Source organism: Halomonas sp. G11 (genome assembly GCF_001663515.1).
Lineage (GTDB): Bacteria > Pseudomonadota > Gammaproteobacteria > Pseudomonadales > Halomonadaceae > Vreelandella.
In genome coordinates this window covers 1-56,435 of sequence record NZ_LYXG01000016.1, presented here as the reverse complement: position 1 = coordinate 56,435, position 56,435 = coordinate 1, and the positions used below count along the sequence as shown (strand labels likewise).

Below are 56,435 nucleotides of genomic sequence, written 5' to 3'. Positions count from 1 at the left end.
GGCTCCGGGGGCGGTCGGATCATCGCTGAAGGCACGCCTGAGCAGGTCGCCAAACAGGCGACATCGCATACCGGGCGCTTCCTGGCACCGTTACTGGCACGGCAACAACGTGCGTCCGCCTGATGGTCCATCATGGCGGGACTTGCGTGAGTCGCCGCCACGCTGCGAAACTCATGTAATACATGGCGTTAAGCATTTTTTATCGGCGTCGTTTATAGTAGCGGTTGGTTGAGTCATTTATTTTAAGCGAACATCGTTCAGGGGTGGTTAATCGTGGGCCAGGAAAAAAGCTGCATCATTAAGCATTTCAGCCACTACTGCTCGCTTGATGAAGACGAAAGACAACTGCTCATCTCGCTGGAGGATAGCCCCACCGATATTAAAGCAGGCACGCTACTCTGGGAGATAGGCGACCCGGCCAATGAGTTCTGTACGCTGAAAAGCGGCTGGGCTTACTCGTATCGCCACCTGGAGAACGGCGACCGCCAGATACTCGAAGTCTTTTTGCCCGGCGATATCATTGGCCTGCGCGAGTTTGCCTTTAACCAGCGTCTCGAGAACGTGCGCATGATCAACGACGGCGTTATCTGCCATTTCCCCCATCGCCGCATGCTCGAACTATTTCGCCAGTCGCTGCCGCTGACCTCGATCATGTTTGCCATCGGCAGCCGTCAGCAGGCGTTGCTCACCGAACGGCTGGTGAACATTGCCCGGCGCAGCGCCCGCCAGAAAATGGCCCACTTTCTTCATGAAATGTATTTACGGCTGCGTCAAACCAACGACGATATCAGCGGCCAGTTCCGCCTACCGCTTTCCCAGGAGCAGTTGGCCGATATTCTGGGCCTGAGCCCGGTTCACGTCAGCCGGACATTCAGCGCGCTAAGCGAGGACGGCCTGGTTTTCCGCGACCGTCATAACGTCACCATTCCGGACCTGGACGCGCTCTCCGTGGAAGGCGAGTTTGACGACGCCTACCTGACCGATAACGTGCGGCCGCTGTTTGACGCTGCTGGCTAGCACGCCCCCCGCCAATACATCAATGAAAAAGGGCGCGAGCCGTATAAGCGCGCGCCCTTTTCCGTACGGCGATGACTTACATTAGCCGCACTTCGACCAGCCGCACCCTGCGTAGCAGGTGGGGCAGCCATCCATCATGATCAGTTCTCCGCGGCATTCAGGGCAGTGACCGACGACCGCCGGGCCGTTGCTCGGGGCATTAGAGGTGGCGGCATCTTGCCCGATGGGCTCGACCGCGCCGTTTTCTGCCTCAGTGGGCGTGTCGTCGGCGGGGGGCTGCCAGGCGTGGCCGTGCTGCATGCGATGCGCGTAACGCTCCACCAGGCTTTCCACCGGCACCTGGTTGCCGTCCTGATCCAGAAAGCCGCGACGGTACAGAATCTGCTGGATCGACCAGGCAATGGCGGCCACCTCGGAATCATGGAACATGGGTTTGTTCCAGCGGTTCATCCCGCAGCGCACCAGGCCCTTGTCCCAGGCCACTTTGCGCAAGTCGGCCACTGCCTGGGTGACGTAACCGCCGCGGGCCGCCAGTGACAGGCTACGCATGGTCGCCGTAATCCACTGGTGTTCGCTGGAAAGCTGTCCGGAAGGGAAGAAAAACTCCACCGGGCGCTCGATGACCACGCGTTTGCCGCCGACCACGCCTTCTACCGGCATGAAGGACACCAGTAGATAAACCTTTTTGCGGCCTTCGGCGCCGACGTAGGAAATCTTTTCCGAGACGGCTTCCAGGGTGCCTTCCGGGCGCGACGGAATGCGCACCGTCAGCGGGTCTTCCTCGGGCAGGGTCGGGCTGGGCGCCGCTGGCTCCTGCTGCTTGATACGGTAACCGACGATTTTCGAGGTGATTTCAACAGTCATAACGTTCTCCACTTGGCAAAGGGGTGCAGGGCTGTGCGTGATGGGGCGTGGCCCGGCATCACCATTTGCCGTAGGTGCCTTCTTTCAGACCATCAAACAGGTTGGCGGCGTTGTGCTCTTCACCGTCGTAGATCACTTTTTCATCGCCGGTCAGTTCGAGGGTTTCACCGTTCTCCAGCTCAAACACATAGGTGGTGTTTTTCAGATCGTCTTCGCGCACCAGAACGCCCTGGAAGGCTTCCGGATTGAAGCGGAAGGTGGTGCAGCCTTTGAGGCGGCTTTCGTAGGCTTGCAAATAAAGGTCCTGGAACTTCTCGAACGCAAACTCGGTAGGCACATTGACCGTCTTGGAAATCGCCGAGTCGATCCATTGCTGGGCCGCCGCCTGCACCGCCACGTGCTGCTCGGGGGTCACCGCATCGGCGGTGATGAAGTAGTCGGGCAGGTCGCTGTCCACCGCGTCGGCGGCAATAAAGTGGCGATAGGCTGCCAGCTCGAAGGACACGACTTCGACCTGCTCCTTGGTCTTCTTGCCCGACTGGATGATATTGCGGAAATAACGGTGCGAGAACGACGGCTCGATGCCATTGGACGCATTGTTGCCCATGGACAGTGAAATAGTGCCGGTCGGGGCGATGGAGCTGTGGTGGGTAAAGCGTGCGCCGTGTTCGGCAAGTTGCGCCACGAGTTCGGGCTCAAGCTCGGCCACCTTGTTCATGTACTGGCTGTAACGGGCATGGAGAATACGCCCGGGCACCTTGTCGCCCACCTCATAGCCGTCCTTGGCCAGCTGGGGACGCTCGCGCATCATCTTCGGGGTGATCACGTGCTCTTCGGCAAGTACCGGCGCCATGCCCTTCTCTTGGGAAAGCTCCAGCGCCTGCTTCCAGCCTTCAATGGCCAGATGACGGCTGACTTCTTCGGTAAAGGCCAGCGACGCCTGGGAGCCGTAAGGAATCTTGAGCATGGTCAGCGTCGAGCCCAGGCCCAAAAACCCCATGCCATGGCGGCGTTTGGCTTCGATTTCGCGCTGCTGCTGGGGCAACGGCAAGCCGGCAATCTCGACCACGTTATCCAGCATGCGGGTGAAGATCGCCACGACTTTACGGTAGCGGTCCCAGTCAAAGCGCGGCTGGTCGCTGAACGGCTCAATGACGAACTGGGTCAGGTTGACCGAGCCCAGCAGGCAAGCGCCTTCCGGCGGCAGCGGCTGCTCACCGCAGGGATTGGTGGCGCGGATATCTTCGCAGAACCAGTTGTTGTTCATGCGGTTCACCTGATCAATCAAAATGAACCCGGGCTCGGCGTAATCGTAGGTCGAGGCCATGATGGTGTCCCAAAGCTCCCGCGCCTTGATCACCTCGACAATCCGGCAGGCCACGCGGCCTTCATCGTCGACCGTATAGCCTTCCTCGACCACCGGCCAGTCGCGATAGATGATGTCCTCGTCGCTGACATCGTCTTTCTCGCCGGGGTGGAGCGGGAAGGCCAGCGGCCAGTCGGCGTTATGCTTGACGGCCTCCATGAACTCGTCGGTAATCAGCAGGCTAAGGTTGAACTGACGCAGCCGCCCGGCTTCGCGCTTGGCCTGGATAAACTCACGCACGTCCGGATGGCCGACATCGAAGGTGCCCATCTGCGCGCCGCGACGGCCACCGGCAGAGGCCACGGTGAAACACATCTTGTCGTAGATATCCATGAACGCCAGCGGGCCATTGGTGCCTGCGCCAGCGCCGAACACAAAGGCCCCTTTATGGCGCAACGTGGAAAAGTCGTAGCCGATACCGGCGCCGGACTTGAGGGTCATTCCGGCGTCTACCACGGAATCCAGGATATCGCGCATCGAATCGCGAATGGTGCGCGACACTGTGCAGTTGATCAGGCTCACCGCGGGCTTATAGGCGTCAGCCCCTGCGTTGGAGAGAATCCGCCCGGCAGGCACCGCGCCATTTTCCAGCGCCCAGCGGAACTTCGGCAGCCACTCTTGCGCCTTGTCGCCTTCTACATCCGCCAGGGCTTTCGCCACCCGCTCGAAGGTCGCGCCCAGGTCCTGATCCACCGGCTGGCTATGGCGATCCTTAAGACGATATTTGGCATCCCAAATTTCCCGCGACGGTTCCTGAAGCGGGACATCGTTAGAGGTGTTCATAGCCTGGGTAGCAGTACTCATGTCGCGAAACTCCTTAGCGGCGTTGAAAATAGCGCTTGGTCAAAGCGATTATACGAGGCAACCGGGTGAAGTATAGTCTTGACTTTGCACTATATCGGCTGCTTTTTCATATTTTTTCTACCATATATAGAAAAATCAGCGCCTTAGTCTTTTGTCACCGTGCATCAGACGATAGGCTAAGGGTTTTCCAGATGATGGGCCTGATCATGCCGTTGATATCGCGTTTTCATTCCGCACTTGCTTACCCTGCGCTTGGCGCTGCGTTGGTGTTATCGCTGCCATCGGCGCATGCCGTGTCGTTTAACGTCGAAGACGACCAAACCCACGACCATTGGCAGTCGATGGCATTGACCCTCGGTAACGAGCGGCATTTTCGTGCCGTGGAAGCGCACAGCTACTCGGATGCCACCTTGAGCGTCAATGCCACCCAGGGCGTGTGCGACTTACCCTGGCTGGAGATGCGTGTCGAGCTGGAGGCCGCTCAGGGCGAAAGCCGAGCGGTTAATCAGGTGCCTGCGCGGCTACGCGTCGATGAGCGCGAGCGCATCCACAGCGTCGCCGAATTTATCACCGAGCGTGGCAATAACGGCTTTTATGCCCACTTTTATCTCAACGATATCGATCAATTGATCGCCGACATGAGCGTCGGCGAGCAGGTCTTCCTGGGCTTTGATCAGGGGGATGAAGACCCCTGGTACATGATATTCAGCCTGGAGGGCGCGGGAGAGGCGCTGGCAAGGATGCAGCGCCTGTGCCGGGATGCGTCTTAGCGGGGGTTAATTTTGGGTTGGCGGCTGCCTGAGCACCAGCTCGACGCGACGGTTGGCCGCCCGCCCCTGCGCTGTGGCATTACTGGCGATCGGCTGGGTATCGGCATAGCCAACGGCGCGCATGCGATCAACCTCGAGCCCCTGGCTATCCAGATGGCGGACCACGGCGATCGCCCGTGCCGACGATAGCTCCCAGTTGGAAGGAAAGCGCGAGGTCGAGATGGGCACATTATCGGTATGGCCTTCGACGGACACCTGTCCATCAAAGGCGCTGAGCACCTCGACAAGACTGTCGACGAGGTCACGGCCCTGCCCGGTGAGTTGCGCCCGGCCGCTGTCGAACAACAGGTTGTCGTTGATGCGCAGCGTCACCCCTTCCTGCCCCTGGGAAACGTCCACTCCCGGAATGCTGATACCGTCAAAGCGCGGCTGCAGGCCGCTGTGACGGGGCTCGATACCGGTCGCCAGTGATGCCAGAGGCAGGTCGGCGATCGCGCCGGGGGACGCTTCATCGACGCTGGCTTGCGAGCCAGCGTCGTTACCGCCGGGTGGCGCCAGCGAGAGCAGCAAGACAAACAAGGTCAGCAACAGCGTCAATACATCCAGATAGCTGGTCATCCAGCCATCGTCGCCACTGTCCTTGGGCAGTGGCGCTTCCAATGTATGGCGGGTATCCCGGTCTAGCATCCCGACTACCCCTTGGCGGGGGCGCTATTCGAGGCGCGCGGCTTCTTGACCTCCGGCTCGCGGATTTCGTCGTGGTAGTTGGCGACGAAGGAATTGAGCGTTTCTTCTATAAAGGAAGGTAGCCGCCGCTTGGTAATCAGGGAGATCCCCTCCAGCACCATGTTCATGGTGATCAAGCGCTCCTCGGTGCGCCGCTCGAGCTTCACCGCAATAGGTTTGAACACCAGGTTGGCCAGCAGGATACCGTAGAAGGTGGTCAGCAAGGCCACCGCCATGCGCGGGCCGATCACATCGAGATTGCCAGAGTCCATGACTTCCAGCATGTTGACCAGCCCCACCAGGGTGCCAATCATGCCGAAAGCCGGCGCATAAGTGGCCATGGTGCGGAATATCTGCGCTTCCGCGTGCTCACGCGCTTTTAGCCGCGCAATCCGCCAGCGCAACATATCGAAGATTTCGTCTTCTTTGGTGTTGGCGATCACCAACTGGATGCCGGTCCGCAAAAACGGATTGCGGGTGTTTTCGAGCTCTCGTTCAACGGCGCGGACATCGCCCTTGAACCACAGCCGGGACATGGCCACCAGCTCGTTGATGTCGTCACGCACATAGGTGTTTTCACGCCGGAAGACCAGCCCGACCAGGCGTACCACCCGCAGCACTTCCTTGAGAGGATAGCTGATAAAGGTGGCGGCAAGGGTGCCGGTGACCACGATGGCAAGCCCTGGCAGGTTGAGGAAGCTGCCCGGCGACTCGGCGGTGAAAAACAGGACGCTTACCAGCAGCAGGATGCTGGCGAAAATACCGATCAGCGTCGATGGGTTCATGTCGTGCTCCTAAAGCAATATAACGGGGCGCATCAGCGCTGAAACGTAAAAGCCGACTGCCGTTGCCCTGGCCGTCAGCGAAACATCAACAGACCCTAAACCGAGTCGTTTAACTTGGCACGCAGACGGCTGACCGCCTGACTGTGCAACTGGGAAACGCGAGACTCAGTGACGCCGAGCACGGCGCCCACTTCTTTCAGGTTGAGTTCTTCCTGGTAATACAGCGCCATGAGCAGTTTTTCCCGCTCGGGCAGCGCTTCGATGGCCGCCACCAGGGTTTCCCGCTGTTGGGCGTCGAGCAAATGATCGAAGGGCGAACTCACGGCTTCACGATTATGCGGTTCGCTGCCATCCGCCACCAGCTCTTCAAAGGGCAGCAACTGCCCGCTATTGGTGTCGTGCAATAACTGCTGATAATCAGCCAACGGCATATCCATGGCGTCGGCGATTTCTGTTTCTTCGGGGGGGCGCCCCAAGGATTGCTCCAGGCGCCTGACGGTTTCATCAACGGCTCGCGCCGAACGGCGGACGCTGCGAGGTAGCCAGTCACGGGTACGCAATTCGTCCACCATCGCCCCGCGTATGCGCTGGCTGGCAAAGGTCGCAAAGGTGGCGCCCTGAGTGGCATCGAAACGTCCCAGGGCTTCCAGCAACCCCATCATGCCTGCCTGGATTAAGTCATCCAGCTCTATACTGGCCGGCAACCTGACCTGAAGCGTCAAGGCCTGACGTCTCACCAGTGGCATGTACTCCGTCATCAGCTCACTTTGTTTGATCCTGCCTTGTGCTGTGTACATCCTATTGCCTCGCGGCTAAACCACCTGTGCTCACTGGTAATCTACTATCATCTGCAACCCTTTAACGCTAACGGGCCGCTGCCCTGGGTTTAGCGCAAATTGAAAATGCAGGGGCGTTGTCGCACTTATGCCGGATAAAGCACGGGTCTCCCCACGCATGCCCGATAACGACACGCAGCGCTCAGGATGGCATAGCCAGGCCTGTAGTGCTGCCCCGGGTGCGTGCTGGTACTGCCACTGGACTCGCTCAATGACCGCCGCTGGCGTGGTCGCCCCCGCTGGAGGGCGAACCGGTTCACTGCGGCTGGCACGGTCGCTCATGACCACCATGAGCCCGGGCACTTGTGTCACCCAACTGCTGGACGCGCCCTGAGCATAAGCACTGAGACCCAAGGCTAATACCAAAATGCTAATCGCATAACGCCAATAGCCTAGCATGCTTCATTCCTTCTCATGAGCGGATTAACCCCGATTATTAGACGCTTTACCGACGTTAGCTGCGTCAGCGGGCCAGCAACAGCAACTCGATACCCAGATAGTCCCCAGCCGCTTGCTGCAGGTTGGCCAATAGGCCTTGCCTGGGCAGATGGGGCTCATGCAGGGCCAGTAAGCGTTGCGGCCCGTTATGCTGCCTCAACTGTTTGAGTAGATGGTACATGCGTCCAAACGCATCGGCATCGCTGTTGACCCACAGCGCCCAGCGACGGTGTTGCTGACTGAGTGTCGCCAGTTCAGGCGCATCCGGCATCACGATCCGAATATCCCAGTCGGCCGGATCCCCGGCCCAGGCGCGCCCTAGCGCGGCCCACTGGCCAAGACGCGCGCTGACCTTGCGCGCCTCTACCGGCCCATCACCCGACAGCCCCGTGACCATTAACGGCGTTTTGGGCTTGGGCGGTGTGACAGGCGGCTCCATGGCCGCCGCGCTGGGCACCACCGGCGAGCGGTAGGTCATCGGCCCGGGTGATTCCGTTGCCTCGGGAGGCGCTTCGTCGCCCCGCTGCTGTCGCTGCAGATCCGCCCACTTGCGTAGCCCAGCGGCTTGGTCTCGTGCGCTCATGCCAGGCCCTCACGATTAACGCTACCCAGCTGGCGGATCGCATCACGGGCCATAAAGGCGTACACCAGCGCATCCAGCAATGCCGTATCGCGCCGACGGCGACGGCTGCTTAACAGGTTCAGCACATCACCGTGCAATCCACTGGCGGCCTCGTCCTCGGCGCAATCAAGGTGCCCGGCAATGGCGGCAATACCGCTGGCCATCAACAGGCGCACTTCAGGGCTTACTTCGCCGCTATCGGCGTCTTTCAGTTGCTGCCAGGCACGCCGTGTCAGCGCCGCCAGGCCTTCACTCTGCAGCTGGGTTACCAGCAGGCTTAGCACCTCGTTGCCCAACCGCGCGGGTGTGAGCCAGTAACGACGGGTGACCACCTTGGCACTTTCCGGGTCGCGCACTTCGCCATACCACGCCAGCAGCGCCCGCCCCTCTTGGTCGGTGACTTCGGCATAGGCCGTCCACAGAGCCATCGGCTGGCCACGGAAGCGCACATTGACGCGGTGGTTGAGCGTACTTTCGGCAAACAGCTGGCGCAGGGGATAGCGCTCGCCGTGCAAGTTTACCCTGAGTGCCGGGGGCGCCAGGCTGACCCAGGTCAGGTATTGGCTTTCTAACCAGGTCAACGCCTCGCTATCGGGTAACGCTGGCAGCAGGTGCACGGCGACACCATCGCGTTCGCTGAAGGTGGCCATGCGCGGCTGCCAGCCAGCGGGTTGGCGATGCTGCAGCCAGGGCAACGCCATCCAGGCGCCCTCGGCATCCAGCCCTATATCCGGCATCGCCCAATCACAGCCGCGCTCGTTGCGGCGGGGCGACCAGGCCATACCCAGCATGCGTTGGGGCGGCGGGTACCCCTCCAGCAACTCGTCCAGGCGCTGATCCTGCAACACGCTGGGCAGGTTAGCGATATCCCAGACGCCTTCGAGGCGCTCAAAGCCCACCATCCGCTCGCGCAGGCGCGCAAACAGCGACGACAGACGGCGCCCCTGGCCCAGCACATCCCGCGACCAGCGGGGCATACTGATCGGTGCCGCGGGTGGCGACGTATTGCTTGACCCGGCGGCGTCGGTATTCAGCGCCTGGTCGACCAGCGCAGCAGGATCCGCCACCGCCATATCTTCGGGGACCTGCTGACCATAGGAGCCAAACAGCACGCGCATGCCATGGCGCATGACAATATCCAGGATGGGTGCCAGGCGTCCTGCTTCATCCTGCTTGGTGATGATGCAGTCATCCAGCTCGGCACCCGCCGCACGGGCGGCCTGGCGATAGCGCAGCACCACTTCTTCAAGCGTTTCAGGCTGGCTGGCGGCATTGAGCAGCAATACCAGCCTGACGTTGGAGCGGCCGCCCTGTAAATGGGCGATCTGCTCGATGACCCGCTGGTCGCGCTGGCTCATGCCCACGGTATCGATGATGACCCACTGTTTACCCTGCAGACGACTCAGCAGGTCGTCGATGGGTTGCTCCGCGTCCAGCGCGTACATCGGGATATCCAGCAGGCGCGCGTAGATGCGCAGCTGTTCATGGGCACCGATACGAAAGCTGTCGGTGGTCACCAGGGCGACGGGGCGGGTCCCGTGGCGCATGACAAAGCGGGCCGCGAGCTTGGCGGTCGTGGTCGTCTTGCCGACCCCGGTGGGCCCAACCAGAGCGACAATGCCCGTTCGGTCGAAAAATTCGGGCTCATCCTGGAGTACGGCCAGGCGTGTCATCAGCCGTTCGCGCAACCATGCCAAGGCCTGTTCGCTATCCGCGCTTTGCGTCGCCAGGTCGCCTGGCAGATCCATCAGGATGTCGTCGGCAAGCTCGCGGCTGAAACCAACGCCGCAAAGCAGTTGCCGCCAGCGCTCTGCGCCGCTGGCGGTCGAGGCAGTGGGTGTTGTGCGGCGCTCGCTTTGTTGGGAAGCAAGCAGCGAGCGCATATCCTGCATTTCGCGCAGTAAGCGCTCACTCATCGACTCCAGCGGATCCTTCGGCGTCGCTGGTTGCTCGTTAGCTGGCGAAGGTTCGAAATGATCGACGGCTTCGTCGGCCATGGCGAGAATTTCGACGCCGCCTTCAGTGCGGCGGTTGGCCACGATCAGAGCGTCTTCGCCCAGCGTTTCACGCACCTGGCGCATCACATCGCGACTGTTGTCGCCCACGAAACGTCTAACACTCATGTATTACCCCTGGCCGTGAGTCAAATAGCGACGCTGGCATCAGCGGCCCCCTACCACAGTGGTTACCCGCAGCGTGCGGTCATCGGGTATCTCAGCCTGGGACAGAACGGCCATGTGGCGCAAGCGGCGGCGCAAGAACCGCGACAGTACCGCACGCAGGGAATGCTGAACCACCAGTACCGGCGGTTCGCCACTGCTTTCGTGGCGCTCCAGTGCCTGCTGGGCCTGGGTCATCAGCGTTTCGGCAAGCCCCGGCTCCATCGCCCCGTTACCGTTCATCGCCTGCACCAGCACCTGCTCCAGCTGAGCATCCAGGCCCATCACGTTCAGGGTTTCCTGACCGGCAAACCACTGCTGGGTAATCGCCCGGCCCAGGGCAACGCGCACCAGCGCAGTGAGTTCGTTGGCGTCCTGCTGCTGGCCTGCGTACTCAGCCAGGGTATCAAGGATGGTGCGCATGTCGCGAATCGACACGTCTTCATCCAGCAGGTTTTGCAGGATACGCTGCAGCACCGTGAGGGAAATGGCCTTGGGCACGACTTCTTCCACCAGCGACTTCTGCTCGCTGCCCAGCTTGTCCAGCAGTTTCTGAACCTCCTGGCGGCCGAGCATTTCCGGCGAGTGGCGATGCAATAGGTGATTGAGATGCGTGGCAATCACCGTACTGGCGTCGACGACGGTGTAGCCGTAGACCTGGGCATGCTCTCGCTGGCTGGAATCAATCCACACCGCGGGCAAACCAAAGGCAGGGTCTTCGGTTGACGTGCCCTGCAGTTCCCCCGACACCTGCCCCGGGTTGATCGCCAGCCACTTGCCCGGGTACGCCTCGGCACGGCCAATTTCGGCGCCTTTCATTGACAGCACATAGGCGTTGGGCGACAGCTCCAGGTTGTCGCGTATATGCACCACCGGGGGCAGGAAACCGACTTCCTGGGCAAACTTTTTACGTACGCTTTTGATCCGCGCCAGCAACTCGCCTTTTTGACGTGAATCCACCAGCGGAATCAGACGATGCCCAACTTCCAGGCCGAGCGTATCGACCAGTTGGACATCTTCCCAGCTGGCCTCAGGCGCCTCCTGGGTCGGCGGCGGTGCGGCAGAAATTTCCTCCTTGACCAGTGCCTGCTCCTGGCGGCGCATGATGAACCAGGCCAGCCCGGCGAGCAGCAGGGTAAACAGCAGGAAGACCATGTTGGGCATGCCCGGCACGATACCCAGCAGACCCATGACCATCGCGGCCAGTATCATCACCTGGGGATTGATGAACAGCTGGCTGATCATCTGCTGACCCACATCCTGGTCGGTGTTGACCCGCGACACTGTCACACCGGCGGCCGTGGAAATAACCAGGGCGGGAATTTGGGCGACCAGACCATCGCCAATGGCCAGCAACATATAGCTGCGACCGGCATCGCCAAAGCTCATATCGTGCTGCAGCATGCCGATCATCAGGCCGCCAATGATGTTGACGACCATGATCACCAGGCCTGCCACGGCATCGCCACGTACGAACTTGCTGGCACCATCCATCGACCCGTAAAAGTCGGCTTCCTGGGCGATTTCCGCACGCCGGTTCTTGGCGTCTTCCTCGCCGATCAGCCCTGCATTGAGGTCGGCGTCGATGGCCATCTGCTTGCCGGGCATGGCGTCCAGCGTGAAGCGAGCACCCACTTCGGCAATACGCCCCGCACCTTTGGTGATCACCATGAAATTGATGATCACCAGAATCAGAAAGACCACCAGGCCTACGGCAAAGTTACCGCCGACCAGAAACGCCCCAAAGGCCTCGATCACCTTGCCGGCGGCGGCACCGCCCTGGTGCCCTTCCATCAGCACCACGCGGGTTGATGCCACGTTCAACGACAAACGTAGCAGCGTGGTAAACAGCAGCACGGCGGGGAAGGCGGCAAAGTCGAGGGGCTTTTGGGCAAACATGCTGACCATCAGCACCATGATGGCCATGGCGATATTGAAGGTAAACAGCAAATCCAGCGCAAACGGCGGCATGGGCACGATCATCATGCCCAGAATCATCAGGATCAGCAGTGGCCCGGCGAGCAACTGGACCTTTACGTCGCTCACCCAGTCACGCCGACTCATTAGTTGGGTAAAGCCTTTCATGTTGGGGCCTCATCGCCACCGGCACCGCGCCCGGGGGTTTCCATTTCCGGGGGAACCGGCAGATTATCAGGGGTAGGCGGCACTTCGCCTCCTTGTTGCGCTACGTTTTTCAGGCGATATGCCCAGGCCATGACCTCGGCCACGGCCGTATATAGATTCGCCGGTATTTCGGCGTCCAGGTCGACGTGATGATACAGCGCCCGGGCCAGCGGTGCTGCTTCTAATCGTGGCACTTCCGCCTCATTGGCAATTTCACGGATGCGCTCGGCCACCGCATCAGTGCCTTTAGCCACCAGGCGTGGCGCGCCCATCTGGCCCTCCTGATACGACAGCGCCACCGCGTAGTGAGTCGGGTTGGTAATGATGACGTCCGCCTCCGGCACCTTGCTCATCATACGGCCCCGCGCCATGGCCTGCTGCTGTTGGCGAATGCGGGCCTTCACCTGCGGGTCGCCTTCTGACTCCTTGTGCTCGCGCTTGACTTCTTCCTGGCTCATGCGCAGCTTCTTGGCATTGCTCCACAGCTGGAAGGGCACATCGATCAAAATCACCACGATCAACGCCAGGACCATCAAGCCCGCCGCCTGGGCCGCCATGGTCAAGGCGCTGGCCAGTGCCTGCTGAATGGGCTGGTTCATCAGTGACATGAACTTGCCCATATTAAGGTATAAAAACGCCGCACCCACACTACCGACCAGCAGTGACTTGGCTATCGCCTTGGCCAGCTCGATCAGCGCCTGGGTAGCGAAGATACGCTTCATCCCGGAGAGCGGATTCAGCTTGGACAGCTTGGGCTGCATCGACTTGCCTGAAATCAAAAAGCCGCCCAGCAGCGCGGGTGACACCAGCGCGATCAACGTCAGCAGTAAAAACAGCGGCATCATTGCAAACAGGGTGCGCCTGCCGAGATCGATGGCATGGGTGACCATCGGCATACTTTCCATGGCGTGGCGGCGTTCAAATAGGAACGCCTGCTCCATCACCATGCCAAGCTGATTATAGAGCATTTGTCCCATGGTCCAGAGGCCAATCACCCCGCCCAAGAGCACCAGAAAGGTGGTCAGCTCCCGCGAGCGGGGCACCTGCCCTTCTTCACGCGCCTTTTCCAGTCGTCGGGGCGTGGCCTCTTCGGTCTTTTCCTGGTCGCTGTCGTCTTCTGCCATGCGGTCATCCGGCCAGGTTATTTATCGCGGCTAAACACGAAAAGCCGCCCCTTAGGACGGCTTGAGCAAAACGAGCCCGAGCAAGGGTTCACAGCGTGCGTTAGAAGCCCAATTCGTCCAACAGATCGTCGACCTGATCCTGCCCGGTCACGATATCAGGTGCATTGTCCTTCACTTGAGGCCCATTCAAAAGGTCTTCGTTACGCCGTGCATTCTCGTTTTTCCACTGATCTTCGGCCTTGCGTTGCATCGATTCTCGTGCCTGGGCACCCGGAACGTTGTCAATGAGCACCTGGACCAGCTGGTGTTCGATCTCGCGAATGACGTCCATCATCTTCTTGATGACCTGACCGGTGAGGTCCTGGAAATCCTGTGCCATCATGATTTCCATCAGCTCTTTATTGGTCGCCGCCGCCATATCCGGCACGCTACCCAGGTAGCCACGGGTATCTTTGACCAAGGCTTTAGCGTCGTCCAGTTCCTTGGGGGCTTCAAACCACTCTGCCCAGCGCTTGTCCAGTGCCTCGGCCTGGTCGCTAAGCTGGTCCTGAAGCGGTTGGGCACGATCAATGGCATTCAGCGAACGGTCGGCCGCCTGCTCGGTCATGGTGGCGACGTAATGCAAACGGTCGCGTGCATCCGGAATGGCTTCCGCCGCCTTCTCGATTTCCTTATCCAGCCCCAGCTCGCGCATGTTGTCCCTCAACATGCGGGTCAGCTTACCGACGCGATGAATAAGGTCTTCGGCGGCCTCTTCGGACAATTGGGTAGAACCGGACTGTTCATTCTGGCTCATGGTGCTCTCTCCTCGTAATCCCGGCCCGCAGGCCTCGCCGCGTTACTTACCCAATTTGTCAAAGATCTTATTGAGCTTTTCTTCCAGCGTCGCGGCCGTAAACGGTTTCACAACGTAACCATTAGCGCCCGCCTGAGCCGCCGCGATGATGTTTTCTTTCTTGGCTTCCGCCGTCACCATCAAAACCGGCAGGTCCTTGAGGGCGTCATCCTGACGGATTTCCTTGAGCATCTCCAGGCCATCCAGATTGGGCATGTTCCAATCAGACACCACAAACTCAAAGCTGCCAGCGCGGAGCTTGTTCAGGGCATCCTGACCATCTTCCGCTTCTTCGACGTTGGTAAAGCCAAGTTCTTTCAATAGGCTGCGTACAATACGGCGCATCGTGGGGAAGTCATCCACCACCAAAAAGCTCATGTTCTTATCTGCCATGGGTCATCCTCTATATCAATTGGGGCTGGTTAAAATTCTTCCCAGTCGTCGTGGCCAGTGGTCGAGGACACTGAACGGCTGGGTGGCGTCGATGGTGTTTTGGCGGCTGGCGCGGACACTGCTTTAGGCGCTGAGCCTGCACTTGCCTGCCGTGATTGTTGCTGATGGGCCACCTGCATGCCCACCAGTTTAAATACCGCCACCGCTTCTTCAAGGCGGTTGGCCTGTTCTTCCAATGACGACGCCGCAGCGGTGGCCTGTTGCACCAGGGAGGCATTCTGCTGGGTTACCTGGTCCATCTGGCCGACCGCTTGGCTGACTTGCTCGATGCCGTCGCTCTGCTCCTGGGACGCAGCTGAGATTTCATCCATGATGTCGGTGACACGGCGTACCGACGTCACCACGTCAGACATGGTGGTCCCGGCCTGTTCAACAAGGGTGGAGCCCTGTTGAATCTGGGTCACCGAGTCATCGATCAGCGCCTTGATCTCCTTGGCGGCATCGGCACTCCGGCTGGCGAGGTTGCGCACCTCTCCGGCCACGACAGCAAAGCCCCGACCTTGCTCACCGGCACGGGCCGCTTCAACCGACGCATTGAGGGCCAGGATATTGGTCTGAAAGGCGATCGAGTCGATCACGCTGGTAATATCCGAGACCTTTTGCGAACTGCTGGAAATTCCGTGCATGGTGGTCACCACCTGCTGCACCACGTCGCCACCGCGCTCCGCCGTGGACGACGCATCCGCTGCCAGCGTGCTTGCCTGACGGGCGTTGTCGGCATTCTGCTTCACCGTTGCGGTCATCTCTTCCATGCTGGAAGCGGTCTCTTCGATGGAAGCCGCCTGCTGTTCGGTACGCGATGACAGGTCGGCATTGCCGCTGGCGATTTCCCGGGTGCCGTGGTGAATTTCGCGGCTGCCTTCACGCACCCGCGCGACGATATCGTTGAGGTTGTTCTGCATCCGCTGCATCGCGGTATAAAGTTGGCCAATTTCGTTTTTGCCGCCGCTGGGAATAGGGGTCGTGAGATCTGCATCGGCAATGGTATCGAGCATCTGCACAGCTTCTTTTAGAGGCCGAATCACCACACTGCGCAAGCCAACGTAAATCAGTAACAGCAGAAGAAGCGTTACAGCAAAGATGATCCACTCAAGGGAGCTGTAGAACTGGTTTATATCGTCCAGTTCCTGCTGGAGGCCATTTCCTCGCTCGCCCGCATAGCGCACGAATTCCGTCAGCAATTCTTCCTGACGCTCCGCCACTGGGGCCAACTCTTCACGAATCGCATTGAACCCGGTTGTATCCATCTGGTCCAGCGCTTCTATCTGCCGGTGCGTCAACTCAAACACCGCTTCAAAAACCGTTTCGATTTCGCTACCCAGCGCCTCCCCGGCGTCGGTACGCGGTACGGAAGCAAAGTTATCAAACCGTTCTTCAGCCCGGTTCAGCTGATCCGCGGCGGCTTCCAGGCGAGCCGTCGCTTCGCGGCTGCGCCCCAGCATAAATTGGTTGGAGGCCACCTCCAGTTCAACCAGGGCGCCGCTCCACAGCGCATCGGCACGGTTTAGTTCATTCAGCTGCTCCACATTAATCCGCTCAAGCGTGCTTAATGTCTCGCTCTGAGCCTGCTCGGCGAGTCGACTCATTGCCACATTGCTGGCAATGGCCAGAAAGAATAAAAGCAGCGCCACGATCACCGCGACGTTAACACTTAAATTGCGTAATGCTCGGTTCATTGGGTTCCCTTACAGCCAAATCTGACTCATTTTTGTCGTTATACCCGCTGTGCCCGCCCAGACGCGGCAATCAGCGACATTAATTTCTCCGGAATCTCGTCCAGTGCCGTGACATCAGCGGCTGCGCCCATGGCAATGGCCTCTCGGGGCATACCGAAGACCACACAGCTTTCTTCGTTCTGGGCAATGGTGGCTGATCCAGCCTGGCGCATTTCCAGCAGCCCGGCGGCTCCATCCTTACCCATGCCGGTGAGAATCACGCCAATGGCATTCTTGCCGGCCTGGTCGGCGGCAGAGTGAAACAGCACGTCCACCGAGGGGCGGTGACGATTCACCGGTGGTCCGTCGTCAAGCCGCGCGACATAGTTGGCGCCACTGCGCGCCAGCTTGAGGTGCTGATCCCCGGGGGCAATGTAGGCGTGACCGGGCAGCACGCGCTCGCCGTCGGTGGCTTCCTTGACGGTAATCCGGCATAGCCGGTCCAGACGCTCCGCAAACGACCGGGTAAACCCGCCGGGCATATGCTGGGTAATTAAAATCGCCGGGGCGTTGGCCGGTAGCGGCTCCAGCACTGCCCGGATTGCTTCGGTACCGCCGGTAGAGGCGCCGATAATGATCAGCTTCTCACTCGATACCATGGGCGCTTTGAGCTGAGCGGGAGGCGGGGTGTTCTTATGCCGCGCCTGGCGGGGCCGCGAACGTGCCGCCGCGCGTAGCTTTTCGGCAATCTCGTTGGCGTAATCCATCATCCCGCTGCGAATACCCAGACTGGGCTTGGCAACAAAGTCCAGCGCGCCCAGTTCCAGCGCCCGCAGGGTGATTTCCGAACCGCTTTGGGTCAGCGACGAGACCATCAGTACCGGCATCGGGCGCAGACGCATCAGGCGCTCGAGAAAATCCAGCCCGTCCATGCGCGGCATTTCAACATCAAGCGTCAGAACATCCGGGTTATGCTGCTTGATGAGATCGCGGGCGGCAATCGGGTCGGGCGCCACCGCCACCACTTCCATGTCAGGCTGGGTATTGATAATTTCCGTCAACAGGTCGCGAATCAGCGCCGAGTCGTCAACGCATAACACTTTTATTTTGGCTGCACTCAAAGCACGCCTCCTTAATCCGTCAAGCCGTTTGCCGCGCCAAGGCACGTGGGCGTTTTATTTGTTTGCCAGGGTGTAAACAGTTTGCCCACGCAACTTGAATGCATCGCTGATGTAGGAAAAATTCTCCGAATGGCCGGCAAACAGAAGGCCGTCGGGTTTGAGCAGGGGGGCGAAGCGCTTAAGAATTTTTGCCTGGGTATCCTTATCAAAATAAATCATGATGTTCCGACAAAAGATCACGTCAAAAGGGCCTTTAACGGGCCATTGGGGCGCCAGCAGGTTCATGGGCATGAACTCGACCAGCGTTGATACTTCAGGTCGCACGCGGGCCAGTCCAAGATGGTTACCGGTGCCCTTCTGGAAGAAACGCTTGACCCGCGCCTCGTCAAGCTTGCGCACCTGCTCCTGGGGATAGACGCCCTTGCGCGCCTTGTTCAGGGCGTCAGTGTCGATATCCGTCGCAATGACGCTGGACTGGGAGGCTCGGCTACCCAGCGTTTCGAGCAGCGTCATGGCAATCGAGTAAGGTTCTTCACCGGTGGATGCGGCCGAGCACCACACCGACACAGGCCCCTGTTTGTCCTTTATATGCTCAGCCAACAACGGAAAGTGATGGGCCTCACGGAAAAAGGCCGTGAGATTGGTGGTTAGCGCATTGGTAAACGCCTCCCACTCTTTAGCATCCGGCTGACGCTCAAGGCGCGCAAGGTAGTCGCCAAACCGAGTCATCCCGTGATGACGTAGCCGTTTCGCTAAACGGCTATAGACCATTTCGCGCTTATGCTCGGCCAGCACAATGCCTGCGCGCTGATAAATCAACTCGCGGACACGGGTAAAGTCGGCATCGGTCAGTTCCAGGTCGCGCTCGATCTGGCTGCCGGATGCCCATTGGCCGATGTCGACTCGTTCACGTTGCTCGGTCAAAATATGCGCCACTCCTCTACAAAGCCTTAACCCGCCTGCTTGTCAGCCAACGTGGGTTGCACGACACGGTGAGTCTGAAAAATAACCGACTGCTGGCGCCAGAGGCACACCGCCCGGTAGAGCGGCATGCCTCTGGTCGACGTGCTATTGACACCCAGCTTTTATACTATCGGCTTGAAACCCGCTGACTTGAGCGTGTTTGCATTACGTCTTTGGTGTTTAAAACGCTTCCCATTCATCTGCCGTAGCGGCTGACGCTGGCGCGGCAGACCGGGCTGGCTGAGCGGTTAATGAAGGGGCGGCGCGGGGCTTGCTCGCGGGGGGCGTCAGCGACTCGGCAACGCGAAAGCGCTCAACGGCTTCGCGCAGTCGCCCGGCTTCGTCTTCCAGTTCGTTCGCGCTGAATGCGGCCTGTTGCACCAGCTCGGCATTTTGCTGAACCACTTGATCCATTTGCGCCACGGCCTGGTTAACCTGGCCGATACCGTTACTCTGCTCTTCGGAAGCGGCCGCAATTTCATCCATGATGTCGCTGACCCGCTGCACGGCAGCCACCAGGTCCTGCATTGTCTTGCCGGCCTGATTGACCCGCTCAGTACCGACATCGACCTTGCTCAGCGAGGTGTCGATCAGGGTTCGAATATCCTTTGCCGCACTGGCGCTGCGGCTGGCGAGACTGCGAACTTCCTGTGCCACCACTGCAAACCCTCTGCCGTGCTCGCCAGCCCGCGCCGCTTCGACCGACGCGTTTAGCGCCAGGATATTGGTCTGGAAGGCGATATTATCAATAAGGGTAATGATATCGGCGACCTGGTGCGAGCTGGCGCTGATCTCCTGCATGGTATCGACGATCTCGCCAACTTCCTCACCGCTGCGCCGTGCTGTCAGGGTGGCGTTTTCCGCCAGTTGGCTTGCCTGGCGGGCGTTATCCGCATTATGGCCGACCGTTGAGGCAAGCTGCTCCATGCTGGAAGCGGTTTCCTCCAGTGAGGACGCCTGCTGCTCGGTACGTGATGACAGATCGTTGTTGCCACTGGCGATCTGCTGGGAACGCTCAAAAATCGACGCCCCACTGGTACGGACGACGCCCACCGTTTGCGACAGCGACGCTTGCATATGCGCCATCGCAACGTACAAACGACCAATTTCGTTATTACCGGGCGCGGTAATCTGCTGGTTTAAGTCGCCTTTTGCCATGCGTTCGAAGTAACCCACCAGATTGTCCAACGGGCGCAGTACATTCGCTGCCACGCCCCAAACCACGGCCACCACCGTGGCGAGCGTCACCAGCACCACCGCTAGCAAACTCCAGCGTATTTGCTCAGCGAACGCCGTGAACGCCTGCTGCTGGGAGGCGAGATCGCTGCTGTTTTGCACGATATCTGCCCCATGATGAAGGGCATACAGGCCGATACCACACGCCACCAGCACCATCGTCGATAGCGTCACCAGCACCAGCCCCCAGCTCAGCCGGACGGTCATGTTATTCATTACTTGCCGAATCACCTGCCCCACCTACCGCACTCCTTATCGTCAGAAGCGCCCCCCTCACTCCATTGTGGTGAGGGCGCTGACCGCAGATCCCTGGACACCCTTCCCGGTGTCGTCAACTTTCTTTAGCTCTGGCTGGCGCCGTCCACCAAGGCCATCTCTTCGCTGGTGAGCAGTTTGTCGATATCGACGATCACCAACATGCGATCGTCCAGACTGCCGAGTCCGCTCAGGAAATCAGACGACAGCGTGACGCCAAATTCGGGAGCAGGCTTGATCTGGTCGGGCGTCAGCGTCATCACATCGGACACGCCGTCAACCACGATACCCACAATCCGGTCGGCCACGTTGACCACGATCACCACGGTTTGGCCGCCGTACTCGACATTTTCAAGGTGGAACTTGATGCGCAGGTCGACGATCGGCACGATCACGCCGCGCAGGTTGGTCACCCCTTTAATGAAGTCAGGTGCGTTGGCAATGCGCGTAACGTTCTCGTAGCCGCGAATTTCCTGAACTTTCAGGATATCGATGGCGTACTCTTCATCACCTAGCGAGAACACCAGGAATTCACTGTTATCCGCTTCAGTCGCGAGGACCGCCCTATCGTTTGCTTGGCTCATGACGGTTCAGACTCCTTGTAAAAAGACATGGTTTGCGTTTTGGCTGGTTTTGCAGCCTCTTTTTTTGCCCGACTCAGTCGATGCAAGCCGGAAATATCCAGAATCAGTGCCACGCTGCCGTCGCCGAGAATGGTGGCGGCTGAGATGCCGGGCACTTTGCGGTAGTTATCTTCCAGGTTCTTGACCACGACCTGCTGCTGACCAACCAGCTCGTCGACCAGCATGGCATAGCGCCGCCCCTCACCTTGCACGATCACCGCGATGCTCTTCGTCGGGTCGGTAATGGCATTTTCGACGTCCATCACTTCGTGAATGGCGATCACCGGCAGGTATTCGTCCCGCACCTTGAGCACGACGTCGTCGCCTGCCATGGCATACATGTCATCTTTATTGGGCTGCAAAGACTCCAGCACCGTGGAAAGCGGCAGAATAAAGGTTTCACCACCCACTTTAATCGACATGCCGTCCAGAATGGCCAGTGTCAGCGGCAACACGATGCTCGTGATGGTGCCTTCACCTTTTTTGGACTGGATCTCGACACGCCCACCCATGCCCTGGATATTGCGTTTCACCACGTCCATACCGACGCCGCGACCCGATACATCGGTCACTTCGTTGGCGGTGGAGAAACCAGGCGCAAAAATCAGCTGATAGACATCTTCATCCGACATGGAGTCGGATACGTTGAGACCGTTTTCCTTGGCTTTGGCAAGCAGGCGATCGCGATCAAGGCCAGCGCCGTCGTCACGCACCTCGATCAGGATATTGCCGCCCTGATGCCGGGCAGCCAATGTCAGCTTGCCGGTGCGCGGTTTGCCGATGGACTCGCGTACCTCGGGCATTTCAATGCCATGATCAAGGCTGTTGCGCACCAGGTGGGTTAGCGGATCGGTAATTCGTTCCACCAGGCTTTTATCCAGTTCGGTAGATTTGCCTTCGGTGACAAGCTCGATTTCCTTGCCCAGCTTACCCGCGGTATCGCGTACGACCCGGGGAAAACGGCTAAACACAAATTCCATGGGAATCATGCGGATCGACATGACCGATTCCTGCAGGTCCCGGGCATTGCGTTGTAACAGGCTCATGCCGCTTTGCAGCGAGCTGTTGGCACCCGACTGGTCACCCAGGTCGCTGACCGTTTGATCGAGCATCGACTGGGTGATGATCAGCTCGCCGACGAGATTGATAATCTGGTCGACCTTGTCCACCGATACACGTATCGACGAGGACTCGGGGGCGGCTTTCTTCGCTTTACCCTTGGCCTGCCCATCGCCGGTCTCGGCTTTGGCAGGTGCCGACGGTGACGCTTTTTGTTCCGTTGATGACGCGGGTGGCGCGGCTTCCTGGTCGGCAGTTGGCTCGGCTTCAGGCTGCGCTGCTGGCGCGTCAGCTTTCACCTCGCCCGATGCAAGCGGCTGGATATCAATTTGGTCGGGCTCGATAATAAAGCACATGACCGCTTCAATATCGTCAGCACTGACGCTACCACTGAGCACGACCTCGTAGCGCTTATCGTCGCCCGACTGGGACTCGATATCGCCCAGCTGCTCCAACTCTTCGACCAGCAGGAGACGATCCTTGTCATCCACATTGATCAGCGCCACCTTCAAATGACGCGTGCTATTTGTCTCTGATGCGTCACCCGCAGAGGAACCATCGGCGGACGCCTCTTCAGTTGATTCTGCCGACGATGCTGTTTCAGCGGGCGCTTCGAGGGACTGGCCAATCTCTTCGAGGGCTATCTGCTGAAGCGTTTGGCAAATCCGCTCATACGTTTCCTGGTCAGGCTCTTCCTCGTTGCGATAGGCATTTAATTGCTCGTGCATAATGTCTTTAGCCTCTAAAAATGTATCAACGAGGTCAGCCCGCAGCGCTAGCTCCCCTTTACGCGCGTAATCCAGAAGATTTTCCATGATGTGTGTGGTGTTTTGCAGAACGCTAAATCCGAAGGTGCCTGCGCCCCCTTTAATCGAATGTGCTGCACGAAAAATAGCGTCGAGCTGCTCGCTGTCAGGATTATCCACATCAAGCTCTAGCAGGTGCTGCTCCATATCCGCGAGCAGCTCTTCTGCCTCTTCAAAAAAGGTGTCAAAAAAATCGGCTATATCCATGCACCATCCCCTACCTTCACGTCAAAGTGTTAGCACAAGCGCAGCATTATTCGGCGCTCGTTGTCTCTTGTTCTAAACTTGGTTGTTCCGGGTCTATCGCTTGCTCCGGATTTTCAACGGGTGGCGCGTCGTCAGGTACGCCACTTGCGTCTTCCGCGGTTTCTGATAGCACCGTGGAAACATCGGTCTCCATCACTACTGGATTGCGGATGGCCTCGGCAATTTCAGGTAACAGCACGATCAGTTCAATGCGCCGATTAATCGGGTCGTCGGGCTCAGTGTCAGGCAGCAGCACCCGGTCTGCATAGCCGGAAACACGCAACAGTTGACCCGGATCAAGTCCTCCCGCGACCAGTTCCCGGCGGGAGGCGTTGGCCCGGTCATTCGACAGTTCCCAATTGCTATATCCGCGATAGCCACCGGCATAGGGCACGTTATCCGTGTGGCCACCGATGCTCAGGTCATTGGGCAGCTCATTGAGCAGCGGTGCTATGGTTCGCAGCAGATTACGCATATAGGGCGCCACCTGGTCGCTGCCCAACTCGAACATGGGTCGCTGCTCGGTATCCAGGACCTGAATACGCAGGCCCTCGCGCGTCAGGTCAAAACGCAGCTGTGAGCGCAACTCGCGTAGTTCAGGATCGAGCTCGATGGCACGCTCGATGCGCTCCTGCACATCCATGAAAAACTGACGCTCTTGCTCACTGGGCCGCGTTGCCTGCCTTAAATCAATGCGTGCGCGCTCACCATCGCTATGCGTCGGGTCAGGGCCGCCGCCAGGAATCGCACTCGTGCTTCCGGAACGGTCACCACCGGTAATCGCGCTTGTCAGCGGCGTGCTGAAATATTCGGCGACGCCTTGGCGCTCTTCGTCGCTGGATACACTGAGTATCCACAGCACCAGGAACAACGCCATCAGCGCCGTCATGAAGTCGGCAAGGGCTATTTTCCATGCGCCGCCGTGGTGCGCATGCACGACTTTCTTGCGCCGAATAATGATCGGCCGCTTATCACCCGCCGTACTCATGCACTACCAGCCTTTTTCGCATCGCGTACATAGTCTTCCAGCTCATTGAAGGTGGGACGCTCAGTACTGTGCAGCGCCTTCCTGCCAAACTCCACCGCTAGCTGAGGCGCGTAGCCATGCAGACTTGCCAAAAGCGTCACGCGGACGCACTGGAGCATTTTTTCCGCCTCTTTCGCCTGCCGATCGATCGTGCTGGCTACCGGGTTGATAAATCCGTAACCCAGCAGAATGCCCAGGAAGGTACCCACCAGGGCGTGAGCGATCATCTCCCCCATCTGCTCAGGACCGGCATCGGCATAGGTCAACGCTTTCACCACGCCCATTACCGCCGCCACGATGCCAAAGGCAGGCATCGCATCGCCGACTTTGGAAATCGCGTCGATGGGGATGTGGGCTTCCTGCTCGAATGCCTCGATTTCATGCAGCATCAGCTCGTCGATTTCCATGGGCTCCATGCCGCCGCTGACCATCAGGCGTAGATAATCGGTAAGGAAGTTCATGATGTGTGGATCTGCCAGCACCGAGGGATGCTCTTGAAACAGCGGGCTTTCCTGAGGGTTGTCGATATCCCGCTCAATACCGAGCATGCCTTCACGACGAATCTTGGAAAGCAGCTTGTACTGCAGCGCCATCAACTCCATGTACATCGCCTTGTTGTACTTTTTGGTGCGCTTCAGCTTCGGCATGATTTTAAAGGTGGCCTTGATGGCCTTGCCGTTGTTTGCAGCAAGAAAGGCCCCTACCCCGGCACCGCCGATCATCAGCAGCTCCAGGGGCTGAAACAGGGGCCCCATGCTGCCCCCCGCCAGCACGTAGCCACCAAATACCGACAGTAATACGACGATGTAACCTAAGAGGATCAGCACAGGCAGTGTCCTTCACTATTTCAATGGTCTATAACGGAACCGACGGCGACCCGTTACGTCAAAAGTCATTTAATGGTTGATGCCGATTTACACATCTGCCGCGTTTTGCCTGCCCGGGAGGGCGGTTGGCAAATGCCGCACACATAGTCGTGCATCGGGTTATGGGCATGCGCAACAAAGCGACCACCGCAACGGGTACACGGCGTCAGCTGGAGCAGGTCGCTCTCGAAGAAACGTACCAGCGTCCAGGCACGCGTCAGCCCCAAAACCGGTTCTACACCCTCAACATCAATTTGCTCACCATACAACCGATAGGCCTTCACGAAGGCATCAATGCGCTCACAGTCAGCTTCTTCCACCAAGCTCGTATAGATGTTGTAAAACAAAGATGAGTGGATGTTGGGCAGCCAGGTAATGAACCAGTCGGTTGAAAACGGCAGCATGCCTTTTGGCGGCGACATCCCTCTTACCTCTTTGTACAGCTTGATGAGACGTGTGCGGCTAAGCTCTGTCTCTGTCTCCAGTACCTGCAGCCTTGCCCCAAGTTCAATCAGCTCAATAGCGAGCTGCACCTGGTGCATTTCGTCTACCAAGCTTTTTTGACTCACGTGCTGTCCTCCGGCGGCATCGACTCGTACTCCTCACCGGCCAGCAGCAGTGATGCATGCAGACTGGCGAGGCCTTGATCACGCGGATTGGCTGTCACCTGCTTCAATCGCTCGACGCTTGTCTGACCGAACCGGCAAATCAGCTGGTTGGTTCGCGACAACTTCGTAAGCTGCCGGGCGTTGAGCGATAGGATAAGATCCGCCACCTCACCGTCGATTTTCAGACGGAACATGGCGGCCTCACGATCTTCACTCAACAAGCGCTGTGCGAGCAGCAAGTACGCTAAATTGATTTCCTGTATTTCATCGAGAAAGCTGGTTTGACTCATAGTGGCCTATCGGACGAAACTGACGCCTCTATTAGGATGGTACCGGCGCCATGAGTGGTTTTTTTGATACTGACCCAAACATCATGGTTGCATACCACGTTTACATTGGCTACTCAGCCTTCTCACGCTTGTGTAGCCCAGCCTCCGACAGCTCAAATACCCATACCAACAGTTCGGCAATCACCTGATACAGGTTGGCAGGAATCTCTGCATCCAAATCCAATTGCATCAATAGCGCGACAAGCTCCGGCGCATCATGCACATAAATACCCTGACGCTGTGCCTCGGCCATGATGCGCTCTGCCAAATCGCCATAACCCTTGGCCACCACCCGCGGCGCTCGCTCGTGGTCCTGATAGGCCAAGGCCACCGCTTGACGCCGCGATTCATCCGAAGACATCCGGGGCCTCCTCCACATAGCGTGCGCGCACTTGAACCTTGCGCAGGTCCAGTGCCTCCAGACGCGACTCAAGCGCAGGAACGCCGGCCTCCAGACGTTGATGCACCTGCGCCTCACTGGTGGTCAAATCAATGTTCAAAACACCTCGATAAAGTCGCAGTGACACGCTAAAAGCGCCAAAACCAGGTACATCAAGCTGCATATCGGACTGCCAGCTATCATCAGACGCCCGCTGCTCTTCACCGTCTTCCTGATGCTGCCCGCGTGCTGGCAGGTTAATCGCCAGCGCCATAAAAATGCCCGCCCACACATCGCCTTCCCAGCGAATCGTGGGTGTCACCAGCATTTCAAGCTGCTGACGCACCAAGCTTTGCAGACTCTCATGCACCACTTCACGCGGCTGGCGATTGGGCATGATGTCGAGCGCGTCCCGGGCCAGCCGAGCGTCAATGCTCGCTTGCGACGACTCTTTCGCATGGGTGGCGAGGTCAGCCGTGTTAAATGTGCCTGGACTGCCCACCGATGATTGGGTGGGCGGCATATTGGCCACCGGGGCACGCGCCGCCGACTCACTGGGGACGGGGATTAACGGTGTATTGGGCAATATGGCCGTATTACCCGGCGGCGGTGGCGCTATCAGCATTGGCGAGGTGCCGCCCGGTACCATACCGGATGACGGCATGCCGCCACCTGCAGCTTGAGGCGCCCCACCAGCCCCTAGCGCCGTCGACGCCAGAGGTGTTGGCACTGAAGCACGCGGGCCAGGCTGCATTTGCGGCTCTCTCAATAACTGCTGCCGACTGGTCTCACCTTGAAACCAGCGCTTGAGATGCGCCTCGTAAAACAGGCCACTGTCCCGCACACTGGCTTCGAGCCGCGTTGCCAACTGTGTTGATGACGGCGATTCGGCCGCATTCATCAACGGCGCTTCGGCACGCATGACGGTAGGTGGCGCTGGAAAGCGCAGCAATACATCCGCAATACTGCGTGCCGCTGGGCTAAAATGCGTCTGGGTTGACCCAGGCGGCAATGCCTGTGCATCACCTCGTTGAGGCTGTCGTCCGCCGTCCAGCTGGGGTGGCAGCCCCCGCATATCCCTTAGCGCCGTATCACGCAGCGCCGTTGAGGCGGCGTCACGGCCATCCAGGCGCGCATCCCCCATCAGGGCGCGCGGCCCCTCACCCGGCACTATCGGCTTAATCGGCTGATCCATTAACCGCTGGTTCGACACATCGCCCCGACGCCCCAGCACTTGATGAAGCAGGGTATCGATCAGCGGGTTAATGGTACTCACGACGACCTCGGCGCCTGATCGTCATTACCGCCAAGCGCATTGCCTCTGGCCTGTTGAGGCGCATAGGCACGGTGCAGGTTGCGCTGACGTTGAGACACATTGATCAACCGCCCCAACTCATCACGACGGGCAATAAGCTGGCGACGGATCTCCACGTCCTGCTCCAGAATCGCTTCCAGTAGCTCCGCTTTACGCTGCTGCGCAGAAGGCTCGAGCGTCACCGAGGCGTCCAACTCGCGCAGCTTTTCAACCAGCAGGACGTAGTGGGTCCGCTGATCGATCAACTCTGCCCACTGATCATTATCGGCCAATTCGTGCATATACATGACGCTGTCGAGTAGCGCCGCATAGGTATCAATGAGCGTCTGTTGCGCGTCATCTCGCGTCGTGGTGGAAGCCGCCATTAGTGCCTCATGCAGATTGCTGTTGGCCAATTTCGCGCCATGCAGAGGCAATATCCTCAAGCAGTCGCTCGGCTTCATCCAGGCTCGCTTCGTCATTGCGCAAATTCGCTGCCAACAACAGGCGTGCAGTATAGCTATACAATGAGCCTAACTGCTCTGCAATATCGCCGCCTTTCTCGCGGTCGAGTGCCGCCGCCAGGCCATTGTTGACGATATCGAGCGCTTTCGAAATGGACCGCCCCTTTTCAGCTGAGTTACCCGCTTGCATATGGATACGGGCTGCGCGAATAGCGGCTTGTGCGCCATCGAACAGCATAACGATCAGCTGATGGGGATCAGCCGACATCACGCCGCTTTCAACGCCGACCCTTGCATACGCACTGGCCCCTCGGCCATAGGCGGCTGCACCGCGCGAGTATGTCATAGGTAATACTCCTCATCGCGTGGCGACCGGTTGCGGTCAGCCACTAAGCAAATTACTGGCAAGCATATCGCTGTCAACGCCTGCTTTAATGATTATCGGCGAGCGACATAGCGACTTTAATGCTTCAGGGTGTTTTTCTTCCCCAGATATTCGCCCCTTTCTACCAACGTCATCGCTATGTCGATACGGCCACTTCGCCAACCGGACGCCCCAGTTTCTCGACAACATTCCCGCGTATCGTCTCACCCAGGTTATCGCGCATCGGTGCATCCGCTGACGCCGCCAGCTGCACCTCCGTGAGATTACCCCGCTCATCGATGCGCAACACCCACGCCAGTTGCTCACTGGAAAAGCGCACCAGAGCACCAACCGGCAAGGCCTTGAAATGCTCGACATAACGCTTGATCCAATGAGGGTCAAACTGGTGGGAATGGGTCAACAGATGGCGGTAAATTTGCTGCGCAGTTTTCGCAGGACGATCACTTCGGTCGCGCCGCAGCGCTTCCGCGACATCTACAATGGCGCTGGCCTTGGCAAGCTCGTTCAACGATTCTCCCGACACACCGTCCGGGTAGCCGCTACCGTCCATGCGCTCGTTGATACCGCTGATCACAGCCGATGCAACACTCCGAGACAGCCACTGGCAACTATCCAGTCGCTCTAACACCAGCGAAACGTGTTCGCTTAACGTCTGGCGGTGCGTCGCCTCGAAGTGAGACGCTTTGAATAACACCTGCGGCACCAGCGCCTTGCCCAGATCGTGAACCAGGCCGCTGGCCACGACCGCTTTGCGCACATCGCGAGGCATTCCAGCGCCTACCAAATCCAGCAAGTGAACCGCCACGGCGATACCGTGGCGGACCAGCAGCGGCTCGGGCGACAGGCACCGACAAGCGAAAAGCAGCGATTCACGATCCTCCTCATGCAGATCCATTAGCCGGTCGGCGTACAAGGAAAGCTGCCGCGAGTCGATATCACTGCCTTGCTGCAGCGCCAGCATTTGCCCATCCAGGAAGGCGGCAACCTTGACCAGGCGGCGAGCCATTGGCGTGGCATAGCGCTTTACGTCGCGCCGCCCGACATGCTCACCGGCGCCCACACGACCAGCAGGCGAAGTGAACAGCGGCGAAGGCTGGCGCTCATCCTGGTGCTGCTTTGCATAGCGGGACGATTCTCGCTCGATTTCACACACGAAGTACCAGACCTGGCGCTCTTGCTCGGGGCTACAGTCACCAAAATGAAAGCCCACCCGCAGCAAGTTTCGCTCCGGGTCCGGGCGCTGATGGCGAGCCCAGGCCTGAATCGTAAAGTGAGTGCCGTCGGGAAATTCAAAGGCAATATCCAATGGCCCCTCAGCGGTTGCCAGCATGCCGCTTGCCGTCATTGGCAGCTCCAACTGACAACCCTGCTGGGACAGATCGCGCAGCTCGCCGTGGATCGCCTCCTGGCCGGGCATGCTGACGCTGGCAATCACCGGCATGCCGATGCGCAGCTCAGCGCGAAAGGCTTCGCGCCGCTGAAGTACATCCAGATACACGGGATAATCACTGCAGCATAGAAAACGCCCACCAGAGCGACGGGTTTCGGTCAACGAAAGCAAGGGCGTGCGCAACATCTTGCCCTGCGCTTCCCCCACCAGATAAAAAGCTTCTCCCTGCTGAAGACGACCGAGCAGGTAATCTACCGACGAAAGATCCAATACCAGCGTTTCGCCCGGGTGCTGCTCCATCAGCACGACCGGTTCCGGCCGCCCGCCATCACCCTCCAAGCAAAGCGACGCGCCGCCGCTTTCCACCAATGTATCCAACAGCGACGCCACCGCTACCGGGTTTGCGACTCGCTCATACTCTTCCTCAAGGGCCACCATGCTCTCCTCACCTCTCCCATTGCCTCAACGGATTATGCGCAAAGCGCTACACAATACCAGAAGCTGACGACCACGAGGATGCGCCACTCTCCCTCGATGCAAGGTTTCGCTTAGCGACTATGCTAAACAGCGTGACAAAGTTAACTTATCTACCCGTACGGCCCTGTCGCCACTAAAGTTATCGTTAGCAGCGCCGATTATCATAGCGTAGGTATCAGAAGCAAGAGCCCAAAAGCCGCTCCAATAAAGCCTCGTGCCAGGAAAACTTATTAACCAGCGCTGGCCACTAGGGGCAGATACGAAAACAGGGGAATATGAACGATGAATTCATCCAACATTGACGCTATCAACCGCGTTCAGACGGCTCAGCTGAACATCCTGTCGCCGCGACAGCGTCTTGACGACGTATTGGAAAACCTTCCTACGCCTGGAAGCCAGCTCAGCGAGAGCCAACAGGCTGAACCTTCTGCCGGTGAGCTCGTCGAGCCGATCCAGCGCATCAATGAGGTAATGCGAGAGCGGGGAATAGAATTTGAGATCAGCGAAGATACGTCGCGGGTCATCACTCGTGTGGTTGACCGTGATTCGGGTGATGTCATTCGCCAGATTCCCGCCGAGGAAGTCATCCGCATTGCCGAACAGCTACAAGACATGCGCGGCCGGTTCATCTCGCTGGAAGCTTGAACCACTGACACAAAAACCCGCAACTAACAGACCGCAATCAACAGACGTAGCACAAACAGTTAGTGCGATACGGGGTTACACCTGCATGTTCATGACATCGCGGTAGGCGGACACCAGGCGATTACGCACCTGTAACCCCATTTGAGAGGCAACGCTCGCCTTCTGCATATCAATCATGACATCCGCTAATTCGAGGTTAGGGTCTCCTGCCTGAAACGCCTTCGCCTTGTTGTTTGCATCCAGCTTAAGCTGGTTGATGCGTTGAATGGACGCCTGCAGTTCACCACCAAAACTGCCATGCCCTGCCGACTGGACAAGTGCGCCACTTTGCATTGGCTGATTGGCCGCTTGGCTGGCCAACCCCTGCATCTGCTGCAGCGTTGCCTGTATTGCAGGAGTACTCATGATGTCGCCTCGATCAGTGAAATGGCTGAACGCATGAAGCCTATCACCAGTATGACAAAGCTCATACGGACAATTACGTACAAAAAGCCAGGCTTTTCGTTCCTTTATGGTTGCCTAGCCACCGGATAATGGCGTTCATCATAATTACGCCTCATCTTTTCGGCGGATAACCGCAATCGACGGAATTTAGCCTATGCCTTCTATGGTGATGTGCCTGGGCAGCTGCCTGTTTTGCCTGTCCCAAGGGAGGGATTCATGAGCGAAGCGGGTGCTGCGGCGGGCCGTCAGACGAACACCACCACGCCCTCTGCTCGTGATGGCGCTGGTAGTGACAATACGAAAACTTCTTTTACTGACCGCACGCTATCTCAGTTGCGCGGAAATCCCCTTGTCGCCCTTCTGGTGGCCGGCGCCGCAACCATTGCCGTGATCGCCGTCCTCATGATGTGGGCAAGCAGTCCCGACTATCGCGTGCTGTATAACAACCTTGATGAGGCAGACGGCGGCCGCATCATCACCGAACTTGACAGCCGGGGCGTGCCCTATCGTTTCAGCGACAACGGTCAGGCGTTGATGGTTCCCGGTGACCAGGTGCATTCTCTGCGCCTCTACCTTGCTGAGCAGGGCCTTCCGCAGGGAGGCAATGTTGGCCTGGAGCTCATGGACAACCAGGCGTTCGGGATCAGTCAGTTTGCCGAGCAGGTCAATTATCAGCGGGGACTGGAAGGGGAGCTAAGCCGCTCTATTGAGTCACTGGGGCCTGTGGAAGGCGTTCGCGTTCACCTGTCGATGGCCAAGCCATCGGTGTTTATTCGCGACCGAGAGCCTGCGAAAGCGTCGGTGGTACTGACCCTGTTGCCCGGGCGCGTACTTGGCGACGGTCAGGTCAGCGCCATTGTTCACATGGTATCGAGCAGCGTGCCTGAGCTGGCGCCCGAAGATGTCTCCGTGGTCAACCAAAACGGCCGCTTACTGTCGGCAGACGTAGGCGGCAATAATGACCTTGATGGTAGCCAACTGGAGTACCTGGCTGAGGTCGAGCGTTCTTACAAGCAGCGTATCGAGCATATCCTGACGCCGATTCTCGGCGAAGAAAACGTGCGCGCTCAGGTCGCCGCTCAGGTGGACTTCTCCCAGCGGGAGGAAACATCTGAGCGCTATGGCCCCAATCAACCGCCTAACGAAGCCGCCGTTCGCAGCCGCCAATTAAGCCTGTCGTATGACGGTGAAAATCTACTGGGTACTGGGATTCCTGGCGCACTCAGCAACACACCGCCTGGAACAGCCCCCTCCCCCATCAACCAGCCTGACGAGGACGGTGAAGGTGACGAAGACGGCGAAGAAGCCCCTGAAGATGCCCTTCGCAATCTGCAGCAGGACGATGTCGTCAATTACGAAGTTGACCGCAGCATTGAGCACATTCAACACCGGCTGGGTCGCGTTGAGCGCCTGACGGCAGCGGTTGTCGTGAACTACCGTGAAACCATCAACGAAGAAGGTGAGCCAGAGCAGGTTCCGCTCTCGAACGAGGAAGTGCAACAGATCGAGCGCCTGGTGCGCCAGTCGATGGGCTTCTCTGAAGCACGCGGTGATGCCATCGATGTGGTCAACACCCCGTTTGTCGATATGGAAGAGGAGACGGGCGACACGCCGGAGTGGTGGCAACGCCGGGGCACTCTGGAACTCGCCGGGCAATTCGGTCGCTACCTGCTGGTCGCGCTTGCCGCCCTGCTGCTGTACCTGCTGATTCTAAGGCCGCTTATCAAGCGCTATACCGAATCGCCTGTCATGGCGACAGCCGCACCTGGTGCGGGCGTTCAGGCCAGGGTTGGGGATGATGAAGATGAGTCAGTAGAAGGCGAAGAAGACGCCGACGAGACGTACCAAAAGCCGAAACGCCGACGCAAGACATCGCTGTACGAGCACAACCTCAACGACCTGCGTGAAATGGCACAAGAGGACCCCCGCATGGTAGCGATGATCGTGCGCAGCTGGATGAATGCCAATGAGTGATGTAGTTGCCAAGATGGGGGGGGCTCGCAAGAGCGCCATCCTGTTGCTCGCCCTGGACGAGGACAGCGCCGCTGAAGTGTTCAAGTACATGAACGCGTCAGAGGTCCAGGAAATCAGCATGGAAATGACCCGTCTTCATCAGGTCTCCCATGAGGACATGAAGGCGGTGCTCGAAGCCTTCCACAAGGAGACGGAAGAGTTTGTCGCGCTCAACCTCAACTCCAGCGAGCATATTCGCTCGGTGCTTACCAAGGCGCTGGGCAGTGATCGCGCCTCCAGTCTGATTGAAGACATCCTGGAAAGCAGCGCCGAAACATCCGGGATCGACTCGCTCAACCTGATGGAAGCGTCGATGGTCGCCGAACTCATCCGCGATGAGCACCCGCAGATCATTGCCACCATCCTGGTCCATCTGGATCGTCACCAGGCGTCAGATGTGCTTGAGCTCTTTGAAGAGAAACAGCGCAACGACGTGGTGTTGCGTATCGCCACCTTCAGCGGCGTTCAGCCGGCAGCCCTGCAGGAATTGACCGAGGTGCTGTCCGGCATGCTCGACGGCCAGAACCTCAAGCGCAGCAAGATGGGTGGCGTGAGAACGGCAGCAGAGATTCTCAACCTGATGAATTCGTCGCAGGAAGAAACCGCCATCGAGACCGTACGCTCGCACAGCGAAGATCTGGCGCAAAAGATTATCGACGAGATGTTCCTGTTCGAGAACCTGCTCGACCTGGACAACCGCGCCATCCAGATGGTCCTGCAGGAAGTCGAGACCAATTCGCTGGTGATTGCCCTCAAAGGTGCCCAGGACGCCCTGGTGGACAAGTTCCTGCGCAACATGTCCCAACGCGCTGCCGACCTGGTCCGCGAGGACATGGAAGCCCGCGGCCCCATTCGCGTGTCTCAGGTTGAAGCCGAGCAGAAGACGGTTCTCCAGGTAGTGCGCCGCCTGGCGGATTCGGGCGAAATCGTCCTGGCAGGAGGAGATGACGAGTATGTCTGAGACCCAATCGCCGCAGTTCGATCGTCACCACCAGTGGCGGCGCTGGCAGATGGATGAGCTCCTGCGCCCGGCCGGTACTGGCGAAAATGAGGCCTCAGCGCCTACATCGTCCCACCAGCGCAAGATCGACGCCGCACAGAAGGCCGCCAGGGAGGCTCAGCGTCGAGAAGAGCAGGCGCGCCAGGAAGAATACAACAAGCTACGCGAGCAAGCCGAGGCGGACGGTTATCAAGCGGGCCTCGCCCGCGGTCATGAAGAGGGCTTTGCAAAAGGGCTTGAGGAAGGCCGCCAGCAGGCCGAACAGGAACTCGCTCAGCAAACAAAAGACACCTTGGCGCCGCTTGGCAACCTTGCCAAGCAGTTTTCGGACGCACTCACGCAAATTGACGACGCCATTGCCCATGACCTGGTGGCGTTGGCCACCACAACAGGCAAGCAGCTGGCTGCCGAGGCGCTGAATGAAACGCCCGAACGTATTTTGACACTGGTTCGCGAGCTACTGCATACCGACCCACCGCTTGTCGGCCAACAGCGGCTGTGGTTAAACCCCGATGACCACGCGATTGTCGAAGAATATCTCGGGGCTGAGCTAGAAGCCGCCAACTGGAAACTCCAGCCTGATGATCAACTGGCCCGGGGCGGCTGCCGTGTGACCAGCGCCCAGGGCGAGCTCGATGCCACCTTCGAGAGCCGCTGGCAAGCCGTGCAAGCCCAGGAACGCAAGCGCCAATCTCATTCATCCAAGTCGTCGACGTCATAGGGGCTGACATGACCACTTCGTGCCCTCACCAATTCCGCTGGCAAAAAGCCATCCGCCGCACCACGCAGCGGGTCAGTGCGTTGCCGCGGGTGGGCACCAGTGGTCGCGTCGTGCGGGCAACCGGCATGGTCGTTGAAGTCGTCGGGCTGCGCGTCGCAGTCGGCAGCGCTTGCAGAATCGAGCTGCCCAAAAGCGATGTCCATCATGATCAAGCTTATGCCGAAGCCGAAGTCGTGGGGTTCGCTGGTGATAAGCTCTACCTGATGCCCCTTGAGCAAATCTCGGGCCTGATGCCCGGTGCCCGCGTATCACCGCTGAGCGACGGAAGCGGCCACAGTGCAAGGCGCTTCCCCATCGGCGAGGAACTGCTGGGTCGCGTACTTGACGGCAACGGCAATCCACTCGATGACCGTGAGCACCTGGACGACACTCCCCGAGCAACCCTGGATACGCCACCGCTTAACCCGCTATCCCGGGCGCCCATCGAGTCCCAGATTGATGTCGGCATCCGCTCGATTAACGCCCTACTGAGCGTCGGCCGGGGTCAGCGCATGGGGCTTTTCGCGGGTTCAGGGGTCGGCAAATCGGTGCTGTTGGGAATGATGGCACGCTACACCAAGGCAGATGTCATTGTGGTAGGTCTTATCGGCGAACGTGGCCGTGAAGTACAGGATTTCATCGACAACATTCTTGGCCCCGAAGGTCGGCGTCGTGCCGTGGTCGTCGCCGCACCGGCCGATACGTCCCCTCTGCAACGCCTCCAGGGAGCTGCCTACGCCACGCGGCTGGCCGAAGGGTTTCGCGATGAAGGCCGCGATGTTCTGCTGATCATGGATTCCTTGACGCGCTTTGCCATGGCCCAGCGCGAGATTGCCCTGGCCATTGGCGAACCCCCGGCCACCAAAGGGTATCCACCATCGGTATTCGCCAAGCTGCCTAGCCTGGTTGAGCGCGCAGGTAATGCAGAACGGGGGGGCGGCTCGATTACCGCGTTTTACACTGTCTTGACCGAGGGTGACGATCAGCAGGACCCGATCGCGGATTCCGCCCGGGCGATTCTCGATGGGCATATTGTTCTCTCGCGTACATTAGCCGAAGCGGGACACTACCCGGCTATCGATATTGAAGCCTCCATCAGCCGCGCAATGACCGCGATCACCGACGAAGCCCAGCAGCGCCAGTCACGTGTCTTCAAGCAGTATTTCTCGCGTTACCAGCGTAATCGCGACCTGATTAGCGTCGGGGCCTACTCACCTGGTCACGACCCGCAGCTCGATGAGGCAGTGAAGCGTTTTCCCGAGCTTGAGCACTTTTTGCAGCAGAACATTAACGAAAGCGCCACCATCGACGCTTCCCGACAAGCCCTGAATGCCTTGGTAGGAGACTCAGCATGAGCCGAACGCAGCTGGAGATGCTTGCCGATCTAGCCCGCGAAGCCCGCGACCAGGCGGGTATTGCCCTGGCTCAGGAGCGGCAGGGAGAGCAGCAGACAACCGCTCAATTGAATTCGCTCAAGCGCTACCGCGCAGAGTACGCCGAGCGTTTGCAACGGGCGATGCGCGACGGCATTGACCCGGCTACCATGTACAACTACCAGCAATTTCTGGGATCACTGGATGCGGCGCTGGAGCGCGCTCGCCATACGCTCGCGGCACAGCAAAAGCGAGTGGAAAAACGTCAACAACATTGGCAACAAGAGCAGCGCAAACTGTCTTCCTACGATACACTGACCTCACGACGGCTAGTAGAAGAACACCGACGCCTTGAGCGTCATGAACAGAAAACCAATGACGACTTGGTGACTAGCCGTTTGGCTCGCCAACGTAATGAGACGCCGCAGTAGCGGTGCCAGGGAACTGAGCATGAATATTCACCAGTTGCTATCAACGACGCAAGGTCAAGCGACCAGCAGCCAGCAAGGCAGCACGGCAACGGCTGACAGTGCGCGTGGCTTCTTTCAACAGGCGCTTTCCCAGGCCTCGGCTTCGCCTCACCAGCGCCTTGCCAGTACACAGGTGGCCTCGCCTTTAAATCAGGCAGGCAACAGCCCCATGGACAATGGTCAGCCGACGGAAGCAGCATCGTTGTCGACGTGGCTGGAATCGCTTGGTCTAGATATTAGCCCCGAAGCCCTCGAAGCATTGGTGGCACGCTTTAGCTCCGATGGCGGCAAATCAATGCCTGAGGAAATGCCCCGTCTTGAAGCTTCCGAGAGCCTGGAAAATGCCACGCTTGATGAAATTGCCCAGCGCCTCGCGCTCATGGCAAGCTTCAGCGATACCGCCAGCGAGTCCCAGCAGTTCCCCGGCAACGAGGAGGCGATGCCGACCGCCACAGAACTTGCCGAGCAGCTGGGCATTGAGGAAGGTGATGCAGAGCAGTTGGTGAGCCTGCTCAGTGCCTTTGCTGCCTCTCAGAGCCAGACAGCCAACACGACCGATACCCGGCCATCCGGTGCATCGCGAGGACTGGGTGATATCGCACAGGCACTAGGTGCTTCGCCTCAAACGGCTGATGCGAGCAAGGCCCCGCGAGCGGAGAGCCTATTAAGCCAGATCGACGCACGGTCGGCCTCTCGTCAGGGTCCAGATAACTGGGTGAATGCGCTCGATACATCAGGACGCGCGGCTGACGGGTCTGCCAAAGCCAACCTGGTTCTGCCCACGACATCCTCGGAAACACTGCTCAACACCCTGTCGGCGAATAACGCTGGGCAGGGCAACGGTCAGGCCTCCGCACAAGTAGCCGGCGGTCAGCCAACACCGACGACCACCCAGGGTAGCGCTGCCAACCCGGCACCTGCCACGATCAACACCCCGGTGACCAGTCCCGCCTGGCCACAACAATTAGGTCAGCAGCTCGTCCAGTTCGCCCAGCGAGGGGGAGACCAGCTTGTGCAGATGCAACTGCATCCCGCCGAGTTGGGCGCGCTTTCCATCTCCTTGAAGTTTGGCGAACAAGGCGCTCAGGCGCACTTCTTGTCCAGCCACGCCCAGGTACGCCAGGTCATTGAACAGGCTATCCCTCAGTTGCGTGAGGCGCTCGCAGAACAAGGCATTTCGCTTAGCGAAACCTCGGTTGGCGAGCAGCGCGAATCCAGCGATCAGGGCCTTGCACAGCAGCAGTCCGGGTCAGGCAGCCAAGCTGGCATTGAAGGTGGAGAAGAAGGTAGCAGTGTAGCGCCGACGCCGCTCAACGCGCCTATCACACTTGATGGCAGGGTTGATCTTTACGCTTAACCGATAACCCGTTGACAACACATTTTCCATCGCCTTTCACTTGGCGCCTGGAAGCTAAGCCAAAAGATAGGCTCGCCAAGCGAGCCTGTTCATTTCATCACTAGCATGCGCTTTAGGCATAATGCCACATTAACGCCACGCATGGAGATTACGGGAACGACCAATGGCTGAATCTAGCGGCGGACCAAAGAAATTACTCTGGGTCATGATCATTTTAGTTCTGCTCTCGTCTGCCGGTGCGGCAGCCGCCATTTATATGGTGCTGGAGCAGGGCGACGGCAATAATCAGGAAGACACTGCCGAGCAGGTTGTCGAGTCAAAGCCACCGGTGTTCCTTACCATCGAGCCCTTCACCGTCAACCTGGCCGATGACCGTCATGGAACACGCTTGTTATATACGGGCATTACACTGCGTGTTGAAGATGAAGCTACCCGGGAGTTACTGGAAACCCATATGCCCCAGGTACGCAGTAGGCTGCTTACAGTGCTATCGGGTCAGGAGGCAGGCCAACTGACATCCTCAGAAGGCAAACAGCAACTAGCCTCCGCCATCAATGAAAGGCTAAGCGAGCCTTTCGACGAGAACCAGCCACCGCCTGAACTGCGCGAAGTGCTGTTTACTGAATTCATTGTGCAATAATTTCGGGAACTGGAGCCGTTCATGTCGCAGGACGATCTACTGTCCCAGGAAGAAATTGACGCCCTGCTCAAAGGGGTCAGTGGTGATGATGAGTCATCGGCTTCCTCGGCCCAGTCGCAGGATGAATCCAAGATACGGCCTTACGATCCATCCACGCAGCATCGCGTTATTCGCGAGCGACTGCATGCCCTGGACTTCATTAATGAGCGCTTCGCACGTTACTTCCGTACGGGCTTATTCAATTTGCTTCGGCGCAGCGCTGACATAACGGTTGAATCGGTTCGTTACCAGAGCTTTAGCGATTTTTCGCGCAATGTGCCTGTGCCGACCAATCTGAACATCGTCTCGATGCGCCCATTGCGTGGCTCTGGCTTGATCGTATTTCCGCCTAATCTGGTATTCATGGTGGTCGACAACCTGTTTGGCGGCGATGGACGTTTTGTCACCAAATCGGACGGGCGCGAGTTCACCAATACCGAACAACGCATCATCCACCGGCTGCTAGGCTTGGCCATTGATGCCTATCAGGAAGCCTGGAAAGTCGTTTATCCGCTGGAAATCAGCTTCTTGCGCTCGGAAGTGCAGTCAAAATTTGCCAACATCACCAACTCACCCAATGAAATCGTGGTGAATACGAAGTTCAATATCGAGGTGGGCAACCTGTCGAGCAACTTTCAGGTCTGCATGCCTTACGCCATGATCGAACCGCTCCGCGATCTTTTGGCGAACCCGATCAACGACAGTAACCACGACCAGGACGGCACCTGGTCGCGCCGGATGGCAAGTGAGTTGCGCCAGTCAGAAATCGAGTTAGTGGCTGAGTTTGCACAAATACCCAGCCGTATCTCCCATGTGATGGGACTCAAGAAAGGCGACGTACTACCGTTGGAAATTCCCTCTACGGTTACCGCCAACGTTGATGGCGTACCCGTGATGGAGTGTGAGTACGGTAGCCAGCGCCAGCAGCGTGCCTTGCGTGTCAAGCGCTTGATTGATCACGCCGCCATGAACAATGTACCGTCCAGCGACTTCGCCAAAGGGTCGACGCGACAGAAAGCCAAGGAATCTAAAGCATGACGGATCCTAATAAACCCGATCAGAACATCTCTGACGACGACTGGGCATCTGCCATGTCGGAACAAGAGCAGGAAGAAACCGCCGCCTCATCCGAGGCCGCTGATGGCGAGGATGAAGATCCCTGGGCAGCGGCGTTGGCAGAGCAGCAAGCCGTCGAAGAAGAAGCGTCAGCAGAAGATGAAAACGCAGCCGATGAAGCGCCCGCAAGCGAAGCCAAGGCGGCCAGCGACGATGTTTTCCGCCCGCTGACCCAGGAAGGTGGTACCACGCCCTCGCGTGATCTCGAGATGATCATGGATATTCCGGTCAAGCTGACCGTTGAGCTGGGGCGCACGAAGCTGACCATCAAACAGCTGCTTGAACTGGCACAAGGGTCGGTAATCGAACTCGATGGACTCGCCGGTGAGCCAATGGATATCCTGATTAACGGCTACTTGGTTGCTCAAGGGGAAGTCGTTGTCATCGAGGACAAGTATGGTATCCGTATCACCGAAATCATTACGCCCTCTGAGCGCATTCACAAATTGAACCGATGAGCAGTGAAACCGCTTCAACACAAGATGGGGCGCTCGACGCACTAAGTAGCGGTGGAGATTCCCTGATTGGCATGGCCATGCTGGGCAAGACGGCAGCGGCGCTGGCGCTGGTCATTGCGATCATATTGCTGTGTACTGCATTGCTCAAGCGCCTCGGCAACGCCAAACGCTCTGGCGGACAGCTTCAGGTGATTAGCAGTATCGGGGTGGGTAATCGTGAACGCGTGGTCATCGTGCAGGTTGAGGATACGTGGTTGGTGTTAGGCGTTGGCAGTGGGCGAATTAGCAAATTGCATGAGCGACCGGCACCTGCCACACCGCCAACTGAGACGCATCAGGCACCATCCAGCTTTGCTAAACGATTTTCCCAGGCGCTCGCCCACAATGTCACCCAAAAGCGCCGGGGCCAGACGCCCTCACCTACCTCTGAAACAGATCGAACCCCATGAGGATTGAAACCTTGCGTCAGCCGCATTATCAGCGGTGGCGGTGGCTCATTGTTGTTGGCTTACTGCTGTGTCTCCTCCCAGTCATCGGTTATGCGCAGGAGCTGCCCGGAATCACGACCCAGCCGCTTGAAGATGGCGGCCAGCAATGGTCAGTTTCGCTGCAGACGCTGTTATTTCTGAGCTCACTGGCGTTTCTGCCCTCCATGCTGCTGATGATGACCAGCTTTACACGCATCATCATTGTGCTCAGTTTGCTGCGAACCGCCATGGGCACCCAGGCGACACCCCCCAACCAAGTACTGCTGGGCATCGCGCTGTTCTTGACGTTTTTCATCATGTCGCCGGTGTTGGCCCAGGTTTATGACACTGCCTGGGTGCCGTTAAGCGAAGAAACCATCAACTTTGAAGAGTTCTTGCGCTTGGCACAGGTGCCGTTTCGTGAGTTCATGCTGGCCCAGACCCGCGAACCCGACCTGGCGCTCTTCGTTCGCCTGGCGGATGTCGGTCCCATGCAGGGGCCTGATGATTTACCAATGCGCGTTTTACTGCCTGCGTTCGTTACCAGCGAGCTGAAAACCGCTTTCCAAATCGGCTTTACGATTTTCATCCCTTTCCTGATTATCGATCTGGTCGTCGCAAGTACATTGATGGCCCTGGGCATGATGATGGTTCCGCCGATCACCATTTCGTTGCCATTCAAGCTTATGCTGTTTGTTCTGGTCGATGGCTGGCAGCTGATTGTCGGGTCGTTGGCTGAAAGCTTCTACATGATATAGCCGTCATTACGACGTTGGAGGCCGAATGACCCCTGAAATGGTCATGACGATTGCGTATCAAGGCATGCGGGTAACGCTGTTTCTCGCGGGCCCCATGTTGCTTGCCGCCCTGTTTACCGGCTTGATCATCAGCCTGTTCCAAGCCGCGACGCAAATCAATGAGATGACGCTGACGTTCATTCCCAAAATTCTGGCCGTCTTTGCCGTCCTGGTGCTGGCGGGTCCATGGCTTCTTGGGCTAATCACCGATTTTACCCATCGCTTATTCACTAATATCCCCAGTATGGTGATGTAAGCCAATGGTTGAGGTCACCTTTGCCCAGCTACAGGCATGGCTGGTGGCGTTTATCTGGCCGTTCGCCCGCATTACCGCCTTCATGGCGGCTTCGCCTCTGTGGGGACATTCCAGTGTCCCCAACCAGGCCAAGGTGAGCCTCGCCGCGGTTGTCGCGGTAGTGATCGCTCCGGTTCTGCCTCCCATGCCCGACGTGCCCCTGATGTCCTGGGCGGGCGCAGGTATCATGGTTGAGCAGGTCCTGATTGGCATCGCTATCGGCTTGGTCATGCACATTGTATTCGCCGTGGTTCAAGCTGCCGGGGAATTTATTGGCCTGCAGATGGGATTGGCATTCGCCAGCTTTTTTGATGCGGCCAGTGGTACCAACATCATGGTGTTATCGCGGATTCTATATATGGTCACGCTGTTGATGTTTCTCGCTCTGAATGGCCATCTGATGGTGCTGGAAACGCTGGTGATGAGCTTTCAGAGTCTGCCCATTGGCATCGGCACGCTTAACCCCAACGCCTTCGAGCTGATGGCCCGCTATGCGGGCACCATATTTGCCTCGGGGATGCTGCTGGCCTTGCCACTGGTCGGCTCGCTGCTGGTCATTAATCTGGCGCTGGGGATTCTGAACCGTTCTGCCCCACAACTGACGGTGTTCAATATCGGTTTCCCGACGTCATTAACGGTAGGCCTTCTGCTGATGATGGTGCTGATGACAGATCTTGAACGCTTTTTACAACGCCTGTTCAGCCAGGGGATAGACTTCATGCAGGGATTGATCGATACCCTGGCGCCGTTATCTTGAGCTTTCTGCGAAAAGGGTTGGCACCATGTTAAAAGCCCTTTGCCATGGGCAAAGGGCTTTTAAAGTATCGGAACAATGTCCCTTAATTAGCAGGGCTAACCGTTACAGGTAATCAAACAGCGACATACCCTTCACATCAACGAAGGCTTTTTGAGAAGCCTGCAGGCCTACCTGGCGCAAACTGTACTCGGAAATGGCCTCGTTATAATCGAGGTCGACCAGATCCGACAGTGTCTGTTCGTAGTTGAGGCTACGGTTACTGCCCACCGCGTCAATCACATCGAGTTCGTTGAGGCGTGCACCTGCTGATGCGCGCACCGTGAGAACGTTATCCAGCGCATTGTCCAGGTCACGCATCGAGGTATTGAGCGTGTTGCGCAAATCAGCTTTATCGGCGTCGGTCTCAACGGGGTTTTCCAATACGCGGATAGCTTCTTCCATGGTGCGGAACAGGTTCGGTTCGCGTTGGTCGCTCCCTGCTTGAGCTACCAGGATTTCATCACCCACCTCTGGCTCGCCTTTCAGGTCAACATTAACCCCGCCGAAAGAAACAGTTATACCCGGAATGTAGGCTTGATCGGTAAAATCACCATTATTATCTGGATCGTATGCAACCCAGTTTTCGGTGCCCTCATCATAGGTCTCGATGCTATAGGTAGGGTTATTGCCAGCATCCTCATCGAACTGAATGCGGTAGCTATCACCATAGCCTTCGTCATTGACATCGCTGACCTGCGGACCGCCAAAAGTCACACTGCCAGCGTTATCGCTATCCGCTTCAGCCACGTAGCCTGCACTGCTGGGTACGCTTTTGAAAATTGATTCACCATTTTCAGTGACCGGCATCAGGCGTGATGCATCGACGCGCTGTTCACGCGTATTGCTGTCGCCTTTATATTCCACATTGCCACCGGCATTTTTGACAAATGGCGGGTTGCTATCATTATAGCCGCCGAACAGATAGCGCCCGTTACCGTCGGTGGCATTGGCCTGGCCCAGCATGGTCTCGTAGACGCCTTTCAGTTCACTGGCAATCGAATCACGATCGACATTGCTGAGTGTGTCGCTGGAAGCCTGGACAAGCAATGTCTTGGCACTGGTAACGGCATCGCTGACGCTGTTGAGGATGCTTTCCGTCTGGGCAAGCGAGTTACGCGCCGAGGTGCGGGCATCCGCATACTGCTCGGTGACCGCCTTGGCCTGGTCAACACCGACGGCGCGGGAGGCGGCCTGAGGATCGTCCGAGGGGTTCACAACGCGACGGCCACTGGCAATCTGCTGGCTGACTTTCAAAAAATCGCTTTGCTGGCGATTCATTGACGCCGTGCTTTGGTCAAACATGGTAACGCTGCTAATACGCATGGCTGTTTATCCTCGAATTAACCGCGCAAATTCAAAATGGTGTCCATTATCGTGCCGGCCGTGTCAATAACACGGGCGTTGGCCTGATAGAACTGCTGGTAGCGAATCAAGTTGGCGGCTTCCTCATCCAGATTGACCCCGGACTCGGACTGCTGCACTGCGGTTAACTGGTCGGTCAGCCCCTGCCGTGCGTCCAGGTTCACCTCAGTAATATTGGTACGATTACCCACATCGCTGACCATCGACCCATAGGCACCGCTCACCGTGGCGCTGCCGCCGACAACTTCCTGACTTTGCAGGTCCTGCATGGCCAGGGCATTGCGGTTGTCGCCGGTATTGGCGTCGCTTAGGCTAATCGCGAATGTTGCGGTTTCACCGGCCTCGGGCAGTTGGTTAAGCGTGAACGCAACCCCGTCAATCTCGATGCGGTCGCCTTCAGCCAAGGTGTCAGTCCCTGAATTGAAAGCCTCGCCATTAACCGTCAGCGTCGCTGTCGCTGGCGCAATACCGCTGACAGTACCTGTATCGTCAACGTCAAAGGCATAGTCATCTTCAACTGATAAAGCACCGTCGGCCATGCTGACGTCGCCAATATCCAGGTCGCCTTCAAACTCGGCGAAGCTGCCCGCCGCAATCTTGTCAAGATCGCTGATATTGGCTTCCATACCGGCACCGGCACGGCGTACCGGCTGGATTTCAAACTGATCTCCCTCGGCGACAGACGTTCCGCTGTTAAACGAAAGCGTCACGCCGCCAAAGGTAATTTCCCCCGAACCGGTGGTAGCATCCCAATTGGATTGATCCACATAGGTGGGACTGTCAGGATCCGCGCTATCCAGCACTTGGCCGTTGTCGTTTCGCGTCACGACAGGCTCAAGGCTTGCGTCAAACGAGACGGTATAGTCCGTGGCACGCAGCCTGTCGGCCGTCTGCAGATCAAAATCTGCCGACGACAGCAGGTCAGGGTTGCTGTTGCTTTCGTACCCGTAGCCCTGGGGCGAACGAATGTTGAATAAATCCCCGCCCTGGTCGCCGTTAAGATCAACCCCTTGACGATGCTGATCGTTGACGGCCATGGAAAGCGAAGCAGCCAGCTGACCGATCTGGTTCTGGGTCTTGTCCAGGGTTTCCTGGCGGAAGTTCATTAATCCGCCAAGAGAGCCGCCCGTCACTGTGTCTTCATCCAACTGCGAAAGATTACCACCGCCATCACGGTAGCCAATGACGGTCCGCTGGGGATCATAGTCGGCTTCCATGGTTTCCAGTTGAAAAGAATTGGTGCCGGTAACCAATGGCTGGCCATTGGGTAAGCTGACGTTGTAGGTTTTGCCATCCTGAATATTCAGACGCAGATCCATTCGCTCGTTAAGATCCGACACCAGCTTGTCACGCTGATTGAGCAGGCTGTTGGGCGCTTCGCCAGTACGGGCACGGGCAAGCGCAATTTCTTTGTTGAGCCCGGCAATTTGCTCGGTGGTGTTATTGATCTGGGTGACTTCGTCCTTCAGTTGGCTATTGATATTGCTCTGCATATCCTGCAGATAGCTGTCGAACGAGCGGAACTGTGCGCTGAGCGTTTCAACGTTGCCCAGCACGCCCTGGCGAGCAGCGGGGTCAGACGGCGCGCTGGCCAGGTCTTCCATCGACGAGAAGAAGTTCTGCATCAACGGGGATAGACCCGCCTCGCGGTCGGCCAGCAGGTTATCGATCTGGCTGACCTGATTGTAGTAGGTCTCCAGGGCACTCGACTGGGTCTTGGCACTGTTGAGCTGTTCCGCCACGTATTGATTGAACTGGCGTTCGATATCGTTGACCTGAACACCTGATGTCCTCGCGCTGCTCTCACCCAGTTTGGTGATTTCACGGTTGTAACCAGGGGTGTACACGTTGCTGATATTGTTGCTGGTCGTGTTCAGCGCGTTTTGCGCCGCGTTCAAGCCGCTTAGCCCAACAGAAAACATGCTCATGGTTCGATTCCTTTAGCCGATATTTCTATGATCGGCAACGCGGTACAAAACTTGAATGATGATCTAACGCGAATCTGCCAGGAAGTCACCGGCATCCGGCATCGGGCCCAGGGTGTCCATCACGCTCACCAGCTTTTCAGCATAGCGTGGGTCAGTGGCATAACCGCCACGCTGCAACTCAAGCGCTGCCAGTTCGGCTGACGGGGCCTGTGTCACGCCCGCGTAGCGAGGGTTGTTGCCAATCAGGTTGGCATAATCGGTAAACGCATGTTCATAGGAATCATAGACACGGAAGGTATCGACGATTTTCTGACGACGGCCGTCTATGTATTCGTGCGTTACCACGTCAGTCGTATCGCCATCCCAGTGTTCACCGGCCTTGATGCCAAAGACGTTATGACTATTCCTGCCAGTCTGAGTGGCAATTTCATGTTGTCCCCAGCCTGTTTCCAGCGCGGCTTGAGCCAGGATCAATTCAGCGGGAACGCCAGTGGTACGGCTAGCGGCCTGAGCCGAAGGTGCCAATGTGTTCATAAACTGATCAACGTGGGTCATTTGCCCAGTCGCTTGACGCTGATTGTCAGGCTGCGCAGGGGCTACTTCCCCTAACTGGCCCTGACGCACAGCATCCAACTCAGCCAAGAAGTTGCTTTCCGAATTCGCCTCTGGAACGCGCTCGTCACCAGGGTTAAGCGGGCTATCCAAAACCCGTGGCGTACCTCTTGGAATACCCGCGATCAATGCCTGCATTTGTTGGTCACCGGAGGAGGACGCTCCTTCCCCTTTCGCTACCAAGCCTTCCCGCTCCAGTTGCTGAACAAGTGCATCCGCAAGACCAACACCTCGAGACGCAATCACCTGTGACCATTGCTGGTCCAGCATCTTTTGGTAGCTATCAGTCGCGCTACTGTCCATCAGGCCAGATGATGGAATCGCATCGCGCATGCTTTTCATCATCATCTGCACGAACAGGGCTTCGAACTGTTGAGCCGCTGACTGCACACCGGCTTCCGGATCGACCTTGGCCGTGTGCTGCATCCGCTGAAAGCCCTGTACATCAAGCGCAAATTGACTGCTCATATCAGTGGCATTCATCAGATGATCTCCAATTCTGCACGTAGCGAGCCCGAGGCCCTTAACGCTTCAAGAATCGACATCAAGTCCTGGGGGGTAGCGCCAAGGGCATTGAGCGCATTGACAACTTCGTTCAAGTCGGCACCTTCCACTACCTGCAGATAGGCTTCCTGCTGCTCGATATCGATGTCGGTGTCTGGCACTACTGCTGTTTCCCCTTCACCGAAGGGATTGGGCTGGCTGACCCCGAACTGGGTATCGATCATAATGGACAGATTGCCGTGGGCGACCGCCGCCTCGCGCAGCGTCACGGCGCTGTTCATCACCACCGAGCCGGTACGCGCATTGAGGACGACACGCGCTGGCGCCTCCATCGGGGTAACGTTAACGTTCTCAACCCGGGCCATAAAGTTGACGCGCTCATTATCGTCGACTGGACCGTCAAGGGCGATCACCCGACCATTGCGGCCATAGGCTACCGACCGACCAAATTCGTTATTGATGGCGGTCACCATGCGCTGGACGGTGCCAAAATCAGCGTCATCCAGCTGTAGCTCCAGCGTGCCGCCATTACTTCCCAGGTTAAGAGGCACTTCCTTCTCAACCAGACCGCCGTTGGGAATTCTGCCCGTTGCCTGCTGGTTAATCTGTACGCTACTTCCCCCGGCTTGTGCCCCCGCACCGCCAACCAGCATATTGCCCTGGGCAATGGCATAGGTATCGCCATCGGCGCCTTTCATGGGCGTCATCAAGAGGGTGCCGCCGCGCAGACTCCGCGCGTTGGCAATGGACGAAACCACGACATCAAGCCGCTGACCCGGGCGGGAAAACGGCGGCAGGTCGGCTGTCACCATTACTGCGGCAACGTTACGCAGTTGCAAATTGGTGCCAGAGGGAACCGTCACGCCCAATTGCGACAGCATGTTGGTCAAACTCTGGCTGGTAAACGGCGCCTGGGTCGTCTGATCGCCGGTGTTATCCAACCCGACCACCAGCCCATAACCCACCAACTGGTTATCCCGCACACCGGCGAAGCTCGCCAGTTCGCGAATACGCTCTGCTTGAACAGGCATGGCCAAAAGGCAAACCAGCCCCATGATACCAAGTTGCCAGATCCGTTTTCCCAGCGCGTGAGGCGTTATACGTTGCATGTGATTGACCCGCATATTGTCGACCGTCGTGTCAGGCGCGATTAGAAAGGCGAAACGTTGAGGAAGAAGCGCTGCAGCCAGCCCATGTGTTGCGCTTCGTTAATGTAACCATCCCCCACATACTCAATCCGCGCGTCGGCGACCTGGGTGGAAGGAACGGTATTTTGCCCGCTGACCGTGCGAGGGTTCACTACGCCCGAGAAGCGAATAAACTCGGTACCCTGATTGATGGCAATCTGTTTCTCACCGCGGACGCGCAGGTTACCGTTGTTCATTACCTCAAGAACCGAGACGGTAATGGTGCCCGTAAACGAGTTATTGGCCTGAGAGCCTCCTCCGCCTGAAAAGTCGCTTTCACCATCAATCTCAAAACCATACTCGGCCAGTGTTTCCAGGGCATCCGGTAGTGCACCAAACTCCAGACTCGCACTGCCATCACGATCGGCATTGGACGCCGAGTTTTTGCTTGCACTGACCTCTTCATCGAGAATAATGGTCAGAATATCGCCAACGGACCTTGGGCGGCGGTCTTCAAATAACGGCTGGTACCCCCGCCGTGCCTGGTAGATAGAGCCATTGGGAGTCGGCGGGGGGCGATCGGCAATATTGATCTGTTCCTGTTCGCCCACCACCGACGCCCTTGGGATTTGGGCACAGCCAGCGACCACCAGCAGAAAAAATGCCAGCCCTGCCAGCGCAATGCTTCGCAAACTACAATGTCGTTCCAGCATGAACCAACCTGTCAGTAAACGTCGTTACAGCTGACCCAAACGCGCCAACATTTCATCGCTGGTCGAAACGGCCTGGCTATTGATTTCGTAAGCCCGCTGGGTCTGGATCATGTTGACCATTTCTTCGACCACATTGACGTTCGACGTCTCTACGTAACCTTGAAACAGGCGCCCCGCGCCATTCATGCCCGGCATATTCTGGTTAGGGACACCGGAAGACCCCGTTTCCTGGTAGAGGTTGCCGCCCATGCTTTGCAGACCAGCGGGATTAATGAAGGTGGCAACGTTAATCTGGCCGATCTCATTTGCCTGGTTGTCACCGGGCTGGCGTACGCTGACCGTACCGTCTTCACCCACGCTGACCGAGAGCGCGTTTTCTGGAATGAAAATCGCCGGCTCAATGGGGTAACCATTGGCCGTGACCATCTGGCCGTTTTCATTCAACTGAAAGCTACCATCACGTGTATAGGCTGTGTTCCCATCGGGCAAAAGCACCTGGAAGAAGCCATCCCCGTTGATCGCCAGATCGCGGGAGTTTTCGGTTTGTTCCAGGCCGCCCTGAGTGTGCAAGCGCTCTGTGGCAACCGCACGCACACCGGTACCCACCTGCATGCCAGAGGGCAGGCGATCCTGCACATTATTCTGTGCCCCGGGCTGACGCATGTTCTGGTATAGAAGATCTTCAAATACCGGGCGTGAGCGCTTGAAGCCATTAGTGCTGACGTTGGCCAGGTTATTGGAAATCACATCCAGCTTGGTCTGCTGGGATTCCAAACCGGTTTTGGCCGTCCACAAAGACGAAATCATAAAAATATCCTCTTGGCTGACAAGGGTTTATCAGCCCTGAATCGATAACATGCTGTTGGCGCGCTGTGCGTTTTCGTCCGCCGAGCTCAGCATTTTCATTTGCATATCGTAGCGGCGCGCCGCGTCAATCATTGTCACCATGGCGTCAACCGCGCTGACGTTACTACCTTCCAGTGCGCCACTGACCAGCGTCGCGTCTTCATCGGCCGCTAGTGCCCCAGGCTCGCCTTCTTCATTCGGGGGAGCGCGGAAGAGTCCGTCTTCACCACGGGTGAGCTCGCCCTCTTCTGGCGTCACCAGCTTGATTCGGCCGACATTCACCAAGGCTTCAGGGCCCTCGCCCTGGGGGATCGCACTGATGGTACCGTCAGCACCAATGGATATTTGCGCCCCTTGAGGTAGCGCGATAGGACCTCCATCGCCTACCACCGGGCGGCCGACGCTCATCAATATACCGTCGCTGTCGACCTGAAGGTCGCCACGCCGCGTATAGGTTTCAACGCCGTCGCCATCTTGAACTGCCATCCAGGCATCATCCTGCATGGCGACATCAAGCATGCGGCCGGTCCGCTCTATCGGTCCCTGAGAATAGTCGGTACCTGGTGTGGTGGTCACGGCAGACGTACGTGTAGGCAGCAAGGCGTCACCTTCCACAGGCACCGAGCGTGCTGCCTGCAGTTGGGCGCGGAAACCCGATGTGGCAACGTTTGCCAAATTGTTACTCACCACCGACTGCTGGTCCATCGTGTGCTTGGCGCCGCTCATGGCGGTATACAGCATTCTATCCACGACCTTGCTCCCTTAAATTCCGTCAGCCGTTACAGGTTGATGATGGTCTGCAGCAACTCATCCTGGGTACTGATCGTCTGAGAGTTGGCCTGGTAGGCGCGCTGGGCAACGATCATGTCGACCAGTTCGGCGGCCATATCCACATTGGAGGTTTCAACCGCGCCCGGCTCGATCAGACCGCGCTGGCCGGTACCTGGGGCACCAACAAGTTCCTGGCCGGAAGAGGCTGTCGCAGTCCACAGGTTGTCGCCATTGGGGCTCAAACCTTCAGGATTACGGAAGCTCACCAGGGCAACCTGGCCAGCCGCACGCGATTCCTCGTTGGAATAGTTGCGCATGATTGACCCGTCGTCTTCGATGGTTACACCCACCAGAGAACCCGAAGTGTAGCCGTCTTGAGACAAGTCATTGACGGTAGAGCTATTGGCAAACTGGGTGGTATTGGCGAAATCAATCTCGATCTGCTGACTGGTCAGCGTATCATTGAATTCGCTGGCACCTGCACCTAAAGCATTGCCATCTGCATCAGTGATTTCGTCTGGAGCATCTAGATCAATCTCGAATTCATTAAAGTTATTATTGAGACGGCCATCCGTCGTGAAACCAAAATTTGACCCATTAGCGATGTCAGTAAAACCGTAATTCGGCGCACCTTCAGGGCCGCCGGACATCCGGGCATCTACACGCCATTCATTAGCCGCCGTCTTGCTGAAGTACATGGTCAAATTTCGCGCATTACCCTGAGAGTCGTAAATTGTGCCGTTGGTCGAATACGAATACTGACTTGAATCCAGGCCATTGGCGACCTCTTGGGCCGAGGGTGCGGCAGCTAACACTTCCTCTTCAGCATCCAGGTTGAGCGATACGTCGAGGTTCTGAGTAGCACTCGCCGCCAAGTCGCCTGCATCGACGCTCAGGGCTTCAACATCGCCGCCGCCCTGGATATTGCCCTGCGCGTCAGCGGGATACCCCATGATCTGTGCGCCCTGAGCGTTCACCAGATCGCCGTTGGCCGTCATGGTCAGCTGGCCGTTGCGCGAGTAGCCAATTTCGCCGTTGGGTTGCTGAAAGCGGAAGAAGCCTTCCCCAGCAATCGCCAGGTCCATATTACGGCCCGATGACTCGATATTGCCCTGGTTGAAATTCTGCAGCACGGAAGAAGTTCGCGTACCCAGGCCAATGCGTGACTCAGCGTAAACATCGGCGAACTGTACATTCGAGCTCTTGAAGCCGACTGTCTGCGAGTTGGCGATATTGTTACCCACGGCCCCCAGCTTTTCTTGCTGGGCATTCAGGCCACTTAACGCTTGTGAAAAACTCATGGTAGTCCCCTGCTAAATCGATCAATAAGTAATGGTTCAGAGAATTTGTTTGACTTGATCAAGTGTTACTTGGCCGTAGATGGCACCGAGGTCAAGGCGAACTTCTTCACCCGACCCGGCAGGCGTCACACCCTGCACCTGGGCATAATTAAGCGCCTTGGATTCAATTGCTTCACCTTCGGCATTGGTCGCTTTAAAGCTGACGTTGTACGACCCTTCAGCAACAGCCGCTCCGTCATTATTCAAGCCACCCCAACTGAACGATTCGACGCCCGCACCAACGCCCTCGATGTTGTTGGTATAGACGACTTCGCCCGCTTTACTGGTCACGGTAATCTCGACGTTATCCGCTGGTTTATCCAGCTCGATGCCAAACGGGGTAGCATAGCTGTTACCGTCTTCGTCAATGTTGACCTTTACCTGATTACCCGGCACCAGCACGGCATTGCCGATCAAGCCGGAAGCTTGCAGCATCTGTGAGGCGTCCATCTGCTGGGTGATGCCACTGAGTGTGTCGTTCAACTCCTCGATGCCGCTGACCGTATTGATCTGCGCCAGTTGAGACGTCATCTCCGAGTTTTCCATGGGGTTGAGCGGGTCTTGATTTTCCAGCTGGGTAATCAGCAGGGTCATGAAACTTTCACGCAGCTCTTCCGACTGACGAGCCGGAAGCCCATTCGATCCGCCGCCGTTGACGCTAGTCAGTACACTTGTGTCGATATTCATGGTTTACCCTTCACCCAGCGAGAGTGTTTGCATCATCATCTGTTTACTGGTGTTAAAGACCTCGACGTTGGCTTGATAAGAGCGCGAGGCTGAAATCATGTTGACCATTTCATGAACCGGTTCAACGTTGGGCTTGGCGACGTAGCCGTCCTCGTCTGCAGCAGGATGATTGGGCATGTACTCAAGCCGTAGCGGCGAATCATCCTCCACGACCTCGGTGACACGTACGCCCCCCACGCCATAGCGTGAGTTATTGGCTTGAGACTCGAACATGACCTGCTTGGCCCGATACGTTTCACCGTCAGGGCCTGCCACGCTATCGGCATTGGCCATGTTGCTGGCGGTCACATTCATACGCTGCGACTGAGCACTCATGGCGGAACCTGCGATATCAAACGCAGAAAACATTGACATAACTACCTCCTAACCGGTTCGAGCCAGTTTATTCTGGCTGCATGGCCGTTTTTAGCCCTTGAATCCGACTATTCATTATTGTGAGCCCCGCTTGATAGCGAACCGCGTTGTCTGCGAACTGCGAACGCTCACGGTCCATTTCGACGGTATTGCCATCCAGGCTGGGCTGGCTGGGGATCCGGTAAAGCAGATCTGTATTATGGCCAGCAGCAAGTGCGGGCCCCTCGCCAGCCAGATGGCGGTCCGAGGTCCGCGACAATGCCAGCCCACCACCATCGCTACCCTGTGAACGCTGACCGCCATCAACGGCTTTTTTCAATTCACTAGCAAAGTCGATATCCCTGGCTTTGTAATTCGGGGTATCGGCATTGGCAATATTCGCCGCAAGCACTTCATGCCGCGCTTGTCGCAACCCCAGCGCCTGCTGATGGTAATTCAAAGAAGCTTCTAATTGATCGATCATGCCAACCCTCGCTTACTGAGAGGCAAAATAGGATTTGTTGATGATGGAGAATACGACGACGCCTGTCAGCCTAAAGCATGGAACAACCTTCGTTTCACCCAGCATTTCTCGTGATAATCATCAGGCTTTTTCGTTAGAATCATGGATGGTTCATATCCGCCTCTTTCATTGAGCACCCTCCCCCATGCGTCAATTGTCGCTCAGTTCTGTATCAACCTCTCTGTTGCATTGGATATATCGCCTGCTTATGGTCAGTCTGGCGGCATTGGCTGTCCTGCCCTTCGCTAATGCATCAGACACCAAGCATGACGAACTCATGCAAAGCGTGCATCAGTTTCTCTACCAAGAAACACAGGCGCTGGGTGATGAAGTGGTCATTAATCTGCGTCCTCCTTCACCCCATCTTTCCGTTTGCACTAACCCCGCCCCGTTCTTGACCAACCAGAACGAAACCCCACTCGGGCGGGTTTCAGTAGGCGTTCGCTGCGGCACCGATAGCCAGCAAGTTCGCTATCTGCAGGCAGAAGTCGACGTCATCGGCAGTTACATGGTGGCCGCTGTCGACATTGAACGCGGCCGTCAAATCACACCTGACATGCTGGGCGAAAAAACCGGCAATTTAAGCGACTTATCCTCACGAGCCATCACTCAAGCTGATGACATCGTGGGTAAAGTCGCCCGCCAGCCCATCGCTAGCGGGATGACGATTCAATCGCATTTCATTCAGGCGCCTCTTCTCGTTGAACGAGGCCAGCGGGTTAAGGTCATAGCTGAAGGAGATTCCTTTCGCGTATCCCGCGAAGGAGAGGCTCTCAACAATGGCGCTATGGGCGAAGAAGTCAGGGTGCGCTTTGGTTCTCGCGAAGTGATGTCTGCCCGCGTAGTAGAACGCGGAACTCTGATGGTCGATTTTTAATTAAAAGGCTAAAGTTTCATCCAGCACCGCCGATAGTTCACGTAATCCGCGCATCGCGCTCTAAACGTTGACGATGAGGCACACAACGTGAAAATTGATAACGTCAATAATCCGCCACTTCGCTCCAATCATGCCCAGCAGCGTGATGAAACCCAGAAGGCGGCAAATTCAGCATCTACCACGTCAGGTGCTGAAGCCAAGGGCTCAACACACATCAGCACGATGAGCGCCGATGAAACGCATGACATCGACAGCGCAAAGGTTGAAGAGATTCGTGATGCTATTCGTGACGGCCGCCTGGAAATCCGAGCTGATCGTATTGCTGATGGTTTGATTGCCAATCTTCGAGAATCCCAGGAGTAATTTATGAGCCTCGCCAGCTTGTTGACTGATCAGCAACAACGCATTGATGCGTTGATATCGCTGCTGGGCAACGAGCAGACGCTGCTAACTCGGGGGGACATCGACGGCGATGCACTGGCTGACGTTGCCCATCAGAAGCAGCAATTGCTGACTGAGCTTGAACGCATTGAAACCCTTCGGCGTAGCGTACAAAAGCGCCTAGGGTACGAGAGTGGTGCGCAAGGTGCCAAGTCTGCCGCAAGCGATGCTGGCTGCACTGACACATGGAACCGCTTGCTCGAAAAAAGCGAACGTGCCGCCCGCATGAACGCATTAACAGGCGAAATGCTTTCTCTACGCATGCAGCACAATCAAAAGATGCTCGATTATATTCGACAGATTGCTGAGAAGACGCTTTACAACCCGGATGGTCGTAATTCAGCCCAACCGGGTCGTATCAATGCTTCAGCTTGAACAATACTTGTATCAAGCGCCACTAAAACTAGACAACCCCTCTGCAAGATACTTCAATAGGTAACATTACGTTCCCTTATGGAGTAGCTGCATGCTTCCTTTCCTACCCGAAAAGTTTACGGCTGTCGTTATCGGTGCCAACGGCGGTATCGGCAACGCCATCGTTGACACCTTGCTGGGCAATAGCCAGATAGGCAATCTCATAGCAGTTAGTCGTGCGCCTTTTCCTGTAAAACACCCTGGCGTGGAATCCGTCGTTGCCGATGTCTCGACATCATCTGGGCGTGAAGTCTTATCAAAGCACCTGGATGGTCGCCCTATACACCTGCTTTTTAATGCGGTGGGTATACTTCACGACCAGGCAAGTGGTATCCAGCCTGAAAAACGGCTCGAGCAGCTCAATGAGACCTCCATTGCCCAGGTCATGCATATTAACGCGGTGACACCCGCGCTTTTGCTTTCGTCACTAAAACCATGTTTGCAGGGTAAGCACCCAACGATCATTGCCAGCCTTTCGGCTCGTGTGGGATCCATTGGCGATAACGGCTACGGAGGCTGGTATAGCTATCGAGCCAGTAAAGCGGCTCACAATATGCTGATGAAGACAGCGGCTATCGAGCTTTCGCGGCTCAACAAGCAGTCTATCGTGTTGTGCCTGCACCCTGGCACAACCGACACAACGCTATCCGAGCCCTTTCAAGCGCGCGTTCCCTCCGATAAGTTATTTCACCCCACCTTTGTTGCCGAGCAATTGATCAGCGTGATGGCCAAGCGCACACCTGAAGACACCGGCAGCTTCTGGGACTGGGCGGGCGAACCCATTGAATGGTGATGACTTTTCTGCCACGCACACAAAAACCCCCGAGCACGATATACTCGGGGGTTTCTGCGGCATAGGTGCCTGACGATGTCCCGGCCGGCGCTCCGGAGGGCGGCTCTCCGCTACTCTCCATGGGAGACCCCTAAAACAAAAAACCCAGCCGGTTGGCTGGGTTTTCTGCGGTATAGGTGCCTGACGACCGGGGCGGCCTTCCGCTACTCTACTTGGGAGACCCCTAAATAAAATACCCCAGCTCCTTTCGAAGCTGGGGTACGGTATAAGTGCCTGACGATGACCTACTCTCGCATGGGGAGACCCCACACTACCATCGGCGCGAAGC

General features: G+C 57.6%; 60 protein-coding genes (1 of these 60 running past the window's edge). 21 read left to right on the top strand and 39 right to left on the bottom strand.

Annotation, left to right across the window (positions count from 1 at the left end):
• Both uvrA and ADS46_RS08825 read left to right on the top strand, forming a co-directional pair.
• Positions 1-123, top strand: the 3' portion of a protein-coding gene (gene uvrA / locus ADS46_RS08830) for an excinuclease ABC subunit UvrA (protein ID WP_066318993.1). Its footprint begins 2,721 nt before the window's first position; the window shows 123 of its 2,844 coding nt (coding positions 2,722-2,844); its start codon lies beyond the left edge, outside the window; it ends in the stop codon at positions 121-123.
• A 150-nt stretch (positions 124-273) separates the two neighbouring features.
• Positions 274-1,017 carry a Crp/Fnr family transcriptional regulator gene (locus tag ADS46_RS08825; protein ID WP_066318992.1) on the top strand — a complete coding sequence of 248 codons (744 nt, stop codon included), beginning with the start codon at positions 274-276 and terminating at the stop codon, positions 1,015-1,017.
• 81 nt (positions 1,018-1,098) lie between these two features.
• On the opposite strand, the gene ADS46_RS08820 is transcribed toward ADS46_RS08825, so the two are convergent.
• Positions 1,099-1,881, bottom strand: coding sequence for a ribonucleoside-diphosphate reductase (locus tag ADS46_RS08820; protein WP_066318990.1), 783 nt, complete (start codon positions 1,879-1,881; stop codon positions 1,099-1,101).
• Between the two features lie 58 nt (positions 1,882-1,939).
• Entirely contained in the window at positions 1,940-4,051 is a 2,112-nt protein-coding gene (locus ADS46_RS08815) for an adenosylcobalamin-dependent ribonucleoside-diphosphate reductase (protein ID WP_066318988.1), read from the bottom strand.
• Positions 4,052-4,245: 194 nt separating this feature from the next.
• On the opposite strand from ADS46_RS08815, the gene ADS46_RS08810 reads away from it, so the two are divergent.
• Complete coding sequence (locus tag ADS46_RS08810) at positions 4,246-4,821, top strand: hypothetical protein (protein ID WP_420706115.1); 576 nt, start codon at positions 4,246-4,248, stop codon at positions 4,819-4,821.
• Between the two features lie 6 nt (positions 4,822-4,827).
• On the opposite strand, the gene ADS46_RS08805 is transcribed toward ADS46_RS08810, so the two are convergent.
• The 25 genes from ADS46_RS08805 to ADS46_RS08685 form a co-directional block, all read right to left on the bottom strand.
• Complete coding sequence (locus tag ADS46_RS08805) at positions 4,828-5,508, bottom strand: OmpA/MotB family protein (RefSeq protein WP_066318986.1); 681 nt, start codon at positions 5,506-5,508, stop codon at positions 4,828-4,830.
• A 5-nt stretch (positions 5,509-5,513) separates the two neighbouring features.
• Positions 5,514-6,332: a motility protein A gene (locus ADS46_RS08800; protein ID WP_066318982.1), complete on the bottom strand. Its 819-nt coding sequence runs from the start codon at positions 6,330-6,332 to the stop codon at positions 5,514-5,516.
• Between the two features lie 95 nt (positions 6,333-6,427).
• A complete protein-coding gene (locus ADS46_RS08795) occupies positions 6,428-7,129 on the bottom strand; it encodes an RNA polymerase sigma factor FliA (protein ID WP_066318980.1) in 702 nt (233 codons plus the stop codon).
• A 30-nt stretch (positions 7,130-7,159) separates the two neighbouring features.
• Positions 7,160-7,567 (bottom strand): flagellar protein FlhE, encoded by a 408-nt coding sequence (locus tag ADS46_RS08790; protein WP_066318978.1) that lies wholly within the window; start codon positions 7,565-7,567, stop codon positions 7,160-7,162.
• Between the two features lie 64 nt (positions 7,568-7,631).
• Positions 7,632-8,189, bottom strand: a complete 558-nt coding sequence (locus tag ADS46_RS08785) for a hypothetical protein (protein ID WP_066318977.1) — start codon at positions 8,187-8,189, stop codon at positions 7,632-7,634.
• Complete coding sequence (flhF, locus tag ADS46_RS08780) at positions 8,186-10,351, bottom strand: flagellar biosynthesis protein FlhF (RefSeq protein ID WP_066318974.1); 2,166 nt, start codon at positions 10,349-10,351, stop codon at positions 8,186-8,188. The genes ADS46_RS08785 and flhF overlap by 4 nt, the downstream gene beginning before the upstream one ends.
• 39 nt (positions 10,352-10,390) lie before the next feature.
• On the bottom strand, positions 10,391-12,472 hold the full coding sequence (flhA, locus tag ADS46_RS08775; protein WP_066318968.1) for a flagellar biosynthesis protein FlhA: 2,082 nt from the start codon (positions 12,470-12,472) through the stop codon (positions 10,391-10,393).
• The gene (gene flhB / locus ADS46_RS08770; RefSeq protein WP_066318965.1) at positions 12,469-13,635 is read right to left on the bottom strand and encodes a flagellar biosynthesis protein FlhB; all 1,167 of its coding nucleotides are present in this window, start codon (positions 13,633-13,635) and stop codon (positions 12,469-12,471) included. The genes flhA and flhB overlap by 4 nt, the downstream gene beginning before the upstream one ends.
• Before the next feature lie 100 nt (positions 13,636-13,735).
• Entirely contained in the window at positions 13,736-14,431 is a 696-nt protein-coding gene (gene cheZ / locus ADS46_RS08765) for a protein phosphatase CheZ (RefSeq protein ID WP_066318963.1), read from the bottom strand.
• A gap of 42 nt (positions 14,432-14,473) precedes the next feature.
• Positions 14,474-14,863: a chemotaxis response regulator CheY gene (gene cheY, locus ADS46_RS08760; protein ID WP_066318961.1), complete on the bottom strand. Its 390-nt coding sequence runs from the start codon at positions 14,861-14,863 to the stop codon at positions 14,474-14,476.
• Positions 14,864-14,892: 29 nt separating this feature from the next.
• Positions 14,893-16,599, bottom strand: a complete 1,707-nt coding sequence (locus ADS46_RS08755) for a methyl-accepting chemotaxis protein (protein WP_066318959.1) — start codon at positions 16,597-16,599, stop codon at positions 14,893-14,895.
• A 38-nt stretch (positions 16,600-16,637) separates the two neighbouring features.
• Complete coding sequence (locus ADS46_RS08750; RefSeq protein WP_066318957.1) at positions 16,638-17,699, bottom strand: protein-glutamate methylesterase/protein-glutamine glutaminase; 1,062 nt, start codon at positions 17,697-17,699, stop codon at positions 16,638-16,640.
• A gap of 54 nt (positions 17,700-17,753) precedes the next feature.
• On the bottom strand, positions 17,754-18,623 hold the full coding sequence (gene cheR / locus ADS46_RS08745; protein WP_066319025.1) for a protein-glutamate O-methyltransferase CheR: 870 nt from the start codon (positions 18,621-18,623) through the stop codon (positions 17,754-17,756).
• Positions 18,624-18,842: 219 nt separating this feature from the next.
• Positions 18,843-20,114, bottom strand: a complete 1,272-nt coding sequence (locus tag ADS46_RS08740) for a methyl-accepting chemotaxis protein (RefSeq protein ID WP_066318956.1) — start codon at positions 20,112-20,114, stop codon at positions 18,843-18,845.
• A gap of 125 nt (positions 20,115-20,239) precedes the next feature.
• The gene (gene cheW, locus ADS46_RS08735) at positions 20,240-20,737 is read right to left on the bottom strand and encodes a chemotaxis protein CheW (protein ID WP_066318954.1); all 498 of its coding nucleotides are present in this window, start codon (positions 20,735-20,737) and stop codon (positions 20,240-20,242) included.
• A complete protein-coding gene (cheA, locus tag ADS46_RS08730) occupies positions 20,734-22,848 on the bottom strand; it encodes a chemotaxis protein CheA (RefSeq protein ID WP_066318952.1) in 2,115 nt (704 codons plus the stop codon). The genes cheW and cheA overlap by 4 nt, the downstream gene beginning before the upstream one ends.
• Before the next feature lie 46 nt (positions 22,849-22,894).
• Positions 22,895-23,875: a flagellar motor protein MotB gene (motB, locus tag ADS46_RS08725; protein ID WP_066318950.1), complete on the bottom strand. Its 981-nt coding sequence runs from the start codon at positions 23,873-23,875 to the stop codon at positions 22,895-22,897.
• Positions 23,872-24,741: a flagellar motor stator protein MotA gene (motA, locus tag ADS46_RS08720; RefSeq protein ID WP_066318948.1), complete on the bottom strand. Its 870-nt coding sequence runs from the start codon at positions 24,739-24,741 to the stop codon at positions 23,872-23,874. Before motA ends, motB begins: the two co-directional genes overlap by 4 nt.
• 65 nt (positions 24,742-24,806) lie before the next feature.
• Entirely contained in the window at positions 24,807-25,349 is a 543-nt protein-coding gene (gene flhC, locus ADS46_RS08715; RefSeq protein ID WP_066318945.1) for a flagellar transcriptional regulator FlhC, read from the bottom strand.
• Positions 25,346-25,678, bottom strand: a complete 333-nt coding sequence (gene flhD / locus ADS46_RS08710) for a flagellar transcriptional regulator FlhD (RefSeq protein WP_066318943.1) — start codon at positions 25,676-25,678, stop codon at positions 25,346-25,348. Before flhD ends, flhC begins: the two co-directional genes overlap by 4 nt.
• Positions 25,679-25,787: 109 nt before the next feature.
• A complete protein-coding gene (locus ADS46_RS08705) occupies positions 25,788-26,078 on the bottom strand; it encodes an EscU/YscU/HrcU family type III secretion system export apparatus switch protein (RefSeq protein WP_066318940.1) in 291 nt (96 codons plus the stop codon).
• On the bottom strand, positions 26,065-27,372 hold the full coding sequence (locus ADS46_RS08700) for a flagellar hook-length control protein FliK (RefSeq protein WP_066318937.1): 1,308 nt from the start codon (positions 27,370-27,372) through the stop codon (positions 26,065-26,067). Before ADS46_RS08700 ends, ADS46_RS08705 begins: the two co-directional genes overlap by 14 nt.
• Positions 27,369-27,776 carry a flagellar protein FliT gene (gene fliT, locus ADS46_RS08695; RefSeq protein WP_066318934.1) on the bottom strand — a complete coding sequence of 136 codons (408 nt, stop codon included), beginning with the start codon at positions 27,774-27,776 and terminating at the stop codon, positions 27,369-27,371. The genes ADS46_RS08700 and fliT overlap by 4 nt, the downstream gene beginning before the upstream one ends.
• A gap of 7 nt (positions 27,777-27,783) precedes the next feature.
• Positions 27,784-28,200 carry a flagellar export chaperone FliS gene (fliS, locus tag ADS46_RS08690; RefSeq protein ID WP_066318931.1) on the bottom strand — a complete coding sequence of 139 codons (417 nt, stop codon included), beginning with the start codon at positions 28,198-28,200 and terminating at the stop codon, positions 27,784-27,786.
• A gap of 175 nt (positions 28,201-28,375) precedes the next feature.
• A complete protein-coding gene (locus ADS46_RS08685) occupies positions 28,376-30,067 on the bottom strand; it encodes an HD domain-containing phosphohydrolase (protein WP_066318929.1) in 1,692 nt (563 codons plus the stop codon).
• Positions 30,068-30,388: 321 nt separating this feature from the next.
• Here ADS46_RS08685 and ADS46_RS08680 point away from each other — a divergent pair, with 321 nt between their 5' ends.
• Positions 30,389-30,751, top strand: a complete 363-nt coding sequence (locus ADS46_RS08680) for a flagellar protein FlaG (RefSeq protein WP_066318926.1) — start codon at positions 30,389-30,391, stop codon at positions 30,749-30,751.
• A 75-nt stretch (positions 30,752-30,826) separates the two neighbouring features.
• On the opposite strand, the gene fliE is transcribed toward ADS46_RS08680, so the two are convergent.
• Positions 30,827-31,156, bottom strand: coding sequence for a flagellar hook-basal body complex protein FliE (gene fliE, locus ADS46_RS08675; protein ID WP_066318923.1), 330 nt, complete (start codon positions 31,154-31,156; stop codon positions 30,827-30,829).
• A gap of 255 nt (positions 31,157-31,411) precedes the next feature.
• Here fliE and fliF point away from each other — a divergent pair, with 255 nt between their 5' ends.
• The 13 genes from fliF (at position 31,412) to fliR (ending at position 42,737) form a co-directional block, all read left to right on the top strand.
• On the top strand, positions 31,412-33,169 hold the full coding sequence (gene fliF / locus ADS46_RS08670; RefSeq protein WP_066318921.1) for a flagellar basal-body MS-ring/collar protein FliF: 1,758 nt from the start codon (positions 31,412-31,414) through the stop codon (positions 33,167-33,169).
• Positions 33,156-34,169 carry a flagellar motor switch protein FliG gene (gene fliG / locus ADS46_RS08665; protein WP_234346795.1) on the top strand — a complete coding sequence of 338 codons (1,014 nt, stop codon included), beginning with the start codon at positions 33,156-33,158 and terminating at the stop codon, positions 34,167-34,169. The genes fliF and fliG overlap by 14 nt, the downstream gene beginning before the upstream one ends.
• Complete coding sequence (locus ADS46_RS08660) at positions 34,162-34,929, top strand: flagellar assembly protein FliH (RefSeq protein ID WP_066318916.1); 768 nt, start codon at positions 34,162-34,164, stop codon at positions 34,927-34,929. The genes fliG and ADS46_RS08660 overlap by 8 nt, the downstream gene beginning before the upstream one ends.
• Positions 34,930-34,937: 8 nt before the next feature.
• Positions 34,938-36,323, top strand: a complete 1,386-nt coding sequence (gene fliI / locus ADS46_RS08655) for a flagellar protein export ATPase FliI (protein ID WP_066318913.1) — start codon at positions 34,938-34,940, stop codon at positions 36,321-36,323.
• Positions 36,320-36,772: a flagellar export protein FliJ gene (gene fliJ / locus ADS46_RS08650; RefSeq protein ID WP_066318911.1), complete on the top strand. Its 453-nt coding sequence runs from the start codon at positions 36,320-36,322 to the stop codon at positions 36,770-36,772. The genes fliI and fliJ overlap by 4 nt, the downstream gene beginning before the upstream one ends.
• A gap of 19 nt (positions 36,773-36,791) precedes the next feature.
• Entirely contained in the window at positions 36,792-38,168 is a 1,377-nt protein-coding gene (locus ADS46_RS08645; protein ID WP_066318905.1) for a flagellar hook-length control protein FliK, read from the top strand.
• A 163-nt stretch (positions 38,169-38,331) separates the two neighbouring features.
• Positions 38,332-38,808, top strand: a complete 477-nt coding sequence (gene fliL / locus ADS46_RS08640; RefSeq protein ID WP_066318902.1) for a flagellar basal body-associated protein FliL — start codon at positions 38,332-38,334, stop codon at positions 38,806-38,808.
• Positions 38,809-38,829: 21 nt separating this feature from the next.
• Positions 38,830-39,885, top strand: coding sequence for a flagellar motor switch protein FliM (fliM, locus tag ADS46_RS08635; protein WP_066318899.1), 1,056 nt, complete (start codon positions 38,830-38,832; stop codon positions 39,883-39,885).
• On the top strand, positions 39,882-40,421 hold the full coding sequence (gene fliN, locus ADS46_RS08630) for a flagellar motor switch protein FliN (RefSeq protein ID WP_066318897.1): 540 nt from the start codon (positions 39,882-39,884) through the stop codon (positions 40,419-40,421). The genes fliM and fliN overlap by 4 nt, the downstream gene beginning before the upstream one ends.
• Entirely contained in the window at positions 40,418-40,870 is a 453-nt protein-coding gene (fliO, locus tag ADS46_RS08625) for a flagellar biosynthetic protein FliO (RefSeq protein WP_066318895.1), read from the top strand. The genes fliN and fliO overlap by 4 nt, the downstream gene beginning before the upstream one ends.
• 47 nt (positions 40,871-40,917) lie before the next feature.
• Positions 40,918-41,646, top strand: coding sequence for a flagellar type III secretion system pore protein FliP (fliP, locus tag ADS46_RS08620; protein WP_156524490.1), 729 nt, complete (start codon positions 40,918-40,920; stop codon positions 41,644-41,646).
• A gap of 25 nt (positions 41,647-41,671) precedes the next feature.
• Positions 41,672-41,941, top strand: coding sequence for a flagellar biosynthesis protein FliQ (gene fliQ / locus ADS46_RS08615; protein ID WP_066318890.1), 270 nt, complete (start codon positions 41,672-41,674; stop codon positions 41,939-41,941).
• Positions 41,942-41,945: 4 nt separating this feature from the next.
• Positions 41,946-42,737 (top strand): flagellar biosynthetic protein FliR, encoded by a 792-nt coding sequence (gene fliR, locus ADS46_RS08610; RefSeq protein ID WP_066318887.1) that lies wholly within the window; start codon positions 41,946-41,948, stop codon positions 42,735-42,737.
• A gap of 102 nt (positions 42,738-42,839) precedes the next feature.
• Here the strand turns inward: fliR and flgL are convergent, their stop codons facing one another.
• From flgL to flgB, 11 genes are all read right to left on the bottom strand, one after another.
• Positions 42,840-44,099: a flagellar hook-associated protein FlgL gene (flgL, locus tag ADS46_RS08605; protein ID WP_066318885.1), complete on the bottom strand. Its 1,260-nt coding sequence runs from the start codon at positions 44,097-44,099 to the stop codon at positions 42,840-42,842.
• Between the two features lie 17 nt (positions 44,100-44,116).
• A complete protein-coding gene (flgK, locus tag ADS46_RS08600; protein ID WP_066318882.1) occupies positions 44,117-46,066 on the bottom strand; it encodes a flagellar hook-associated protein FlgK in 1,950 nt (649 codons plus the stop codon).
• A 63-nt stretch (positions 46,067-46,129) separates the two neighbouring features.
• Positions 46,130-47,161 carry a flagellar assembly peptidoglycan hydrolase FlgJ gene (gene flgJ / locus ADS46_RS08595; RefSeq protein ID WP_066318880.1) on the bottom strand — a complete coding sequence of 344 codons (1,032 nt, stop codon included), beginning with the start codon at positions 47,159-47,161 and terminating at the stop codon, positions 46,130-46,132.
• Positions 47,161-48,237, bottom strand: coding sequence for a flagellar basal body P-ring protein FlgI (locus tag ADS46_RS08590; RefSeq protein ID WP_199825207.1), 1,077 nt, complete (start codon positions 48,235-48,237; stop codon positions 47,161-47,163). Before ADS46_RS08590 ends, flgJ begins: the two co-directional genes overlap by 1 nt.
• Before the next feature lie 95 nt (positions 48,238-48,332).
• Complete coding sequence (locus ADS46_RS08585; RefSeq protein WP_066318876.1) at positions 48,333-49,022, bottom strand: flagellar basal body L-ring protein FlgH; 690 nt, start codon at positions 49,020-49,022, stop codon at positions 48,333-48,335.
• 24 nt (positions 49,023-49,046) lie between these two features.
• On the bottom strand, positions 49,047-49,829 hold the full coding sequence (gene flgG, locus ADS46_RS08580; protein ID WP_066318873.1) for a flagellar basal-body rod protein FlgG: 783 nt from the start codon (positions 49,827-49,829) through the stop codon (positions 49,047-49,049).
• Positions 49,830-49,859: 30 nt separating this feature from the next.
• On the bottom strand, positions 49,860-50,618 hold the full coding sequence (locus ADS46_RS08575) for a flagellar basal body rod protein FlgF (protein ID WP_066318870.1): 759 nt from the start codon (positions 50,616-50,618) through the stop codon (positions 49,860-49,862).
• Between the two features lie 29 nt (positions 50,619-50,647).
• Positions 50,648-51,940 (bottom strand): flagellar hook protein FlgE, encoded by a 1,293-nt coding sequence (flgE, locus tag ADS46_RS08570; protein ID WP_066318868.1) that lies wholly within the window; start codon positions 51,938-51,940, stop codon positions 50,648-50,650.
• 36 nt (positions 51,941-51,976) lie between these two features.
• On the bottom strand, positions 51,977-52,666 hold the full coding sequence (locus ADS46_RS08565) for a flagellar hook assembly protein FlgD (RefSeq protein ID WP_066318865.1): 690 nt from the start codon (positions 52,664-52,666) through the stop codon (positions 51,977-51,979).
• A gap of 3 nt (positions 52,667-52,669) precedes the next feature.
• Positions 52,670-53,080 (bottom strand): flagellar basal body rod protein FlgC, encoded by a 411-nt coding sequence (gene flgC, locus ADS46_RS08560; RefSeq protein ID WP_066318863.1) that lies wholly within the window; start codon positions 53,078-53,080, stop codon positions 52,670-52,672.
• Positions 53,081-53,108: 28 nt separating this feature from the next.
• Complete coding sequence (flgB, locus tag ADS46_RS08555) at positions 53,109-53,543, bottom strand: flagellar basal body rod protein FlgB (protein ID WP_066318862.1); 435 nt, start codon at positions 53,541-53,543, stop codon at positions 53,109-53,111.
• A 184-nt stretch (positions 53,544-53,727) separates the two neighbouring features.
• On the opposite strand from flgB, the gene flgA reads away from it, so the two are divergent.
• From flgA to ADS46_RS08535, 4 genes are all read left to right on the top strand, one after another.
• Complete coding sequence (gene flgA, locus ADS46_RS08550) at positions 53,728-54,459, top strand: flagellar basal body P-ring formation chaperone FlgA (RefSeq protein ID WP_066318857.1); 732 nt, start codon at positions 53,728-53,730, stop codon at positions 54,457-54,459.
• 87 nt (positions 54,460-54,546) lie between these two features.
• Complete coding sequence (gene flgM / locus ADS46_RS08545) at positions 54,547-54,822, top strand: flagellar biosynthesis anti-sigma factor FlgM (RefSeq protein WP_066318846.1); 276 nt, start codon at positions 54,547-54,549, stop codon at positions 54,820-54,822.
• Positions 54,823-54,825: 3 nt separating this feature from the next.
• Complete coding sequence (locus tag ADS46_RS08540; RefSeq protein ID WP_066318844.1) at positions 54,826-55,275, top strand: flagella synthesis protein FlgN; 450 nt, start codon at positions 54,826-54,828, stop codon at positions 55,273-55,275.
• Between the two features lie 91 nt (positions 55,276-55,366).
• Entirely contained in the window at positions 55,367-56,107 is a 741-nt protein-coding gene (locus tag ADS46_RS08535) for an SDR family NAD(P)-dependent oxidoreductase (RefSeq protein ID WP_066318842.1), read from the top strand.
• Positions 56,108-56,435: the final 328 nt, after the last annotated feature.

Excerpts from the sequence above, each read along its gene's own strand:
- ADS46_RS08820 (WP_066318990.1), bottom strand. The coding sequence starts at position 1,881 with ATGACTGTTGAAATCACCTCGAAAATCGTCGGTTACCGTATCAAGCAG.
- ADS46_RS08815 (WP_066318988.1), bottom strand. The coding sequence starts at position 4,051 with ATGAGTACTGCTACCCAGGCTATGAACACCTCTAACGATGTCCCGCTT.
- ADS46_RS08810 (WP_420706115.1), top strand. The coding sequence starts at position 4,246 with ATGGGCCTGATCATGCCGTTGATATCGCGTTTTCATTCCGCACTTGCT.
- ADS46_RS08805 (WP_066318986.1), bottom strand. The coding sequence starts at position 5,508 with ATGCTAGACCGGGATACCCGCCATACATTGGAAGCGCCACTGCCCAAG.
- ADS46_RS08800 (WP_066318982.1), bottom strand. The coding sequence starts at position 6,332 with ATGAACCCATCGACGCTGATCGGTATTTTCGCCAGCATCCTGCTGCTG.
- ADS46_RS08795 (WP_066318980.1), bottom strand. The coding sequence starts at position 7,129 with ATGTACACAGCACAAGGCAGGATCAAACAAAGTGAGCTGATGACGGAG.
- ADS46_RS08790 (WP_066318978.1), bottom strand. The coding sequence starts at position 7,567 with ATGCTAGGCTATTGGCGTTATGCGATTAGCATTTTGGTATTAGCCTTG.
- ADS46_RS08785 (WP_066318977.1), bottom strand. The coding sequence starts at position 8,189 with ATGAGCGCACGAGACCAAGCCGCTGGGCTACGCAAGTGGGCGGATCTG.
- flhF (WP_066318974.1), bottom strand. The coding sequence starts at position 10,351 with ATGAGTGTTAGACGTTTCGTGGGCGACAACAGTCGCGATGTGATGCGC.
- flhA (WP_066318968.1), bottom strand. The coding sequence starts at position 12,472 with ATGAAAGGCTTTACCCAACTAATGAGTCGGCGTGACTGGGTGAGCGAC.
- flhB (WP_066318965.1), bottom strand. The coding sequence starts at position 13,635 with ATGGCAGAAGACGACAGCGACCAGGAAAAGACCGAAGAGGCCACGCCC.
- cheZ (WP_066318963.1), bottom strand. The coding sequence starts at position 14,431 with ATGAGCCAGAATGAACAGTCCGGTTCTACCCAATTGTCCGAAGAGGCC.
- cheY (WP_066318961.1), bottom strand. The coding sequence starts at position 14,863 with ATGGCAGATAAGAACATGAGCTTTTTGGTGGTGGATGACTTCCCCACG.
- ADS46_RS08755 (WP_066318959.1), bottom strand. The coding sequence starts at position 16,599 with ATGAACCGAGCATTACGCAATTTAAGTGTTAACGTCGCGGTGATCGTG.
- ADS46_RS08740 (WP_066318956.1), bottom strand. The coding sequence starts at position 20,114 with ATGAATAACATGACCGTCCGGCTGAGCTGGGGGCTGGTGCTGGTGACG.
- cheW (WP_066318954.1), bottom strand. The coding sequence starts at position 20,737 with ATGAGCCAAGCAAACGATAGGGCGGTCCTCGCGACTGAAGCGGATAAC.
- cheA (WP_066318952.1), bottom strand. The coding sequence starts at position 22,848 with ATGGATATAGCCGATTTTTTTGACACCTTTTTTGAAGAGGCAGAAGAG.
- motB (WP_066318950.1), bottom strand. The coding sequence starts at position 23,875 with ATGAGTACGGCGGGTGATAAGCGGCCGATCATTATTCGGCGCAAGAAA.
- flhD (WP_066318943.1), bottom strand. The coding sequence starts at position 25,678 with ATGAGTCAAACCAGCTTTCTCGATGAAATACAGGAAATCAATTTAGCG.
- ADS46_RS08705 (WP_066318940.1), bottom strand. The coding sequence starts at position 26,078 with ATGTCTTCGGATGAATCGCGGCGTCAAGCGGTGGCCTTGGCCTATCAG.
- fliT (WP_066318934.1), bottom strand. The coding sequence starts at position 27,776 with ATGGCGGCTTCCACCACGACGCGAGATGACGCGCAACAGACGCTCATT.
- fliS (WP_066318931.1), bottom strand. The coding sequence starts at position 28,200 with ATGACATACTCGCGCGGTGCAGCCGCCTATGGCCGAGGGGCCAGTGCG.
- ADS46_RS08685 (WP_066318929.1), bottom strand. The coding sequence starts at position 30,067 with ATGGTGGCCCTTGAGGAAGAGTATGAGCGAGTCGCAAACCCGGTAGCG.
- ADS46_RS08680 (WP_066318926.1), top strand. The coding sequence starts at position 30,389 with ATGAATTCATCCAACATTGACGCTATCAACCGCGTTCAGACGGCTCAG.
- fliE (WP_066318923.1), bottom strand. The coding sequence starts at position 31,156 with ATGAGTACTCCTGCAATACAGGCAACGCTGCAGCAGATGCAGGGGTTG.
- fliF (WP_066318921.1), top strand. The coding sequence starts at position 31,412 with ATGAGCGAAGCGGGTGCTGCGGCGGGCCGTCAGACGAACACCACCACG.
- fliG (WP_234346795.1), top strand. The coding sequence starts at position 33,156 with ATGCCAATGAGTGATGTAGTTGCCAAGATGGGGGGGGCTCGCAAGAGC.
- ADS46_RS08660 (WP_066318916.1), top strand. The coding sequence starts at position 34,162 with ATGTCTGAGACCCAATCGCCGCAGTTCGATCGTCACCACCAGTGGCGG.
- fliI (WP_066318913.1), top strand. The coding sequence starts at position 34,938 with ATGACCACTTCGTGCCCTCACCAATTCCGCTGGCAAAAAGCCATCCGC.
- fliJ (WP_066318911.1), top strand. The coding sequence starts at position 36,320 with ATGAGCCGAACGCAGCTGGAGATGCTTGCCGATCTAGCCCGCGAAGCC.
- ADS46_RS08645 (WP_066318905.1), top strand. The coding sequence starts at position 36,792 with ATGAATATTCACCAGTTGCTATCAACGACGCAAGGTCAAGCGACCAGC.
- fliL (WP_066318902.1), top strand. The coding sequence starts at position 38,332 with ATGGCTGAATCTAGCGGCGGACCAAAGAAATTACTCTGGGTCATGATC.
- fliM (WP_066318899.1), top strand. The coding sequence starts at position 38,830 with ATGTCGCAGGACGATCTACTGTCCCAGGAAGAAATTGACGCCCTGCTC.
- fliN (WP_066318897.1), top strand. The coding sequence starts at position 39,882 with ATGACGGATCCTAATAAACCCGATCAGAACATCTCTGACGACGACTGG.
- fliO (WP_066318895.1), top strand. The coding sequence starts at position 40,418 with ATGAGCAGTGAAACCGCTTCAACACAAGATGGGGCGCTCGACGCACTA.
- fliQ (WP_066318890.1), top strand. The coding sequence starts at position 41,672 with ATGACCCCTGAAATGGTCATGACGATTGCGTATCAAGGCATGCGGGTA.
- fliR (WP_066318887.1), top strand. The coding sequence starts at position 41,946 with ATGGTTGAGGTCACCTTTGCCCAGCTACAGGCATGGCTGGTGGCGTTT.
- flgL (WP_066318885.1), bottom strand. The coding sequence starts at position 44,099 with ATGCGTATTAGCAGCGTTACCATGTTTGACCAAAGCACGGCGTCAATG.
- flgK (WP_066318882.1), bottom strand. The coding sequence starts at position 46,066 with ATGAGCATGTTTTCTGTTGGGCTAAGCGGCTTGAACGCGGCGCAAAAC.
- flgJ (WP_066318880.1), bottom strand. The coding sequence starts at position 47,161 with ATGAATGCCACTGATATGAGCAGTCAATTTGCGCTTGATGTACAGGGC.
- ADS46_RS08590 (WP_199825207.1), bottom strand. The coding sequence starts at position 48,237 with ATGGGGCTGGTTTGCCTTTTGGCCATGCCTGTTCAAGCAGAGCGTATT.
- ADS46_RS08585 (WP_066318876.1), bottom strand. The coding sequence starts at position 49,022 with ATGCTGGAACGACATTGTAGTTTGCGAAGCATTGCGCTGGCAGGGCTG.
- flgG (WP_066318873.1), bottom strand. The coding sequence starts at position 49,829 with ATGATTTCGTCTTTGTGGACGGCCAAAACCGGTTTGGAATCCCAGCAG.
- flgE (WP_066318868.1), bottom strand. The coding sequence starts at position 51,940 with ATGAGTTTTTCACAAGCGTTAAGTGGCCTGAATGCCCAGCAAGAAAAG.
- ADS46_RS08565 (WP_066318865.1), bottom strand. The coding sequence starts at position 52,666 with ATGAATATCGACACAAGTGTACTGACTAGCGTCAACGGCGGCGGATCG.
- flgC (WP_066318863.1), bottom strand. The coding sequence starts at position 53,080 with ATGTCAATGTTTTCTGCGTTTGATATCGCAGGTTCCGCCATGAGTGCT.
- flgB (WP_066318862.1), bottom strand. The coding sequence starts at position 53,543 with ATGATCGATCAATTAGAAGCTTCTTTGAATTACCATCAGCAGGCGCTG.
- flgA (WP_066318857.1), top strand. The coding sequence starts at position 53,728 with ATGCGTCAATTGTCGCTCAGTTCTGTATCAACCTCTCTGTTGCATTGG.
- ADS46_RS08540 (WP_066318844.1), top strand. The coding sequence starts at position 54,826 with ATGAGCCTCGCCAGCTTGTTGACTGATCAGCAACAACGCATTGATGCG.
- ADS46_RS08535 (WP_066318842.1), top strand. The coding sequence starts at position 55,367 with ATGCTTCCTTTCCTACCCGAAAAGTTTACGGCTGTCGTTATCGGTGCC.